This is a genomic window from Cypionkella sp. PAMC25878 (assembly GCF_058135695.1).
Window position 1 is genome coordinate 779958 of sequence record NZ_CM176871.1, and the last position, 57671, is coordinate 837628.

52 protein-coding genes and 1 tRNA gene (2 of these 53 cut by a window edge) are annotated in these 57671 nt (G+C 60.8%); 35 read left to right on the forward strand and 18 right to left on the reverse strand.

What is annotated here, in order from left to right:
* Window positions 1-506 carry the final stretch of a WG repeat-containing protein gene (locus tag ACS5RD_RS03600; protein ID WP_489930031.1) on the forward strand. Its footprint begins 3574 nt before the window's first position, so 506 of the gene's 4080 nt are visible here — the last part of the coding sequence; its start codon lies beyond the left edge, outside the window; it ends in the stop codon at window positions 504-506.
* A gap of 147 nt (window positions 507-653) precedes the next feature.
* On the opposite strand, the gene ACS5RD_RS03605 is transcribed toward ACS5RD_RS03600, so the two are convergent.
* The 3 genes from ACS5RD_RS03605 to ACS5RD_RS03615 form a co-directional block, all read right to left on the reverse strand.
* A complete protein-coding gene (locus ACS5RD_RS03605) occupies window positions 654-1271 on the reverse strand; it encodes an FMN-binding negative transcriptional regulator (RefSeq protein ID WP_489930032.1) in 618 nt (205 codons plus the stop codon).
* A gap of 181 nt (window positions 1272-1452) precedes the next feature.
* Complete coding sequence (gene ykgO, locus ACS5RD_RS03610; RefSeq protein WP_054006596.1) at window positions 1453-1578, reverse strand: type B 50S ribosomal protein L36; 126 nt, start codon at window positions 1576-1578, stop codon at window positions 1453-1455.
* A gap of 76 nt (window positions 1579-1654) precedes the next feature.
* A tRNA-Val gene (locus tag ACS5RD_RS03615) sits at window positions 1655-1729 on the reverse strand.
* A gap of 182 nt (window positions 1730-1911) precedes the next feature.
* Between ACS5RD_RS03615 and ACS5RD_RS03620 the strand changes: the two genes are divergently transcribed.
* Complete coding sequence (locus tag ACS5RD_RS03620; protein ID WP_489930033.1) at window positions 1912-2769, forward strand: N-formylglutamate amidohydrolase; 858 nt, start codon at window positions 1912-1914, stop codon at window positions 2767-2769.
* Between the two features lie 183 nt (window positions 2770-2952).
* Here the strand turns inward: ACS5RD_RS03620 and ACS5RD_RS03625 are convergent, their stop codons facing one another.
* Window positions 2953-4206, reverse strand: coding sequence for a DNA polymerase IV (locus tag ACS5RD_RS03625; protein ID WP_489931324.1), 1254 nt, complete (start codon window positions 4204-4206; stop codon window positions 2953-2955).
* A 233-nt stretch (window positions 4207-4439) separates the two neighbouring features.
* Between ACS5RD_RS03625 and ACS5RD_RS03630 the strand changes: the two genes are divergently transcribed.
* The 16 genes from ACS5RD_RS03630 (at window position 4440) to ACS5RD_RS03705 (ending at window position 20419) form a co-directional block, all read left to right on the forward strand.
* Complete coding sequence (locus ACS5RD_RS03630) at window positions 4440-5276, forward strand: NAD-dependent epimerase/dehydratase family protein (RefSeq protein WP_489930034.1); 837 nt, start codon at window positions 4440-4442, stop codon at window positions 5274-5276.
* Complete coding sequence (locus ACS5RD_RS03635; RefSeq protein ID WP_489930035.1) at window positions 5273-5881, forward strand: sugar transferase; 609 nt, start codon at window positions 5273-5275, stop codon at window positions 5879-5881. Before ACS5RD_RS03630 ends, ACS5RD_RS03635 begins: the two co-directional genes overlap by 4 nt.
* Before the next feature lie 146 nt (window positions 5882-6027).
* The gene (locus tag ACS5RD_RS03640) at window positions 6028-6588 is read left to right on the forward strand and encodes an NAD(P)H-dependent oxidoreductase (protein ID WP_489930036.1); all 561 of its coding nucleotides are present in this window, start codon (window positions 6028-6030) and stop codon (window positions 6586-6588) included.
* A gap of 20 nt (window positions 6589-6608) precedes the next feature.
* On the forward strand, window positions 6609-7700 hold the full coding sequence (gene sfnG, locus ACS5RD_RS03645; RefSeq protein WP_489930037.1) for a dimethylsulfone monooxygenase SfnG: 1092 nt from the start codon (window positions 6609-6611) through the stop codon (window positions 7698-7700).
* A gap of 34 nt (window positions 7701-7734) precedes the next feature.
* Window positions 7735-8343: an ABC transporter ATP-binding protein gene (locus tag ACS5RD_RS03650; protein WP_489930038.1), complete on the forward strand. Its 609-nt coding sequence runs from the start codon at window positions 7735-7737 to the stop codon at window positions 8341-8343.
* Window positions 8344-8379: 36 nt separating this feature from the next.
* Window positions 8380-9390, forward strand: coding sequence for a branched-chain amino acid ABC transporter permease (locus ACS5RD_RS03655; protein WP_489930039.1), 1011 nt, complete (start codon window positions 8380-8382; stop codon window positions 9388-9390).
* Window positions 9391-9411: 21 nt separating this feature from the next.
* Complete coding sequence (locus ACS5RD_RS03660; protein WP_489930040.1) at window positions 9412-10740, forward strand: ABC transporter substrate-binding protein; 1329 nt, start codon at window positions 9412-9414, stop codon at window positions 10738-10740.
* A gap of 52 nt (window positions 10741-10792) precedes the next feature.
* Window positions 10793-11569 (forward strand): ABC transporter ATP-binding protein, encoded by a 777-nt coding sequence (locus ACS5RD_RS03665; protein ID WP_489930041.1) that lies wholly within the window; start codon window positions 10793-10795, stop codon window positions 11567-11569.
* A 3-nt stretch (window positions 11570-11572) separates the two neighbouring features.
* Window positions 11573-12808, forward strand: coding sequence for an SfnB family sulfur acquisition oxidoreductase (locus ACS5RD_RS03670; RefSeq protein WP_489930042.1), 1236 nt, complete (start codon window positions 11573-11575; stop codon window positions 12806-12808).
* Between the two features lies 1 nt (window position 12809).
* Window positions 12810-13973 (forward strand): FMNH2-dependent alkanesulfonate monooxygenase, encoded by a 1164-nt coding sequence (gene ssuD, locus ACS5RD_RS03675; protein ID WP_489930043.1) that lies wholly within the window; start codon window positions 12810-12812, stop codon window positions 13971-13973.
* Entirely contained in the window at window positions 13970-15382 is a 1413-nt protein-coding gene (locus ACS5RD_RS03680; protein ID WP_489930044.1) for an FAD/NAD(P)-binding protein, read from the forward strand. The genes ssuD and ACS5RD_RS03680 overlap by 4 nt, the downstream gene beginning before the upstream one ends.
* A 277-nt stretch (window positions 15383-15659) precedes the next feature.
* Window positions 15660-16646, forward strand: coding sequence for a quinolinate synthase NadA (gene nadA, locus ACS5RD_RS03685; protein WP_489931325.1), 987 nt, complete (start codon window positions 15660-15662; stop codon window positions 16644-16646).
* A gap of 10 nt (window positions 16647-16656) precedes the next feature.
* The gene (locus tag ACS5RD_RS03690) at window positions 16657-18231 is read left to right on the forward strand and encodes an L-aspartate oxidase (RefSeq protein WP_489931326.1); all 1575 of its coding nucleotides are present in this window, start codon (window positions 16657-16659) and stop codon (window positions 18229-18231) included.
* Window positions 18228-19079, forward strand: coding sequence for a carboxylating nicotinate-nucleotide diphosphorylase (gene nadC / locus ACS5RD_RS03695; protein ID WP_489930045.1), 852 nt, complete (start codon window positions 18228-18230; stop codon window positions 19077-19079). Before ACS5RD_RS03690 ends, nadC begins: the two co-directional genes overlap by 4 nt.
* A gap of 19 nt (window positions 19080-19098) precedes the next feature.
* Complete coding sequence (locus ACS5RD_RS03700) at window positions 19099-19236, forward strand: hypothetical protein (RefSeq protein ID WP_489930046.1); 138 nt, start codon at window positions 19099-19101, stop codon at window positions 19234-19236.
* A gap of 229 nt (window positions 19237-19465) precedes the next feature.
* On the forward strand, window positions 19466-20419 hold the full coding sequence (locus tag ACS5RD_RS03705) for a glycosyltransferase (RefSeq protein ID WP_489930047.1): 954 nt from the start codon (window positions 19466-19468) through the stop codon (window positions 20417-20419).
* Here ACS5RD_RS03705 and ACS5RD_RS03710 read toward each other — a convergent pair.
* Together ACS5RD_RS03710 and ACS5RD_RS03715 are read right to left on the reverse strand one after the other, a co-directional pair.
* Window positions 20411-21136 (reverse strand): polysaccharide deacetylase family protein, encoded by a 726-nt coding sequence (locus tag ACS5RD_RS03710; protein WP_489930048.1) that lies wholly within the window; start codon window positions 21134-21136, stop codon window positions 20411-20413. The two genes, ACS5RD_RS03705 and ACS5RD_RS03710, sit on opposite strands and share 9 nt — an antisense overlap.
* Window positions 21133-22248, reverse strand: coding sequence for a glycosyltransferase family 4 protein (locus ACS5RD_RS03715; RefSeq protein WP_489930049.1), 1116 nt, complete (start codon window positions 22246-22248; stop codon window positions 21133-21135). Before ACS5RD_RS03715 ends, ACS5RD_RS03710 begins: the two co-directional genes overlap by 4 nt.
* A 163-nt stretch (window positions 22249-22411) precedes the next feature.
* Here ACS5RD_RS03715 and ACS5RD_RS03720 point away from each other — a divergent pair, with 163 nt between their 5' ends.
* Window positions 22412-23740, forward strand: a complete 1329-nt coding sequence (locus ACS5RD_RS03720; protein WP_489930050.1) for a nucleotide sugar dehydrogenase — start codon at window positions 22412-22414, stop codon at window positions 23738-23740.
* Window positions 23741-23743: 3 nt separating this feature from the next.
* A complete protein-coding gene (locus ACS5RD_RS03725; protein WP_489930051.1) occupies window positions 23744-25420 on the forward strand; it encodes a metallophosphoesterase family protein in 1677 nt (558 codons plus the stop codon).
* Here ACS5RD_RS03725 and ACS5RD_RS03730 read toward each other — a convergent pair.
* The 6 genes from ACS5RD_RS03730 to ACS5RD_RS03755 all read right to left on the reverse strand — a co-directional run bounded on the left by ACS5RD_RS03730 (window position 25359) and on the right by ACS5RD_RS03755 (window position 34301).
* Entirely contained in the window at window positions 25359-27059 is a 1701-nt protein-coding gene (locus tag ACS5RD_RS03730; RefSeq protein WP_489930052.1) for an adenylate/guanylate cyclase domain-containing protein, read from the reverse strand. The genes ACS5RD_RS03725 and ACS5RD_RS03730 overlap by 62 nt on opposite strands.
* Window positions 27060-27121: 62 nt before the next feature.
* Window positions 27122-28486 (reverse strand): adenylate/guanylate cyclase domain-containing protein, encoded by a 1365-nt coding sequence (locus ACS5RD_RS03735; protein WP_489930053.1) that lies wholly within the window; start codon window positions 28484-28486, stop codon window positions 27122-27124.
* A 155-nt stretch (window positions 28487-28641) separates the two neighbouring features.
* Complete coding sequence (locus ACS5RD_RS03740) at window positions 28642-29475, reverse strand: MBL fold metallo-hydrolase (RefSeq protein WP_489930054.1); 834 nt, start codon at window positions 29473-29475, stop codon at window positions 28642-28644.
* 245 nt (window positions 29476-29720) lie between these two features.
* Window positions 29721-30164: a Crp/Fnr family transcriptional regulator gene (locus ACS5RD_RS03745; RefSeq protein ID WP_489930055.1), complete on the reverse strand. Its 444-nt coding sequence runs from the start codon at window positions 30162-30164 to the stop codon at window positions 29721-29723.
* Between the two features lie 73 nt (window positions 30165-30237).
* A complete protein-coding gene (locus tag ACS5RD_RS03750) occupies window positions 30238-32958 on the reverse strand; it encodes an ABC transporter transmembrane domain-containing protein (RefSeq protein WP_489930056.1) in 2721 nt (906 codons plus the stop codon).
* Between the two features lie 167 nt (window positions 32959-33125).
* Window positions 33126-34301: a DUF3095 family protein gene (locus ACS5RD_RS03755; protein WP_489930057.1), complete on the reverse strand. Its 1176-nt coding sequence runs from the start codon at window positions 34299-34301 to the stop codon at window positions 33126-33128.
* Between the two features lie 234 nt (window positions 34302-34535).
* Between ACS5RD_RS03755 and ACS5RD_RS03760 the strand changes: the two genes are divergently transcribed.
* The 8 genes from ACS5RD_RS03760 (at window position 34536) to ACS5RD_RS03795 (ending at window position 44797) form a co-directional block, all read left to right on the forward strand.
* Complete coding sequence (locus tag ACS5RD_RS03760; protein WP_489930058.1) at window positions 34536-36494, forward strand: dipeptide ABC transporter ATP-binding protein; 1959 nt, start codon at window positions 34536-34538, stop codon at window positions 36492-36494.
* Entirely contained in the window at window positions 36491-38380 is a 1890-nt protein-coding gene (locus tag ACS5RD_RS03765) for an ABC transporter substrate-binding protein (RefSeq protein ID WP_489930059.1), read from the forward strand. Before ACS5RD_RS03760 ends, ACS5RD_RS03765 begins: the two co-directional genes overlap by 4 nt.
* Window positions 38381-38383: 3 nt before the next feature.
* A complete protein-coding gene (locus ACS5RD_RS03770) occupies window positions 38384-39382 on the forward strand; it encodes an ABC transporter permease (protein WP_054006573.1) in 999 nt (332 codons plus the stop codon).
* Window positions 39379-40572, forward strand: a complete 1194-nt coding sequence (locus ACS5RD_RS03775; RefSeq protein WP_489930060.1) for an ABC transporter permease — start codon at window positions 39379-39381, stop codon at window positions 40570-40572. The genes ACS5RD_RS03770 and ACS5RD_RS03775 overlap by 4 nt, the downstream gene beginning before the upstream one ends.
* A 42-nt stretch (window positions 40573-40614) precedes the next feature.
* Window positions 40615-41826 carry a glycosyltransferase family protein gene (locus ACS5RD_RS03780; protein ID WP_054006571.1) on the forward strand — a complete coding sequence of 404 codons (1212 nt, stop codon included), beginning with the start codon at window positions 40615-40617 and terminating at the stop codon, window positions 41824-41826.
* A complete protein-coding gene (locus ACS5RD_RS03785; protein ID WP_489930061.1) occupies window positions 41823-43103 on the forward strand; it encodes a glycosyltransferase in 1281 nt (426 codons plus the stop codon). Before ACS5RD_RS03780 ends, ACS5RD_RS03785 begins: the two co-directional genes overlap by 4 nt.
* Window positions 43085-44248: a glycosyltransferase family protein gene (locus ACS5RD_RS03790; protein WP_489930062.1), complete on the forward strand. Its 1164-nt coding sequence runs from the start codon at window positions 43085-43087 to the stop codon at window positions 44246-44248. The genes ACS5RD_RS03785 and ACS5RD_RS03790 overlap by 19 nt, the downstream gene beginning before the upstream one ends.
* 126 nt (window positions 44249-44374) lie before the next feature.
* Entirely contained in the window at window positions 44375-44797 is a 423-nt protein-coding gene (locus tag ACS5RD_RS03795; RefSeq protein ID WP_489930063.1) for a DUF805 domain-containing protein, read from the forward strand.
* A 1-nt stretch (window position 44798) separates the two neighbouring features.
* Here the strand turns inward: ACS5RD_RS03795 and ACS5RD_RS03800 are convergent.
* Window positions 44799-45949, reverse strand: a protein-coding gene (locus tag ACS5RD_RS03800; RefSeq protein WP_489927680.1) for an IS3 family transposase whose coding sequence is annotated in 2 segments (ribosomal slippage) — window positions 44799-45658 and window positions 45658-45949 — 1152 coding nt in all. Because the reading frame shifts where the segments join, the coding sequence is not laid out codon by codon here.
* 294 nt (window positions 45950-46243) lie between these two features.
* On the opposite strand from ACS5RD_RS03800, the gene ACS5RD_RS03805 reads away from it, so the two are divergent.
* From ACS5RD_RS03805 to ACS5RD_RS03835, 7 genes are all read left to right on the forward strand, one after another.
* Complete coding sequence (locus tag ACS5RD_RS03805) at window positions 46244-46828, forward strand: hypothetical protein (protein WP_489930064.1); 585 nt, start codon at window positions 46244-46246, stop codon at window positions 46826-46828.
* Window positions 46791-48134, forward strand: coding sequence for a hypothetical protein (locus ACS5RD_RS03810; RefSeq protein WP_489930065.1), 1344 nt, complete (start codon window positions 46791-46793; stop codon window positions 48132-48134). Before ACS5RD_RS03805 ends, ACS5RD_RS03810 begins: the two co-directional genes overlap by 38 nt.
* On the forward strand, window positions 48121-49077 hold the full coding sequence (locus tag ACS5RD_RS03815) for an AAA family ATPase (RefSeq protein ID WP_489930066.1): 957 nt from the start codon (window positions 48121-48123) through the stop codon (window positions 49075-49077). Before ACS5RD_RS03810 ends, ACS5RD_RS03815 begins: the two co-directional genes overlap by 14 nt.
* Window positions 49078-50382 carry a DUF58 domain-containing protein gene (locus ACS5RD_RS03820; protein ID WP_489930067.1) on the forward strand — a complete coding sequence of 435 codons (1305 nt, stop codon included), beginning with the start codon at window positions 49078-49080 and terminating at the stop codon, window positions 50380-50382.
* 1 nt (window position 50383) lies between these two features.
* Window positions 50384-51427, forward strand: coding sequence for a stage II sporulation protein M (locus ACS5RD_RS03825; protein WP_489930068.1), 1044 nt, complete (start codon window positions 50384-50386; stop codon window positions 51425-51427).
* The gene (locus ACS5RD_RS03830; RefSeq protein ID WP_489930069.1) at window positions 51424-52344 is read left to right on the forward strand and encodes an RDD family protein; all 921 of its coding nucleotides are present in this window, start codon (window positions 51424-51426) and stop codon (window positions 52342-52344) included. Before ACS5RD_RS03825 ends, ACS5RD_RS03830 begins: the two co-directional genes overlap by 4 nt.
* A 77-nt stretch (window positions 52345-52421) precedes the next feature.
* Entirely contained in the window at window positions 52422-53033 is a 612-nt protein-coding gene (locus ACS5RD_RS03835) for a DedA family protein (RefSeq protein WP_489930070.1), read from the forward strand.
* A gap of 24 nt (window positions 53034-53057) precedes the next feature.
* Here ACS5RD_RS03835 and ACS5RD_RS03840 read toward each other — a convergent pair whose 3' ends face one another.
* The 5 genes in view from ACS5RD_RS03840 to ACS5RD_RS03860 are tightly spaced (at most 25 nt apart) and all read right to left on the reverse strand, a layout consistent with a single transcriptional unit that may run on beyond the window.
* Window positions 53058-53852 (reverse strand): 3-hydroxybutyrate dehydrogenase, encoded by a 795-nt coding sequence (locus tag ACS5RD_RS03840; protein WP_489930071.1) that lies wholly within the window; start codon window positions 53850-53852, stop codon window positions 53058-53060.
* Window positions 53853-53877: 25 nt separating this feature from the next.
* Window positions 53878-54624 carry an acetoacetate decarboxylase gene (locus tag ACS5RD_RS03845; protein ID WP_489930072.1) on the reverse strand — a complete coding sequence of 249 codons (747 nt, stop codon included), beginning with the start codon at window positions 54622-54624 and terminating at the stop codon, window positions 53878-53880.
* 18 nt (window positions 54625-54642) lie between these two features.
* Complete coding sequence (locus ACS5RD_RS03850) at window positions 54643-55773, reverse strand: DUF3734 domain-containing protein (protein WP_489930073.1); 1131 nt, start codon at window positions 55771-55773, stop codon at window positions 54643-54645.
* Window positions 55773-56480, reverse strand: coding sequence for an endonuclease/exonuclease/phosphatase family protein (locus ACS5RD_RS03855; RefSeq protein ID WP_489930074.1), 708 nt, complete (start codon window positions 56478-56480; stop codon window positions 55773-55775). Before ACS5RD_RS03855 ends, ACS5RD_RS03850 begins: the two co-directional genes overlap by 1 nt.
* Window positions 56477-57671: the 3' portion of a phospholipase D-like domain-containing protein gene (locus ACS5RD_RS03860; protein ID WP_489930075.1), read on the reverse strand. It continues 152 nt past the right edge of the window; 1195 of the gene's 1347 nt are visible here — the last part of the coding sequence; the start codon falls outside the window, past its right edge; the stop codon is at window positions 56477-56479. The genes ACS5RD_RS03855 and ACS5RD_RS03860 overlap by 4 nt, the downstream gene beginning before the upstream one ends.

Genomic DNA, 57671 nt, shown 5'->3' on the forward strand with positions numbered 1-57671 from the left:
TGGAGCGGCTGACTCGGGCGATGGGGCGCACGATCCTATCGGCCTCGACCGACGATGCCCCCGCTCTGGAGGGTTATCAGGGTCATGGCGTGATGACTTGGGCGATGCTGAATGCGATGGGGCGAGCGGATAGCAATGGCAATTCCACTATCGAAGTGACGGAGCTCGCCAACTTTCTGGACGTGACAGTGCCCGAGGTTTCCTTCGCTGCTTTCGGGCTGCGCCAAGTGCCGCAAATGTCGATCAAGGGATCAGATTTCGCTTTGGGGTCAATGGTTTCCGTGCTGGATGCCAGTGCTGAAAGCTTCCCTGCGACGCTGACGCATGTGGTGGCGGGCGGCACGAAGGTGCTAGACGCCCCCGGTGGGGCAGCACTGCAAGAGATTCCGGCGGGGGTGTTTTATGGCGTCTACAAGATCGAGGAAAAAGACGGCTTTGCGCGGATTTCCAAGGATGGCACGGCGCTGGGTTGGGTGGCGAGTGGGGCGTTGATACCTTTGCAGTAGGTGTCAACGCCATTGGCATTGGAGGGGCGACACTCTGTCCCAATCTCCGCCGCCCCGGACTTGATCCAGGGCCTCATGGGTTGCGCCTATAGAATCGAGGCCCCGGATCAAGTCCGGGGCGGAGTGGTATCTGTGGACGAGGCAGTGTCAGCCCAAATCGCGGCGTATCAATGCGGCGATCTCCTGCGATCCCGTATCGGCCCGCTGCGCCAGATGACTTGCAGCACTTGCCCGCACCTCGGGCGTTTTGTTCTGGTTCAGCTTCCAGATGCCATCGACCGAGATCACGTCAAACCGAAACGGCAGGATCATCCGCAACATCCGGGGCAGCGCGCCTTCCGACATTTTGTCCCACTGCCACGGCAGCTTCGGCAGCAGGTGGTTTTCATGCTCGGCGGACAAAGCATCAACATGCGGCTGCAATGACGCCTCGGGCAGCGGCGATAGCACCCCCCGCAGATGCACCGCGATATAGTTCCACGTCGGCACCTGATCGCTCATGTTGTACCAATCGGGCGAGATATAGGCATCAGGGCCGCTGATGGCGATCAGCGCAGGCAGACCTGCCGTGCAGGCGCGCGCAATCGGGTTTGAGCGTGCCAGATGCAATTCGGCAAAGCTGGCATCGGGTGACAGCAAAAACGGCACATGCGCGGCCAAAGGGCCATCGGCCCCGTTCACCGACAAAATCCCAAAGCCGCGCTCACGGGCGAAGGCGAGGTTGTCTTCCAATGGGGTGGAGCGGAAGGCGGGATTCGGGTGCATCGTGGGGCTCCAAAAATGAACTCAGCTCGCCTAAGCGGCAACGCGCATCACCACAATCGAATCTTTCTGATCTGGCATTAGACAGGCGCATCCATAGCTAACCCGACGCAACCCAACCAGCACCAATGAAAAAGCCGCCAGAGATTGCTCTCGGCGGCCTATTCGGTGCTGCTGCGCGCGATCAACCCTGACGGGCCTTGTAGCGCTTTTGCGTCTTGTTGATCACATAGACGCGGCCTTTACGGCGCACGACCTGGCAATCGCGATGACGATTTTTCAGCGAGCGCAGCGAGTTTGCAACTTTCATCGTAGCATCTCCCTTGTTCGCGGCGCGTCTTCGCGCCAGTTGAAAAGCGTTGCCCCCGTTGCCGGGAGCGGCGAAATGGTGGGCGGTACTGGGATCGAACCAGTGGCCACTACGATGTCAACGTAGTGCTCTACCGCTGAGCTAACCGCCCACAAGCCTGACGTTCCCGCCCAATCTATTCATCCAAGCCCGAAGGCCCAAACAAAAGGACGCGGGCGAAACCGCGTCGGATGGCTGGGCTATAAACAGAGTCGCAGCGCGGTTCAAGGGGGTAAAGGGGGGTATCGGTAAAGGATATTTTGCAGTTATATCACAAAGTAACAGGAGTGTGGCGTGTCGCAGGTCTACCGTATTCATCGACCCGAACGGCAGGATACGGCGGTGGTGTTTGCCTCGCCGCACAGTGGGCGGTCCTATTCGGCAGCGTTTCTGGCGCAGACGATTCTGTCTAGCGATGCGATCCGGTCTTCGGAAGATGCCTTTGTCGATCAAGTATTTGGCAGTGCTCCGCTGCATGGTGCGCCCTTGCTGATCACCGATGTACCGCGCGCCTATCTCGATCTGAACCGTGCCCCGGATGAGTTTGACCCAGCCGTGATCGAAGGCATTGCCCGCGTGCCGCACAATCCGCGCATCTCCTCTGGGCTGGGGGTGATTCCCCGCGTGGTGTCCGGTGGCCGGCTGATCTATCGCGGTAAGCTGGGTCTGGCCGAAGCCGAAGCGCGGATCGCCGAAGTCTGGCACCCCTACCACCGCGCGCTGCGGCAGCTGCTCGAGGAAACCCATCGGTCCTTTGGCGAGGCGGTGCTGATCGACTGCCATTCGATGCCACATGAGGCGATTGACGGCCACGGTCGCCCCGGTCAGCCTAAGCCTGATGTCGTGCTGGGCGATCGCTTTGGGGCGGCTGCCGGGCGACATGTGATGGATGCGGTCGAGGCAGCGTTTCAGCGCGTGGGCCTGCGGGTGGCGCGCAACACCCCCTTCGCGGGGGCGTTTATCGCGCAAAGCTACGGTCGGCCCTCGGCCCGTCGTCATGTGATACAGGTGGAAATTGATCGCGGGCTTTATATGGATGAAGCCACCATCACGCCACACGAAGGCTTTGAGGATTTCCGCGCACTGATGGCCGGGGTGATCGCCGAGATCGTCAGCATTGGCCGCGAGCAACTGCCGCTTGCGGCGGAATAGCGGTTGTTGAGTTGACGGGTAGCCTCCCGCTAGCAGTCTAATCGACAGTTTTTACTATAGGGTTCTTGATATGCCATGCGCACTATCTCGCTACCGATCAAACCTTAACAAACTCCTAACGTCACCACCGCAACCCATTGATTAAAAACATATAAAAAAGGTCCCGAGTTGGGGCCGTCCCTGTTATCGCAACGCCCGCCCCTTGATAATCGCCTCACGTCCAAACCGCGCGCGGATCGCGTCGGTGGCACGCTCGGCTGCGGCGCGCTTGCCTGCGCTGGGGTCCAGAAGATCAGCAGAGAGATCGGCTTGCGCCTCGGGGGCCAGATCGCTGATGCCAACGCCGATCAGCCGGTACGGGCCTTTGCGGTCGGTCTGGTCGAACAAAGCGCGGGCGGCGCGGTAGATGCGGTCGCTCAGTTGGGTGGGGTCGGTCAACGAGTGGCGGCGGCTGATCAGTTGGAAATCGGAGCGCTTCAGTTTCAAGGTAACGGTCTTGCCCGAAAGCGCCTTGGCCTTGGCGCGGTCTGCGACTTGCTCGGCCAGCCGCCAGAGATGCCCATCCAGCAGATCGGGATCAGAGGTATCCTCGAAGAAGGTGGTTTCCTTGCTGATCGACTTCAGCTTTTCATTACGATTGACGCGGCGGGTGTCCATACCTCGGGCCAAATGCCAAAGCCTGTCCCCCATGCTGCCAAAGCGGGCGACAAGGTCGGTGCGGTCCCAGCGCAGCAGGTCATTGATAGTGCGGATGCCAGCCTTTTCCAACGAGGCCTGTGCGGCGGTGCCGACGCCCCAGATGATGCGAACTGGTTTGGGGCGCAGGAAGGCCTCTGTCTCGGCGCGTCCAATGATGGAAAAGCCGCGCGGTTTGTCGAGGTCTGACGCGATCTTGGCGAGGAACTTGTTGTGTGACAGGCCGACAGAACCTGACAGACCCAATTCATCCTCCATCCGCTTGATCAGCCTTGCCAGAACCACCGCAGGGGGTGCGCCGTGCAGGCGTTCTGTGCCGGTCAGATCGAGGAAAGCTTCGTCGAGGGACAACGGTTCGATCGCCGGGGTCAGCGCCTCCATCATTGCCCGGATGGCGCGGGAGGCGTCGACGTAGACCGACATCCGAGGTTTGACCACGACCGCTTCGGGGCAGAGTTTCAGCGCCTGAAACATTGGCATGGCGGAGCGCACCCCATGGATGCGGGCGAGGTAGCAGCAGGTGGAGACGACCCCCCGGGTGCCGCCGCCGACGATCACGGCTTTGTCGCGGAGTTCGGGATTGTCGCGTTTCTCGACGCTGGCGTAGAAGGCGTCGCAATCCATGTGGGCGATGGAGAGGGTGTTCAGCTCGGGGTGGGCAAGCAGACGGGGAGAGCGGCACTTGGGGCAGCGGGCTCCGGCGTCAAATTGGGTGAGGCAGTCGCGGCACAGGGTGGGCATGGTCGGATTATGCCAGATCGGGGGCGGGGTTGTCCACGCGTAGCGCATTGCGGCGTTTTATAGAAATCAAAGGGTTAGGGGAGTGGCGTTTACGAATTGTTTACGGTTGCCCCCCCCTTTCTTCTTGGTCATCCTCTGCGCTTAAATATCCCCGCCGGAGGCATCTGCCCTATCCATCGTCACACTGTCTCAGAACTCTAGCTCAACGGGGCAAATCCTTTATAACGGGCGGCATGTTGAACGAGATCAATCAAACGCTGGTCGTGGGCGCAAGCGGGCGGGTGGGGCGGCTTATCACGCGGGCTTGGGCGCTGGGCGGTCTGGCTCCGACCTTGCAGCATCGCGGGGTTGGCCTCGCGGGGGATTTGCCACAGGTGGAGTGGCATCCGCTTTCAGGTGCTTCGCTCGAGCCGGAGCGGTTTCGGGCGATGATCGTGCTGGCGGGGGCGGTGCGCGGCGAGTTGGGGTTGAATGCGCAACTCGCCGAGGCTTGCTGTGCGGCGGCGGTGCAGGCAGGGATCGGGCAGGTTTTGCTGGCCTCGTCCTCGGCGGTTTATGGGGTGAGTCGCGGGCAGGCCTGCCGTGAAGATACGCCGACCCATCCGGTGAACGGTTATGGCCGCGCCAAGCTGGAGGCTGAGGCGGTGGCGGAGCGCTGGCGCGCGCGCGGGCTGGCGATCACGGCTTTGCGCATTGGCAATGTGGCGGGGGCAGATGCTTTGCTGGCGGGGATACAGCCCGGTCAACCGACCAAGATTGACGCTTTCGCAGATGGTACGGGGCCAGTGCGCAGCTATATCGGGCCGATCAGCTTGGCGGATGTCTTGGCGCAGATGTTGGGGCAAGACCTGCCGCCCGTACTGAACCTTGGCGCGCCCAATCCGGTGGCGATGGCCGATCTGGCGCAGGCGGCTGGGGCGGAGTGGCACTATCAGCCCGCCCCGACAACTGCCTATCAGCGCATAGTGCTTGATTGCAGCCTGCTGGCGCAGCATTACCACTTTACCGAAAATCAATCCGATGCCGCCGTCATGGTGGCGGAATGGCACACCGCCCGAGGGCCGCAATGACGCCGATGAAGCGCTTTCTGGATGTGCTGGCGGTGCTGGTGCTGGCAGTGCCCTTGCTGCCTTTGGGGCTGCTGACGGCGCTGGCGATCTTGATCATGGATGGCCGCCCGGTGATCTATTGGGCCGAGCGAATGAAAACCCCGACGCAAAGCTTCAAGCTGGCGAAGTTCCGCAGCATGACGGTGCGGCCTGCCGAGATGGGGGTTTCGGGCGGCGATAAATCCAGCCGGATCACCCGGACCGGGCGGTTTATCCGCCGCTCGCGCTTGGATGAATTGCCGCAGCTTTGGAACGTGCTGAAGGGCGATATCAGCTTTGTCGGGCCGCGGCCGCCGTTGCGGGAATATGTGGAACGCTTCCCTGAAATTTACGCGCAGGTGCTGAAATCGCGCCCCGGTATCACCGGGCTTGCGACGATTGTCTATCACCGGCATGAGGAACTGCTGCTGACGCGCTGCAAGACGGCGGCGGAAACCGACGCGGTCTATGCGCGGGCGTGTGTGCCGCGCAAGGCCAAGCTGGATTTGATCTACCAGCGGCGGCGCAATCTGCGGTTTGACTTTTATCTGATGCTGAAGACGGTGTTCAAACGGCTGCCGCTTTAGGCCAGTTTTTGCCCAAACAGCACGAACCTGCCGCCAAGCGTCGGGTTTTGGGATGATCCTTCTAAAGTCGTCATCTTCTTTGAAATGGAGGTTCAGCGACAGCGCGCTTAAAGTCTAGCAACTTTATCGTGTTTAGGATGCTGCTGATGCCCACTCTGAAACTGGTCGGTCTGTCCGGCAATATCACCACTCCGTCAAAGACGCGCGCTTTGGTGCAAACCGCCGTCAATCTGGCTGCTGACCGGCTGGGCGCGACCGCCGAGGTGATTGAGGTCAATGACTTCGGCGACCAGCTTGGCCGTGCCCGTCGGTTGACGGATCTGGATGCGGCGGGTCAGGCTCTGATCGAGCGTCTCGTCGCGGCTGACGCTTTGATCGTCGCTACTCCGATCTACAAAGCCAGCTACCCCGGCTTGTTCAAGCACCTGATCGACCTGCTGGACCCGTTGTCGCTGATCGGAAAACCGATCCTGATCGCGGCCACCGGTGGCGGCGAGAAGCACGCTTTGGCGGTGGAGCACCAGCTGCGCCCGCTGTTCGCGTTCTTTGAGACGCACAGCCTGCCGACGGCCGTGCATGTTTCGGACAAAGATTTCGCCGATGGCGCGTTGGCCGCCCCTGCCGCCCTGACCCGGTTGGAGCGCGCCGTGGCCCAGTTTGATCTGCATTTCCCGCAGGCTTTGCGCCCCGCGCAAGCTGCCGAATAACCCCCGAAAAGGACGCTGAAATGACCACCGATCCCGTCAAATTCGCCTATTGGGTGCCCAACGTCTCGGGCGGCCTAGTGATTTCCAACATAGAACAGCGCACCAGCTGGGACATTGATTATAACCGCAAGCTGGCGCAGATCGCCGAGGCGGCGGGGTTTGATTATGCGCTGAGCCAGATCCGGTTTACCGCGGGCTATGGTGCTGATAATCAACACGAACCTGTGGCGTTCAGCCATGCTCTGCTGGCCGCGACGGAAAAGCTGAAGGTGATTGCGGCGCTGTTGCCCGGCCCGTGGAATCCGGCGGTGGCCGCCAAACAAATCGCCACCATCAGCCAGCTGACCAAGGGTCGCATCGCGATCAACGTGGTGTCGGGCTGGTTCCGCGGCGAGTTCTACGCGATTGGCGAGCCGTGGCTGGATCACGACGAACGCTACCGCCGGTCCGAAGAATTCATCCGGGCTTTGCGGGGGATTTGGGGGCAGGATGATTTCACCTTCAAGGGCGATTTCTACCGCTTCAACAACTACACGATGAAGCCCAAGCCCGCCGATCCGCAGCCCGAAATTTTCCAAGGCGGCTCCAGCCGCGCCGCGCGTGATATGGCAGCTAGGGTATCGGATTGGTATTTCACCAACGGCAACACGCCGGAAGGGCTGGCGGCGCAGGTCGACGATATTCGCGGCAAGGCGGATGCCGAGGGGCGGCGCGTCAAGGTGGGGGTGAACGCCTTTGCCATCGCACGGGCTACTGAGGCAGAGGCCCGCACGGTGCTGGATGAGATTGTCGCCAAAGCAAACCCAGAGGCCGTCAAAGGCTTCGCGCATGAGGTGAAGAACGCCGGCAAGGCCAGCCCCGAAGGCGAGGGCAACTGGGCGAAATCGACGCTGGAAGATCTCGTGCAATACAATGACGGTTTCCGATCCAACCTGATCGGCACGCCGGAACAGATTGCCGCGCGTATCATCGCTTTGAAAGACGCCGGGGCCGATCTGATTCTGCTGGGCTTTCTGCACTTCCAAGAGGAAGTCGAGTTCTTCGGCAAGCACGTCATCCCGCTGGTGCGCCAGTTGGAAGCCGACCGCGCGCAAAAGGTGGCGGCCGAATAGGCCCCACCCCCCCCAACCTCTGAGGAAGACTGCCATGACCAGCGCCGTTCTGCGCCGGATTGCGCCTGCACGCGCAGTCCCCACAACCCTGCACCCCGCCTATGCCTTGGCGCTCAGCCGGATCAGCCTGTCTTTCGGCGGCATCCATGCCTTGCGTGAGGTGTCGTTTCAGGTCGCAAAGGGCGAGATTCGCGCGGTGATCGGGCCGAACGGGGCGGGGAAATCCTCGGTTCTGAACGTGATTTCGGGGCTGTATCAAGCGGATAGCGGCAGTCTGGTGCTGGGGAGCCGAGTGTTTGAACATGTGCCGCCGCAGGCCTTGGCGGGCCTTGGCGTTGCGCGCACCTTCCAGAACCTTGCGCTGTTCCCCAGCCTGTCGGTGGCGGCCAACATAGCCGCTGGCCTGACCTTTCAGCGCAAGGCGTGGGCGTTGTCGCAGGTGTTGCGGCTGCCCGATGCACGCGCGGAGAACCGCGCGATTGCAGATCAAGTGTCTGAAATCGCGGCGCGTTTGGATCTGACCGCGCATCTGGATCGCACGGTTTCGACCCTGTCTTATGGGCTGCAAAAGCGGGTTGAGTTGGCCCGCGCGTTGGTCGCCCGTCCTAAATTGCTGCTGCTGGACGAGCCGATGGCCGGATGACCGCCACCGAAAAGGCCGAGATGGCGGGCTATATCCGTGCGGCCCGCGACAACAACCTACCTGCGGCATTGGCCGTTAGCCGCTGTGCTGCTGGTAGCCTTCATCGGCGTGCCTGCCTTCGCCCCGGTCTATGTGTTGGAGGCGATTTTGCTGCCGTTCCTCGCCTTGGCTTTGGCGGGCGTGGGGCTGAACCTGCTGACCGGATACGGCGGCCAAGTGTCGCTGGGCTCGGCGGCGTTCATGGCGGTGGGAGCGTTTGCGGCCTATAACATCCAGTTGCGGCTGGCGCTGCCGCTGCCCCTTACCATCCTGCTTTCTGCCTTGACGGCGGCCGCGGTGGGTCTGGTGTTTGGCTTGCCCAGCCTGCGCCTGCGTGGATTCTATCTGGCGGTATCCACCCTTGCCGCCCAATTCTTCGTGCAATGGGCGCTGACCAAGTTTGGCTGGTTTTCCAACTATAGCCCCTCGGGCGTGATCTCGGCCCCGTCGCTGTCGTGGCTTGGCTACAGCTTTGACAGCACCACCGCGCGCGATCTGCTGGCGCTTTCCCTTGTCACCTTGATCACCCTTGGCGTCTGGGCTTTCACCCACGGCCCCTTGGGCAACGACCTGATCGCCATCCGCGACAACGAGACCGCCGCCCAAATCATCGGCGTGCCGGTGTTGAAAACCAAGCTGGTGGCCTTTGCGGTATCCTCGGCCATCATCGGGGTGGCGGGGTTTCTGTGGGCCTTCACCTATCTGCGCACGGTGGAGCCTGCGGGCTTCGATCTCGACCGGTCCTTCGACGTGCTGTTCATCATCATCATCGGCGGCTTGGCGACCTTGCGCGGTGCTTTCCTTGGTGCGGGGCTGATCGTGGTGTTCCCGCTGCTGCTGTCGCGGCTGTCGGCCTTGGCCTTTGGCGGCATGATCGACTCCGGCGTGTTGGAGCTGGTGCAGCGCATCATCCTTGGCGCCCTCATCATCGCTTTTCTGATCGCCGAGCCGAACGGGCTGGCGGCCATCCTAACCCGCGTAAATCGCCGCTTTGCGCGCAACATCTGATCCTTAACCTATGGAGTTTCCATGTCTTTCCTGAAACGTATCACCATAACGGCGTTGACCGTGGCAAGCCTTGCCGCAGGCCATGCCGCCCAAGCGGATGAGCAGTATTTCCCGCTGCAATCCTACCGTGTCGGCCCCTATGCTGCGGGCGGCACCGGGTTCTTCGGCGGCTTTATCGACTATATGACGCTGATCAACACCCGCGACGGCGGCGTGAACGGCGTCAAGCTGGTCTGGGACGAATGCGAGACTGAATACGCGGTGGAAAAGGGTGTTGAATGTTATCAGCGCCAGAAAAGCCACGCGGATACCGCCGCCTGGAACCCGCTTTCGGTGGGGATCGCCTATGCGATGATTGATGGCGTGACGGCGGATAAAGTGCCGCTGATCACGGTGAACCATGGCCGCACCGACACCACCGATGGCCGGGTATTCCCTTACGTTTTCCCGCTGCTGCTGAACCCCTATTCCGAAACCTCTGGCATCGTGAACTACATTGCCAGCAAAGAGGGCGGGCTGGAATCGCTGAAGGGCAAGAAGATCGTCGTGCTCTATCACGGCTCGCCTTATGGCAAGGAAACCATCCCGATCTATGACCTTTTGGCCGAGAAATATGGCTTTACCGTGGTGCAGATCGAGGTGCCGCATCCGGGCAATGAGCAAGGTGCGCAATGGCTGCAAATTCGGCGTGAAGCCCCCGATTATGTCGTGCTGCGCGGATGGGGCGTGATGAATCCGGTGGCTTTGACCACGGCGCAGCGCAACGGCCTCCCGGTGGATCACATCATCGGCAATGTCTGGTCGAACTCGGAAGAAGATGCGCTGCCAGCGGGTGATGCGGCGATTGGCTATACGGCAATCACAACCCAAGCCTCGGGTAACCAGTATCCGGTGCTGCAAGACATCATCAAAACGGTCTACGACGCGGGGCAGGGCAACCTTTCGGATAAATCCCGGATCGGCTCGGTGTATCATAACCTTGGCATCGTCAACGGCATCCTGAACGTCGAAGCTATTCGGATTGCGCAGGCCAAATTCGGCAACCGCACCTTGACCGGCGATGAAGTGCGCTGGGGGTTTGAGCATCTGCAACTGTCGCCCGCACGGGTGAAAGAGCTTGGTGCTGAGAACCTTTTTCACTCGATCAACGTCACCTACGACAACCACGAAGGTGAGGGCTATGTGACCTTCCAGCAGTGGGATGGCAAGAAGTGGAACGTGGTGTCCGACTGGATCGCCCCCGATTGGGCCCTGCTGCGCCCGATCATCACCAAATCGTCCGAAGCCTATGCGGCGGAAAAAGGTCTGCCGATCCGCACCTCGGAAGATGCCGACAAGGTGACGCAATAAGCCAAACGGGTGGCCCTGCATCGGGGCCACCCTATCCCGACCGGAGGGTGCCATGCCCACATCTGCCAAGTCGCAACCTGTTCTTGAATTTGACCACGTCTATGCCGCCTACAACGGCGCCATCGCTGCCCTGCATGGTGTCAGCCTGACGGTGCCGAAGGGTGAGATTACGGCCCTTCTGGGCGCAAACGGCGCGGGCAAAACCACGCTGCTGAAAGCCGCCTCTAACCTGCTGCCCGCCGAGCGTGGGCAGATTACCGGCGGACGCATCCGCTACAAAGGCCGCGATGTCACCGCCGACACCCCGCACGCCCCTATCCGCAACGGTCTGGTGCCTGTGCTGGAAGGTCGGCGCTGTTTCAAAACGCTGAGCATTGAAGAAAACCTGACCACCGGGGCGATTGGCCGGGGGCTGGACCGTGCCCAAATCGTCCAAGTGCTGGAGCAGGTCTATGATCTTTTCCCTAAGCTGAAACTGCGGCGCAATTCGCTCGCGGGTCTGACCTCGGGCGGTGAGCAGCAAATGGCGGCCATCGGACGTGGACTTATGGCGCGGCCCGAGGTGTTCTTGCTGGATGAGCCGTCGATGGGGCTTGCCCCAATGGTCGTCGCCGAAATCTTTGAAACCCTGGCCCGGCTGAACCGTGAAACCGGCCTGACCATCCTTCTGGCCGAGCAAAACTCTGCCATCGCGCTGAAATACGCCCATCACGCCACGGTCATTGAAAATGGCCGCTCGGTGCTGAATGGCCCTGCATCTGACCTCGCCGCCCGCGCCGATATTCGCGCGCTTTATCTGGGCGGCACCCCTCAACCTGTAAGGATTTGAACCATGACCAAACATGAACCTCTGAAAACCCCAGTTCCCCCGGTTGCCCGCCCGGTTGGGGATGCGCACATTATCCAGAGCGATGCCGAAGCGATTGCGGTGGCGCATAAGCTGGCAGCCGAGTTCGCCAAGGGCGCGTCGGATCGTGACCGTAACCGGATTTGGCCGCAGGAACAGTTGGATGCGTTCTCGCAATCCGGGTTGTGGTCGATCAACGTGCCGAAAGAATACGGTGGGCCGGGGCTGTCTTATGTGACGCTGAACCGGGTGATTGCGATTATTTCGGAAGCTGACCCGTCACTGGGCCAAGTGCCGCAGAACCATCTGGCCGTGGTGGCCGCGATCAACACTGTGTCTGACCCTGCGCAAAAGGCGCTGCTGTTTGGCGAAGTGCTGAAGGGTACGCGGTTTGGCAATGCTTTTTCTGAGTTTGGGTCCAAGCGCGCGGTGGATTTTGAAACCAAGTTCACCGACGAGGGCGATCATGTCCGGGTGACGGGCCGCAAGTTCTACTCCTCGGGCGCGCTGCTGGCGCATCTGGTGCCGATTGTGGCTTTGGATGATGAAGGCCGCGCCTGGTATGCGATTGCTGATCGCGGGGCAGAGGGGCTGAGCGTGATCGACGATTGGTCCAGCTTTGGCCAGCGCACCACTTTGTCGGGGACGGTGATCCTCGACAACGTAAAGGTGCCGAAAACCCATCTGGTGCCGGGCTACAAGGGATACGAAGCGCCCTCCGCCGATGGCGCGATTTTTCAGGTGATTCAGGTTGCGGTTGACTTGGGCATCGCACGGGCGGCGATTGCCGACACCAAAGATTTCGTGCTGCACCGCAGCCGGGCTTGGGTCGATTCCGGCCTCGATCACGCCAGCCAAGACCCCTACACCATTCAGGCGGTGGGCGATTTGAACCTGCGCGCCAACGCGGCGGCGGCTTTGCTGGATATTGCCAGCGTGGCGATTGATGTGGCTGTGGCAAACCCCACGACGGAAACCGTGGCACAGGCGCAGATTGCCACGGCTGAGGCAAAGGTGCTGTCGACCGAAATCGCTATCCTCGCCACCAATAAGCTGTTTGAGCTGGCAGGCACCCGCTCGACCCTCGCCGAGCATAATCTGGACCGCCACTGGCGCAACGCTCGCACCCACACGCTGCACGACCCGGTGCGCTGGAAATACGCGATCCTTGGCAACTACTACCTGAACGGCGTTAACCCGCCCTTTCATGCGTGGAGCTGATATGTCTGTTCCCAATAAAATCAACGTGCTGTGGTTCATCCCCACACATGGCGAAAGCCGCTATCTGGGCACGTCCGAAGGCGGGCGTCCGGTTGATCTGGCGTATCTGACGCAGGTGGCGAAGGCGGCGGATTCCTTGGGCTTTTACGGTGCTTTGCTGCCCACGGGCCGCAGTTGCGAGGATAGCTGGGTGGTGGCTTCGGCGCTTGCCACCCAGACGGAACGCTTGCGGTTTCTGGTTGCCGTGCGCCCCGGCCTGCAATCGCCGACCTTGGCGGCACGGATGACGGCGACGCTGGACCGGATTTCGGGCGGGCGGTTGTTGATCAACATCGTCACTGGCGGCGATCCGGCGGAGAACAAAGGCGATGGCATCAATCTGCCGCACAGCGAACGCTATGCCATCACCGATGAATTCCTTGGGATTTATCGGGCGTTGCTGCGCGGCGAAACGGTGGAGCATACCGGCAAGCACTTCCAAATCTCGGATGGGCGGCTGATCTATCCGCCGGCGCAAAAACCCTATCCGCCGCTGTATTTTGGCGGCTCGTCGGATGAGGGCTTCAAGGTCGGAGCCAAGCATATCGACAAATACCTGACATGGGGCGAACCCCCCGCACAGGTGGCCGAAAAGATTGCGGTGATGCGGCGTCATGCCGAGGCCGAGGGGCGCGAAGTGTCGTTTGGCATCCGCCTGCACGTAATCGTGCGCGAGACGACAGCCGAGGCTTGGGCGGCGGCGGATCGGTTGATCAGCAAGCTGGACGATGCGACGATTGCCGAGGCGCAGAAGGTGTTCGCGCGGATGGATTCGGTGGGCCAAGCCCGGATGACAGCGCTGCATGGCGGGCGGCGCGACAAGCTGGAAATCAGCCCGAACCTGTGGGCGGGCGTCGGCCTTGTGCGCGGCGGGGCTGGCACCGCGCTGGTCGGCGATGCCGATACGGTAGCCGAGCGCATCGACGAATACCGTCGCATTGGCGTCGATAGCTTCATCTTCTCGGGCTATCCGCATCTGGAAGAAGCCTATAGCTTTGGCGAATTGGTGCTGCCAAAATTGCCGCTGGGCCATCCGATTCCGCGCCGGGATTTGGTGGTGAACACCGGGCCGTTCGGCGAAACCATCGCCGGGGACCACAAACCGAAGTTACAGGCGGCACAATGAGCACCTTGCACGGCCAGCATCCCCTAACCGTCGCCATCATCGGCGGCGGCTTGTCCGGGGCGGCGGTGGCTTATCATTTGGCCGGCCTGACCGAAGCGGATGTGGTGGTGATCGAACCGCGTGCCGATTTGGGGCGCGGCATGGCCTATGCCACGCCCGACCCCGATCACCGCCTGAACGTGCCCGATCACAAGATGACCCTGCGCTCGGATCGCCCGGAGGATTTCCGGCGCTGGCTGCATACGGCGGAAGCCCCCAGCTTGCCCGCGAATTCGGCTCGGTTGTCGGGCGAGATTTTTGCGCCCCGCGCGGTGTTTGGCACCTATGTCGCGGCGCAACTTGCGCCTTTGCAGCGGGCGGGGCGGTTGCGGCATGTGCAGGCGCGGGTGATCTCGGTGGGGCGGACGGATCGTTATACGCTGGGGCTGTCGGATGGTGGCAAGGTTGTGGCGGATATCGTTGTGCTGGCAGCGACGCATCCGAACGCAGGCTTGCCGCGTGAATTGGCAGGGCTGGCGGGCGATCCGGCGCTGATCACGGATCCGTTTGCAGATGGCGCGCTGGCAGGCGTGGCCGAAGACGCACGGGTGTTGATCGTCGGCAATGGGCTGACCTCGGCGGATATTGTCGCCTCGCTGCATAGACGGGGGCATCGCGGGCAGATCACGGCGCTGTCGCGGCATGGCTATCGGTCGATGCCACATGGGCCGGTGCAGGCGGAAACAACGGCGGATTTCGCGCATACTCTGGCAAGCACGGCGTTGCAGTTGCTGCGGCAGGTGCGCGTGGCTTTGGCGCAGGATCAGGCGTTGGGGCTGACCTGGCATGCGGTGTTTGACCGTTTGCGCGTGCAGGGGCCAGTGATTTGGGCGGCTTTGCCGGAACCTGAGCGGCGGCGGTTTTTGCGGCATCTGCGCGCCCTGTGGGATATTCACCGCTTTCGCATTGCCCCGCAGACCTATGAGGCGAACCAGCAGATGCAGCGCCTAGGGCGGTTGGTCAGCTTGGGCGCGCGGATTGTCTCGGCCACTCCGGGTAGCCCGGTCAAGATAGGCTTGCAGGCCCGCCACAATGGGACGCGATTTGCGCTGGCGGTGGACCGGGTGGTTTTGGCGACCGGGCCCGCGCATGGTGGCATTATTGCTGCGGTGCCTGCGCTGGCTGATCTGGCGGCGTTGGGCCTGTTGCAGCCCGATCCGCTGGGCTTGGGGTTGCTGACGGCGGCGAATGGGCAGGCGGTGCCAGTGTCGGGTGCTGCGGATGGGACGTTGCTGGTGGCGGGGCCACTCGCGCGGGCGGCGGTGGGCGAGTTGATGGGGGTGCCAGAGGTGATCACCTGGGCCGAACATATCGCGCGGGAAGTGGCGAGGCAGGTGGTGGCGCGGCGAGGTTTGGTGGCGGCGCAGTAAGGCAAGCGATGCGGCGCTCGGTACAGTGGGCTGCACCTTAGGTTGTGGCCACCAAGGCAGGCAAGATTTCCGCGTGCGGCGCGGCGCAAACCACGCATTTCACCAAAAGGTCAAAAAACGTCGATTTGTGAAGGGTTTGCGTCGTCCGCAAAAGGTATTATAGCCAGCCTCGCACCCAAACGGGTTCAGTCTTGCAGCCAAGTACGGGAAAGCGACCTTGCCCAATATTCTTGACCAGCGCGCCGAGCTTGCGGCGCATTATGATCTTGCCCCCTCGATGGCCGCTGCCGAGGCGACGCGGGCGATCTACGCGCGGATGGCGCGCGTGGTGCCTTTGGCCGATTGGGCGATGTTTGCGCCCTATGTCATTGCAATCAATCGGCTGAAAGCGGAACGCAACGCGGTGATCTTGGGCCATAACTATATGACGCCCGAGATTTATCATGGCGTGGCGGATTTCGTCGGCGACAGCCTGCAACTGGCGATCAAGGCGAGTGAGGTTGAGGCCGATGTGATTGTGCAATGCGGCGTGCATTTCATGGCGGAAACCTCAAAGATCATGAACCCCAGCAAGACCGTGCTGATGCCGGATATGGCGGCGGGCTGTTCGCTGGCGGAATCGATCACGGCGGATGGCGTGGCGGAAATGCGGGCGATGTATCCAGGCGCGCCAGTGGTGTCTTATGTCAACACCACGGCTGAGGTGAAGGCGGCGTCGGATGTGTGCTGCACCTCGGCCAATGCGTTGCAGATCGTCAACGCGATGGAGGGCGATACGGTGATCATGACGCCCGACCAGTATCTTGCGCGCAATGTCGCGGCGCTAACGCATAAACGGGTGGTGTGGTGGGAAGGCTCGTGCATCGTGCATGAGCTGTACCAAGCCGCTGATCTGCGCGCCTACCGCGAACATGACCCCGAGATGAAGATCATCGCCCATCCCGAATGTACGCCCGAAGTGGTGACCGAGGCGGATTTCACCGGATCAACCAAGGGCATCATTGATTGGGTCCACAAGCACAAACCCGCCCGCGCGATGCTGGTGACGGAATGTTCGATGGCGGCGAATATTGCCGATGAATTGCCCGAGGTGGAGTTCGCCAAGCCCTGCAACATGTGCCCCTATATGAAGATGATCACGCTGGAGAAGATCCTCTATGCGCTGCATTCCATGACGGGCGAAGTGCTGGTGGACCCAGAGATTTCCGCCCGCGCCCGTGTGGCTGTGCAGCGGATGATCGACATCAGCCGGGCTGCGGCCTAATCCGATGAAGATGCCTGTTGTCGATACCGGGCGGGTGATCATTGTCGGCGCGGGCTTGGGTGCGCTTTATGCGGCGCTGCACTTGGCCCCGCATCCGGTGGTGATGATCTCACCCGAGGCTTTGGGGCAAGGGGCGAGTTCGGCTTGGGCGCAGGGCGGGATTGCGGCGGCGATGGCGGCGGCCGACAGCCCAGAGGCCCATGCCGCCGATACGGTGCGCGCCGGGGCTGGCACGGTCGATGCCGACGTTGCGGCCAGTGTCACAGCCGAGGCGCGGGCGCATATTCTGGAACTGACCGCGCTGGGCACGCCGTTTGATCGCGATGCGCAGGGCGGCTATGTGCTGTCCCGAGAGGCAGCCCATGGGCTGGCGCGGGTGGTGCGGGTGCGGGGTGATCAGGCGGGGCGCGAGATTATGGCAGCGCTGATTGCCGAAGTGGCGCGGACGCCCTCGGTTCAGGTGCTGGAAGGCGTGATGGCGGTGGGCTTGCAGGTGCAGGATGGCCGGGTGACGGGCGTGGGGGTGGCTGCGGCGGATGGGGCGAGCGATCCGGTGATGTTGTGCGGGGCGGCGGTGCTGCTGGCGGGTGGCGGCTCGGGTGGGCTTTATGCGCTGACCACCAATCCGCCGCGCATCCGGGGGCAGGTGATCGGCATGGCGGCGCGGGCCGGGGCGGTGATTGCCGATGCCGAGTTTGTGCAGTTTCACCCCACCGCGATTGATATGGGCGAAGACCCCGCCCCCTTGGCGACCGAGGCGTTGCGGGGGGAAGGCGCGGTGCTGATCAACCGCGATGGCCTGCGGTTCATGCAGGCGGTGCATCCCGATGCTGAGCTTGCGCCGCGTGATGTGGTGGCTCGTGCGATCTTTGCCGAAACCCAAGCTGGACACCGCCCGATGCTGGACACGCGGGCGGCGCTTGGGGTCGAGATTGTTGAGCGCTTTCCTGCGGTGGCTGCGGCTTGCCTTCGCGGCGGGATTGATCCGGTGACGCAGCCGATCCCGGTGGCGGCGGCAGCGCATTACCATATGGGCGGCATTGCGGTTTCCAAGGAAGGCCGCTCCAGCCTTGCCGGGCTTTGGGCTTGTGGTGAGGCCAGCGCCACCGGGTTGCATGGCGCGAACCGTCTGGCGTCGAATGGCTTGCTGGAGGCTTTGGTCTATGGTCGCCGCGCCGCGCAGGACATAGCGCAGGGGTTGGGCGAGGTGCAGGCTCCGCTGGTGGTGTTGCCGTTGGTGGCGGGTGGGCGGACCGACTCAGAATCGCCCATGGCTGATCTGATCGCAGAGCTGCGGCAGGTGATGACAGATCATGTTGGCGTTGTGCGGGATGCTGCGGGCTTGCAGACCGCACTGCGCCGGATCGCGGCGCTGGAGGCGCTGGCAGCGGGGGATGCGCAGGTACTGAACATGACCGCCACCGCCACGCTGATCGCCGCTGCCGCCTTGCTGCGCGAGGAGTCGCGGGGCGCGCATTGCCGTCGTGATTTTCCGCAGGTTAACCCCGCATTGGCGAAGCCCAGCCGCCTGACCTTGGCCGAGGCGTTGGCGCAGCGGCAGATTGTAACGGAGACCCAAGAATGACCGGATTTGCCCCGCTGCCCGATCTGCTGCTGGAACCTTTGGTGCGGGCGGCCTTGATCGAAGATCTTGGCCCGAATGGCGATGTCACCAGCCGTGCGGTGATCCCGGCCAGCACACGCTATCGCGCGAAGCTGAACGCGCGCGAGGCGGGGGTGGTTTCAGGCATGCAACTGGCAGCGATTGCGTTCCGGCTGGTGGACCCCTCGCTGGTGGTGACGTTGCACCGCCCCGATGGCAGCACCTGCGCGCCCGGTGATCTGCTGATGGAGATTGAGGGCGCTGCGGCTTCGATCCTGTCGGGCGAGCGGATTGCGCTGAATTTTGCCGGGCGGCTTTCGGGCATTGCCACGCTGACCGCCGCTTTTGTGGCGCAGGCTGCAGGCACTGCAACCCGCATCACCTGTACCCGCAAGACCACGCCGGGGCTGCGGATGGTGGAAAAGGCCGCCGTGCTGCACGGCGGCGGATTTAACCATCGCTTCGGGCTGTCGGATGCGATCCTGATCAAGGACAATCACATTGCAGCCGCTGGCGGTATTCGCGCGGTGCTGACGGCGGCAAAGGCCAGCGTCTCGCATATGATGAAGGTTGAGATTGAGGTGGATACATTGGCGCAACTGGCGGAGGTGCTGGCGATTGGCGGCGCGGATGCGGTGCTGCTCGATAACATGGACACGGCCACGCTACGGCAAGCGGTTGAAATGGTGGCGGGGGGATTGGTGACGGAAGCCTCGGGCAATATGGCGCTGCCGCGCATCGCCGAAGTTGCGGCGACGGGGGTTGATTATATCTCGGTCGGGGCGTTGACCCATTCGGCGCGCACGCTGGATCTGGGGTTGGATTTCTGAGGCCTGCGATCAGCCCCCGATGGGCTGCGGCGTGGTCGGCCAAGTTATCGCAGAGATCGAAGCGATGGATTGGCTTGTGAAGAAGAACCACAGCGGGCATGTCTTTCTGCTCTATATCCGGTCCGGCGACATAGATTTTACGCAGGCGCATGGTTGAGTGCTGCGCGTATTGAACCCAGTGGGTTGACGAATATGCAAGCGCGCGTGTGCAGGTCGCAGCTTAGCTGCGCCGATAAAGATTGTCTGATGCGACAGAGCAGGGTGCCGACGCGTTTGGTCGCAAAAGCTCTCTGCGTTGCGCTATAGCCGCAGTTTGGTTACTTCTCGGGTCGGCAGTTGATCCGAGATATGGACCGGACCGCTGGGCCACCAAGAAGGGGGGCAGCATGAGCGCCAAGCAACGCATGAACGATGGCATCAGTGCCGCCAGAGCTTTGATCGCCAAGGGCGACTTTGCTGCGGCGACGGTGATTTTGGATGCGCTGACTGCGGACAGCGAGATTGCGTCCTTGCCCGCACAGACGGCGTTGGGGCTGCCGCGTAGGCTTCATGCGGTGCGGCTGCATCTCGCGAAGGCGGTGGGAGATCCTGTCGCGCGGGCGGGGCATCAGTTTCATCTGGTGCCGCCGCCAGAGGTGCTTGCGCCGCTGTTTCGGTTTTCCACCGCCGAGCAGCAGGCGATCACTATCGTCAATCGCAGGCCTGTGCCGCGGGTGATCCATCAGATCTGGATTGGCAGCCTGCCTGTCCCCCTTGGGGTGGCGGCATGGCGGTATCATGCAGGGTTGCAGGGGTATCAGTATCGACTGTGGCAAGAGGCGGATCTGGCGCGTTTGGGTCTGCCGGATCAGCCTGTTTATGCGGCGATGCTGGCGCGGGGGGATTATCCCGGTGCGGTGGATGTGGCACGCTATGCGATTTTGGCGGCGGAGGGCGGGATATACTTGGATTGCGATTGGTATCCGGCACGGGATGACATCAGCTTTCATGATCTGCTGCCGTTGATCGGCCTGACCGCTTGGGCCGAGGAGGTGCCGCGTCAGACCGGCCTCGGCGGTTTGCTGTTGGGCAATTCGTTTATTGCCGTGCCGCCGGACCATCCATCCCTGCACCGGTTGAACGTCGCGTTGCCGCTGGTGCTGGATCTGCTGCCGGAGGCCCCGGCGTGGTGGTCAACCGGGCCGCTGGTGTTCACATTGGCGGCCCGGGGTGGGGCGGTCAGCGTGGCGCCGCAGACATTGGTTGCGGGGGTGCTGGCCGACCGTGCGGCTATGGCTGAGGTGGAGGCTCTGCGGGCGCAGGCGGAGGGCGGCCTGCTGATCGCTTGGAAATCATGGTGAGGCGATAAGCTGGGGCAGGCCGACCCAGCGGCAGCCGGGATGGTTGGCGGTGAGGGCGAATAGCCGTTCCAGAAATCCCCAGACCTGCGCATCATGCACAAGGTGGTGGGTCAGCAGGCCAATCGGCGCATCACTGCGGGCCATGGCTTGCGCGATTTCGTCCATCAGCACCGCATCGGGTCGCCCGGAACGGCTGCCGCGCCAGTCGATCACATCGACATGGGTGTTGTAGAGGGGCAGGTCGGCGGTGGCCTCGGGGCCGTAGACCGAAAGGGCTTTGAAGCCGAGGGCGGGAAGGCCCGCGACGACTTGCGGGGCGATGCGGTTCCACGGCGGCACAAGGACGGGAGTGAATTGGCCGGGGTGGAGGTGTGCAAGGTGTTCGAACCCGCGCGCGAGTTCGTCCAAAACCTGAGGGGCGGGGCGATGCGGGCCGAGTTCTTGCTTTTTCTCTGAGGCCGGGGCGTGGTTGGTGTGCGACCAGCCATGCACGGCGACGGAAATGCCTTTCGCGATGTCCAGTCGTTTGGCCAGTGCCGGGCCGGACCGGGCGGGGATGACGGCGAGGGTGACGGGGATGTTTGCGGCTTCGGTCAGGGAGAGCAGGTGGTCGAGTTCTGCGCTGGGGGTTATAGCGTCGTCGTCGCGCAGCCATAGTTTTGCGGGAGTTCCGTTGGCGGCGCACAGATCGAGGGCGCGGATCAGGGATTCTGTCATACTCTGGTCTCGACTATGGTTTGCAGCAGGGTGTTCAGGCGCAGGGCTGCGCCTGCGATGGAATGGTCGCGCAGAACGCGTAGGCGGGCGGCATGGCCCATGCGGTGTTGCAGGGCAGGGTCGTTCAGCAGACGGAGGATGGTTGCCGCCGCAGCCCCATCGTCGCCCGGTTCGGTCAGGAAGCCAGTTTCGCCATCGGCCACCACTTCGGGCACGCCGGCGGTGCGTTGCGCTATGACGGGGACGCCTGCGGCTTGCGCCTCAAGATAGGCGAGGCCGTAGGCTTCGCCACAGCCCGGCCAGATATAGGCTGAGGCGTGGGCTAAGGTCGCGGCGATTTCGGGGCGGGATTGCAGGCCCCGCCATGTCAGACGATCCGGGGGCAGGTCTGCGAACATCGCCTGCACCTCGGCGCACTGCGGGCCATCGCCGATGACGGTGAGATGCCAGTGGAGGTTGGGCGGCAGCAGGAGCAGCGTTGCGGCGAGGCGACGGTAGCTGTCGGCCTTGTCGCCTGCGCGCATCATCGCGACCGTTACCAGATGGCCGGGTTGCGGGGTGGGATTGGCAGAAAAAGCGTCAGTTTCGATGAAGGGCGGAAACCGGGCTAGTTGCGCAGTGGGGGTGGCATCTTGCAGGCCGTTCATATCGCGGGCGGTGAGGCAGAGGTTCAGGTTTGCTTGCTGCACCGCCGCGCTGACATGGGCCTGCATGTCGGCCCAGATGCCGATGTTGCGGCGCGCGGAGAGCGAGGCCTCGACCGTGACATAGGGCAGCGCGAAACGGCGGGTAAGGCGGGGGCCAAGCAGGTCGGGGGCTTTGTAATAGGGGTGGTAGCAGAGCCACAGATCGGGCGGCTGATCGGCCCAAAGGGTGCTGATCCGGCTGGACTCGTGGTCGGCATCGGCGCGCAGCTTGGCCCAGCCCGCGGGAACTTGCGGGTCGCCGATATAGGCGCGCAGGTCTGAGGCCAGGTCCACCTGATGCCCTGCTTGTTCCATGCAGCGGACCAGCAGCTGCGCCATCAGGCGATCGCCAGAGGGCACCGGATGCGTCGGGGCCTTTAAAGGCGCGTAAAAGGCGATCCGCAGGCGGCGGGTGGGCGGCGTCATCGGCTAATGTTCCCAGTGGTTTGCAGGTCTGCGCCAAGGGTAAGCGCAAAGCTGGTGCGGGGCGACAGGAATCGACCGCCCCCGCCCCTGCACCGCCGCTAACCTTGACAGCATTGGCAAACTGGCCCATTTCCAGATGACCCTCAGCTGTGGCGGAGTGACTGTGCCCTTATCCGATCTTCTTGAAAATATCGCCAGCCGAGCCGCCCGTGTTGGGGTGATCGGTCTGGGTTACGTCGGCCTGCCGCTGGCGATCACCACCGCGCGGGCGGGGTTTCGGGTGACCGGGTTTGATACCGCCCCCGGTAAAATCACCGCCGTTGAAGCCCGCAAAAGCTATATCGAGGCGGTGCCGGATGCGGTGCTGGCAAGCGAAGTTGCGGCTGGGCGGTTCACGGCGACGGCGGATTTCGCCGGGCTTGGTTTGTGCGATGTGATCGTGATCTGCGTGCCGACGCCGTTGACGCGGCACCGCGAGCCGGATTTGTCTTTCATCACCCGGACCTGTGACGACATCGCCAAGACGTTGCGTGCGGGGCAGGTGATTGTGCTGGAATCCACCACTTATCCGGGGACGACGGATGGCCCGGTGAAGCGTATTCTTGAGGCGGGCGGGCTGGTTTCGGGTCAGGATTTCTACCTTGGGTTTTCGCCGGAACGTGAAGATCCGGGCAACCGCGCGTTTGATACCTCGACCATTCCCAAGGTGGTGGCGGGCGATGGGGATGACGCGGGGCAGTTGGTGGCGGCTTTCTATGGCGCGGTGGTGAAAACCGTGGTTCCGGTTTCTTCGACCGCCACTGCCGAGGCGGTGAAGCTGACTGAAAACGTTTTTCGTGCGGTGAATATCGCCTTGGTGAATGAGCTGAAGGTGATCTACGAGGCGATGGGCGTTGATGTTTGGGAAGTGATCGAGGCCGCCAAGACCAAGCCCTTCGGCTATATGCCGTTCTATCCCGGCCCCGGTTTGGGCGGGCATTGCATCCCGATTGACCCGTTTTATCTGACGTGGAAAGCGCGGGAATATGACATTCCCACCCGGTTTATCGAATTGGCGGGAGAGATCAACTCGGGGATGCCGCGGCATGTGGTGTCGCGTCTGGCCGAGGCGTTGGATCAGCGGTTGGGGCTGGCTTTGAGTCGTTCGAAGGTGCTGGTCATTGGGCTGGCCTATAAGAAAAACGTGCCGGATATTCGCGAAAGCCCGTCGCTGAAGCTGATCGAATTGATCGAGGAGCGCGGTGGGCAGGCGTCTTATCATGATCCGTTCGTGGCCGAGATTCCCAAGACGCGGGCTTATGGCGCGTTGATGGGGCGCAAGTCGGTGGCGCTGGATCAGGCCACGGTTGGCGGATTTGATGCGGTGCTGATCGCAACGGACCATGACGGGCTGGATTATGCGAGGCTGGCGCAATGGTCGCGGCTGATCATCGACACCCGCAACGTGTTCGCGCGGAATGGCATTGCGGCGGATCATGTGGTGAAGGCCTGAGGAATGGCACCCCATGCGGTTGCGGTGCTGGCGGACGTGCATTTCCACGATCCGGGCGGCGATTTCGGCGGGGCGGGGATTGTGGTGCAGGGCGCGCGGCTTGCGCTGCGCAGTTGGGCAGATACGCGGATCGCGGCGCGGGCGTTCAATGAAACGGCAGGGGCACTGAGCGCCGCGCTGGAGAAGATCGCCGCTGCCGGGGTGCGGCATGTGGTTCTGGCAGGGGATTATTCCGACGACGGGCAGGCGGAGAATATTCGCCGCTTGGTTGAAGTGCTGCAGGGATTTGAGCATCGGCATGGGCTGCGGTTTTATGTCATTCCCGGCAACCATGATCTGTATGGCCCGCATGGCAAGAATGTGACGACGCGGTTTGTCAGCGCACCGGGGCAGACGGTGATGGTGACGAGCGATGCGGAACAGGCGGAGGTCGGGGCGATTGTGACGCTTGCAATGCGCTGCGGCGGGCAGCCTGGGGCGCTGCTGCCGATGGCGCGGTTTGGGCTGTTTCGCCAGCCGGAATATCTGCACTGGGAAAGCCCGTTTGGGCTGGATGATCGGCCTGAGGCGCGGATGTATGAGGCGGTTTCCGCCGATGGTTCGGTGACGCAGCGGCTGATGGATGCGTCTTATCTGGTGGAGCCAGAGCCGGGGCTGTGGTTGTTGATGATCGACGCCAATGTGTTCGAGCCGCGCGCGAGGCGGCCCGATGCGACCCGCAAGAAGGCGTTCATCGGGCCGTCGGATGCCGGGTGGAATGCACTGCTGCGGGTCAAGCCGTTCTTGTTGGCTTGGATCGGGGATGTAACCGCGCGGGCGCAGGCTTTGGGCAAGACTTTGATCACAGTCTCGCATTATCCGGTGCTGGACCCGTTTCAGGATGTGGCAGGGTCTGAGCGGGCGTTGTTTGGCGACACGGCGATTGTGCGGCGCACTCCCGGCCCACAGGTGGCGCAGGCGTTGATCGGTGCCGGGCTGCGTTGGCATATCGGCGGGCATATGCATGTCAATGCCACCACCCGCACGGCGGATGGAGCGCTGACCGATCTGTCGTTGCCGTCGCTGGTGGCGTTTCCTGCTGCATTCAAGATCATTCGCGCCAGCGTCGATGCGGTCAGCGCCGAGACGATCTTGCTGGAGGATGTGCCGCCCGATCCCGGCATTTCGGCGGTGTATCGGGCGGAGGGTCGGCAAGGTGAGGCACTGCCGCTTGGCGCGCTGTTGGCGGCGCAACGGCGGGCCAATGTGCTGGAGCGGCGGTTGGTGCATGATTGGCCGGTTGCGGTGCGGGCGTTGGCGGTGGGTAAGGATGCGGGGTTTCTGGTCGAATTAGCCGGGGGGGATGGTGCGGAGTTTGCGCGGCGGCATGGGCTGGATTTTGCGGAGATGAGCGCCTGGCCGTTAGCCGATTTGATCGCCGACGCTTACCTGATCAAAGTGGCGGGGCCACTGGCTGCGCATTGGATTGCGGCGGACAGGTTGGCACTGTGCCGTGCGCTTGCGGTGGAGTTTGGCGATGAAAACGCTGATCCGCACCAAGGTGCGCGTGGGTTTTTGCAGCGATTTCTGGCGGTGTTGCAGGTGTCACTGGATCGCATGGACGCAGACGATAGCGCGATTATTCCGGTTGCGGCAGGCTTGTCGCGCGGGCGGCCACCACGATATCCAACGGCTGGCTGAGGCCGCGAATATCCACGGTTCGCGGCAGGGTTTTTTCGGTTGTCGCAAGCCCTGACAGCGCCAGCGCATAGGCTGAAACTGCCACTTGCACGCTCAGATCCTTGGTCTTTTGTTCCAATCGGCTGGCGATGTTCACCGTCTCACCCAAGGCGGTCAGGCGGGCGACGGCCTCGGTGCGATGTGCGGCACCGATGCGGCCCAGAATGGCGGGGCCGGAATGGATGCCGATGCCCATCGACAGCGGCACGCGGAGTTCTTCGTGCAGGCTTTGGTTCAAACTGTCCAGCACGCCGCCCATGGCGCGGGCGGCGGCAATGGCCTGGCGCGCGCCCTCAGCAGGCGTCGTCTCCATCCCAAAGATCGCCATGATGCCATCGCCCATGAACTTGTCGACAAAACCGCCACTGTCTTCGATCGCTTCGGCCATGCGGCCAAGAAACTGGTTCAGCACGAACACCACATCGAAAGACAAGCGCCCTTCGGACATTTTGGTAAAGCCGCGCAGGTCGCAGAACAGCAGCGTGACCTCGCTTTCAATGCCCCAGTGGTACTTGTCAAAACCGTTGGACTGACCGGGTTCGAGATTGGCGGGCAGCAGGGTTGAGATGGTAAGGTCAGCGGTCGGGCGCAACTGGCACGCCAGACGGACATTCGCAGGCGCACCGACGCGGCGCAGCACCTGCTGCTCGGTCAGCGATGCCGGGGGCAGCTGATCCAGCCCTTCCAGCACCCGCACCCGGCAAGTCGAGCAACGGGCCCGCCCGCCGCAGACAGAGGCATGCGGGATGCGGTTCATCTGGCTGATTTCCAGCACCGAAAGCCCGCGCGCTGCTGAAATCGTCGGGCCAAAGGTATAGCGCACCCGAATACGCGCGCCCATTTTGTTGCCCATCTGCAGCAGTATCCAGCCCGCGACCGCCGCCGCCAATATCGCAAAATAGCTGTAGGAGCCGAGCAGGAAATTCTGTTGCATCTCAGCGTATTGCGCGGCGTTGAACGGACTGGAGACTCCGCCGCGCAACTGAAGTATCCGCCCCGCCGAGACATAGCCCGCATAAGACAGTGACGGGATCAGTACGGCCAGTGCATTCATCGCCCAAAGGTTGCGGCGATACCACGGCTTTGGCGACAGCCACATGTGGATGCCAATACAGCCATGTATCCAAACCAGTGCCACCAACAGCGCCAGTCGAACACCCTCGCCCGGCCACATCGCCCAGAGGGCATAGGTGTAATTATCGGTGACGCCAAACAGCTCATGCGCGCCACGGGTGCCAAGCACATGCCGGATCAGCAGGATCGGGATCATCAGCCCAAACAGAAGCTGCACCACGCCTCGGGTGCCGATGCGCCATGTCTGTAGGCGCACGAAATGCGCGATACCCAAGCCCATATGCACTAAAGCGGCGAGGCAGAGCACCAGCGTTCCGATCAGGCTGCGGGTTATGAACAGGCGCAGGTCTTGCCCTGCCTGCATCGCCTCAAGTGAAACCAGCCCGAGCGCATGATTGAGCAAATGGGTGGTGGCAAAAGCAAACAGCACCAGCCCGGACCACAACCGCAGCTGTGCGACGCTTGGCCGAGAACGTCGCCACAACCGCCGCGCCACTCTGCGTGGCGATTGTGCAACTTTGTTCATGTCAGCGCCCGACACGCTTGCACCGGATCAGCTGGGAAGATGGAGGGGCAAAGGTTTGCATCCTAGGCAAGAACCACAAGATCAACGGGAGCCGCAAGCCCGGCCACACCTTCGCCATCGCGCCGCAATACACCGGGATTGACATAGCCCTGCGCCTCGGCGCGGCTGTGGGTGCTGGCGTCGGTCAAAGCCCGCGTGCGCTGGGCTTTGTTGGCGCTTTCCAGTTTCGACGCCAGATTGACGGCATGGCCGATCACCGTGAACTCATAACGTCCTTGCGAGCCGACAATTCCCACCGTCACATCACCTGATGCCACCGCAACGCCCGTCGCAAAACGTCCCGGCCAGCCCAATGCGGCGAACTCGTCTTGTCGCGCATCCAGAGCGGCAATCACCGCTGATGCCGCACGCAGGGCGTCTGCTGCATAGGTTTCAGCCTGCTGAACCGCCCCGAACGTCACCAGAATACCATCGCCCATGAACTTGTCGATCTGGCCGTTGTGCTGCTCAATTTCGGTCAGGGTGATCTGCTGGTAATGCGCCAAAATCCGCATCACCGTTTCCGGCGGCAGCGTCAGCGCAGTTTTCGTAAAGCCGCGGACATCTACAAACATGATGGCAGCCGCGCGGACCTCGCCTTGGCCAGCACCGGGCATTTCTGCGGATTGGGTGATCAGATCGGCCACTTCCGGTGCGAAGAACTGGCTGAGATCCTCGGCTGCGGCATGGCTTTGAATGGCGTCAAACAGCACAGAACGCGCCCGGAACAAGGCGAAGGTCAGAATCAGGGTGACCCCCAGTATCGTGATCACCTTGTCAATTTCGGCGCCGATCAGGATGGTGTTCGAGGTCAGATATTCAACATAGTTGCGGGTGACATGCATGTTGTTCATGTCATAGGTCAGTGCATACAGCACCATCAGCACCCAACCCGATGCCGCGATCAGCCCCGACATGAAAACATAGCGCGGATCAAAGCGCAGTGCACGCAAAGCGATGAAAAAGAACAGATAAATCATCGTCGGCGATTTGAGATAAAAGGCTGGCGGCTGCTGATACTGAATGTGAAACGAAAAGATCATGCCGCACAGCAGGCTGACGTCGACCACCATCGACAGCATCAGATACCAGCCGGGCAGCACCATCCGATACGACAGAAACACCCGAAACAGGGTGAACACAAGATAGGCGGCCAGTGTCATCGGCACGAAATTTTCGCCCGCAGTGCCCTCGGCGCGGGGCGCTATCCAATACAGCAGGGTCAGGAATCCGACGATGCTCAACTGCGCCCAGCTGATTGTCTGCTCGGCTGCGGTCTCACGGCGGTCAATTTCGGCCATGACGCGGGCGGGGACGGCTTCGCCATGCGGGTCGCCGGTCCAGATATAGACGACAAAATCACGGAGAGAGGCGGGAATGTAGGGCACGATACTTTCCTTCTTTCCGCATTGGCCGTCTGATCTGGGAAGTATGATCTTGGAAAGACGTTGCTCTTAGCTGGTTTTCGCGTCACAAAAAAGCGACATTTCTGTTAGCAGAGCCAGTGTGCGGAAATGGTTAGCCGCCATCGCCCTGCGGGGTTTCAAACCTCAATAACCTGAAGATCCCGCCCACAGAACGCGCCCGGGAACTGGCGTTTCGCGGCGCGCTCAATCGCGGTCAACTCAGCATCGGTGCGGTTGAAGCTGTGATGAATGAAGCCGACCTGCTTGGCGCCCGCCGCCTGCGCCAGCCGCACCGCCTGCTGCCACGATGAATGGCCAAAGCCTTTGAAGGTCGCCATTTCTTCATCCAAGAAAGTGGCGTCGTAGAGAAACAAATCGACCTTGTCGATCAAGCGCAAAACATTGGGGTCCAAAGTGCCGGGTTCGTGTTCGGTATCGGTGATGATGGCAATCGAGCGACCGCCAAATTCTACCCGATACCCCACGGCATTGCCGGGATGATTAAGCATCCCGGTGCGGATCGTCACGCCGGGGTAGGGGGTCAGCACATCGCCCGCGCTGAAATCCCGCGCATCAATCCCGGCGCTGCAATAGTCGGGCCCAATGGGGAAGAACGGCTTGCGCATGAATTCCGACAGCATCTGCCGGGTGGTCATCGCAGGCCCCATATGGCCAGACCACATCTTGAGCTGTGACTGGCCGCAATACATCGGCTTGAAGAATGGCAGACCGCAGACATGGTCGTAATGGCTGTGGGTGAAGTAGAGGGTGAGCTCCTTGCAACCTTCGGCGGCGAGGGCCTGCCCAGCCGCCAAGGCCCCGCTGCCTGCATCGAACATGATTACATGCTCGCCGCAGCGCATTTCGATGCAGATCGTGTTGCCACCAAACTTCTGAAACTGTGGGCCACTGACGGGTAGGCCGCCGCGTGCGCCCCAAAGCTTCAGCTGAAATTTCGGCTGCGCGGTCATGTGCCGGACCCGCCCGAAAGCCGCCTGCTGCCGTACCGTGGGAACAGGCCAGAAGCTTTTTCATTGCCGCGCATCGCCAAGATCAGACTTCCCCAGATCGCTGATATACAGAAGGATAGGAAGCATCGTGACAAGATGCGAGGCCCGATTGCAGGGCAGGTCGAAAAGAAAAGCCTGCTTGGGTGCAGAATGCTGGGCGGTTTTGTCCAAAGCATGACATTTCCCGCGCCTGACTTGGGCTTTAATCAGCGCTTGGAGAGGGCGGCGACCCGGCTGCGCGCCTCAGACAGCTCTACCGTGGTTTGGCTGAGACGATCTGCCAGCACGCGAACGACTTCGATGGTCATTTCCGGGAAGTCCGACATCAGTTTGAAAAAGTTGTCCTTGCTGATTCGCAGGGCCTCAACCGGGGTTGCGGCCTTGATCGTGGCGGTGCGGGCCACGTCACACAGAATGGCGATTTCGCCAACGATAGCATTCTCTTCAAGGTCAGCCACTTTGATAGGCCCGGTTGGGCCATCAACGATTACATCGGCACGGCCAGCCAGCAGCACAAACGCCGCATCGCCTGCGTCGCCTTGGTGAAACAACACCTCGCCGGCGTGGTAGGACACCCGCTCTGATGTGAAGGCTAGCAGTTTCAGCTTTGCCGGAGATACCCCGGCAAACAGTGGAACCTGCTTCAGCATTTTGACTTCGTCATTCAAGAGCACGTCGTCACCTTCCCACTTATGCAACCGCTGGATAGGCCAAGCCCTTAGACTATGCCGACATCAGTTCCTTGAAGATACCATTCTTTTGTAAAAGTTCTGCATGAGAGCCGTCTTCGACCAGTCTGCCACGCTCAAAAACTGCCACCCGATCAAACAACTGCGCAAACTTCGCATTCGAGATCACCCAAGCCACGGCGGGTTCGCGGCCATCCTTGCGCAGATATTTCAGCGCGGCGATTAGTACCTGTTCTTGCGTCCGTGTATCCAGCGCTGACAGTGGGCGGTTGAACAGATAGTAATCCGACCGCCGGATCAGCGCGCGGGCCAAGGCGAGTTTTTGCCGCTGCACCGAAGTTAGCCGCTTGCCGCCTGCGCCGATGTGGAAGTCGAGCCCGATGGACAGCAGCGTGTTGTAGATGCCCAATTCCCGCAGTACGCCCCCTGCCACGCCATAGATGCGTTCAACGCCATCGCGATACTTCTGGCTGATGCGGCCAAACAGCATATTGTCCAGCAAGGTGCCAGAAACCATGTATTGCTCGGGGTCGTAAAGCTCGATGGCGTCTTTCAGATTGGCCGGAAGCCCTTCGTGGAAAGCCGTCCTGAAGGCCACGATCTGCGCCATCATCTCGGGCGTCAGCAGGCCAAAACGATGCCGCGGCTCGATGTAATCGAAGCTGAGGCGGATCATCATGGCGCGGTCGGCTTCGGAGACATTCGCGACATTCTTATCTATTGTTTTCAATAGTATGGCGTATGCGGGAATGTCGTCTGACTTCATGAAGGTCAGTTGCTGGAAGAACGGGTGATCCGGCGGCAAGTCGCTGAACAGTTCAATGGCGTTGCGGGCAATTTCGGTTCCCGTGCTGAACAGGGTGTCGGCCAATCCGCAGTGTTTGAGGACTGAGAGGAAATACGGGTTGCTGATGATCGCGCCCGCTTTCAAATCCGGGGTTCGGGCATTGCCGAACAGCAGGTTCTCAATCACCGTCGCTTCAGTATTATAGGCACCGGGTTCAAACGGTTCGATCAGCCCGTTCAGATCGGCTTTGGTCAACGCATCGCGCAGCACCCGGCGCATCTCGACGGTTTTGGCGGCAAGCTGGCCATGCTCGGCCAGATTAACATTGGACCGCAAAGCAAGATCGAACATGTCGCGGGTCAGCGCTACGGCATCCAGTGCGGCATAGACCGACGGCATCAGAGCCGCCTGATCCGCCGCCCCCTGATGTTCAAAGTCGATCCAGTCGGAGTGAATATCGAACTCGGGGTTGCCCGCCCAAACAGCCTCACGCCGCTCCCATTGACGTTGCGTCAGGGCTGCACCTTCGATCACGCGGTCAGTGATCGGGGCGTGTTTCAGCCCGTAAAGCAGGTTGTCGCGCACGGTTCCGAAGAAGAAATAGGCATCGGTGCCCGCATAGGTGATTGAGCGGCCGCTGATTGATTCGGGCAGGCTGTGCAGATCAGCGCTGCCCGCATTGATCTGCCCCTGCGTCGGCCAGACGATGCGCGCCAAAGCTTCGGCCATGATGTCAGCGCCTGATCCGGCGTTGCCGATGATGGCAACCGTTTCGCCAGGCAACAGCGAAAAGTTGACGCGATCCAGCCCGACGGCGCCGGTGTCGTCGGTCACGCCCAAATTAACCGCCGCGAGGGGGCCGCTCATTCTACCCTCGGCACGTTCCGCCGATACCGCCTGAATCTCGGGCTCCAACAGGCCATCGATGGCGAATTGCCCGATCACCTGATTGTATTTGATCTGCACGTCTTGGCGGTTCTGATCCCAGTCGATCAATTCTTTCAGCGGGCCGGGAAGGTCTTTGTAAGCCCCGATCACCGCCACCAGTTGCCCGATATCCAACTGGCCTTGCAGCGCCAGATAACCGCCGATGCTGTAAAACAGGAACGGCGTCACCGAGGCGAGGAAGTTGTTGATGAATTTCACCAAAAACTTCCATTGATAAATGTCGAAGCGGATTCTGTAGATATGGCCAAGCCGCGATGAGATATCGGCGCGCTCAAAATTCGAGGTGTCATAGGAGTGGATCGTGTTGATGCCATCGACGATCTCGCTGACCCGACCGGCCAATTCGCGCGCGGTCAACTGACGCTCGCGCCCCAAGACCAGCAAACGCCGCCGCATCCGGGGGATAATGAAGGCCTGCACCCCGACCAGTGCTGCGGTGATCAGGCCCAGCGGCACGCTTTGCACGAAGATAAACGCCAGTGCCATGACCGCCTGTCCGCCGAGCAGAGCAGGGGCGACAAAGGCGTCGCCGGTAAAGCCGCCAAGCGGTTCGACCTCGTCCTTCACCATGCTGGAGATTTCGGCGGCCTTCAGGCGTTTGAAGGTCGCGGGCGGAAACCGCAGGATGTGATCAACTAGCGTGAAGCGGATGCGGCGCAGCAGGCGTTCGCCCAGACGACCTTTGTAGGTGTTGATGTAATATTTAAAGAGACCGTTCACCACGACCAGCAGCAAAAACACCCCGCTGAGCGCGAACAGGGTGTTCAAGCGGTCGAGTTGGATGCCGTCAAACAGCGTCACATGGCCAATCAGCGGCAGATCGAATGCGATCTGCATGAAGGTCTGTGTGGCTGCGGGATCGGCAAATCCATCGCCCTGAATTGGTCCATTCACGATCTGCTTTGGCAGATTGAGCGACAGGAAATACGGGATCATTGAGAGCGCTACGACCGCCAGCACCCAAAGCTGTTGGCGTTTGGTGTGGGTCCAGATGTAGCGCGAAATATTGGGGTCCAGCATGGCTTTATGGCCCTCCACAGATCGGTCGGCGCCTTGATGAAAAACCTAAGGTGCAAAAGGTCATGTCGTGCCAACCAAAATGAGGCTCAGGCTCAAAGCAGAGCATTGTCAAAAAAGCCGTCGTGCCGCCACTCAACGCCAAGCCCAGTTGTGAGGCAAGACGTTTATCATTGCGCCCCCGCTGGTTGCAATGCTGCTTTGGCCTTCATCTGGGTTGCGGCCTGCGCATAGCCGCCCGCTGCGCCGTCAATGAAGTGCATGTGATCATGCGCCCGCAGCGACGGCACGATGCAGGTCACCAGTGCCTGATCTTGCTTGTGCAGGCCGAATTGGCAGATGCCTGAGGCAGCCGCCGCATCAAGCAGCGCTTCGATTTCAGCGAGCCCGGCGGCATTGATATCAATCGTCATTTTCAAGCCATCGTCAAATTTGCGAAAGTCAGTGTTGCGCGTCATTTGCCGCACATAGTCGCGGGCATTGAAGCCGCCGAGCGTCAGATTGGTGCGGTAGAGCAGTACGGTCATAAAGATCGCCACCATCACTTTGATCCGCGCCATCATGCGTTTGCCGCGCGGGGCGCGGGCGTTGGTCTCAGACGCGACACCACCCAACGTCAGGTGTGGCACCGGGCCTTCGGGCGGTAGCGGATTGCCCAAACCGCTCGCTTTATTGGCCACCGACACCACGCTGGCCACCAGCGTCCGGAAGGCATCGGGGCGGGCGGTTGGGCTGGGCACCGCGATGATCGACACGATCTGACCGTTGCGCGACGCGACGGGGTTCCAGCGGCAGGATAGCCCGGTCAGATCGGGTCTGCTGCCGGGTTCGGCCATCGGCACGGCAAAACGCCCCAGTTTCATCTGCGCTTCGGCCCAAGCCGCCCCACCGCCTGCGAACATCGCGAAGGTCATCTCGGGGCTGGCCTGAAACCGCGCGATCCGCACATCATGGCCCGCCGCGCGCACCTCGGCCAGCGTCACTAGGGCGGTGCGCATGTTCAGGCCCAGATCATCCTCGATCCAGCGCGCCACAGCCGCCAGCGCCACGCTGGCCGCAGCAGTGCTGTTCGGCGGCACTGCGATCACCGCACCGTCGCCGCCAAAGACGAACGGATAATCACTGCCCTCTAGCACATTCAATACGGCCGTGATCACCGAGGCTCCGGCCATGTTGACGGATTTATACTTGCCGCGCGCAATCGCCTCGGTCGAGGACACAACATCAGCCACCGCCAGCGCCCAGCCTTCGGGCAGCGGTCGGTAGCGTGTCAGATTGGCCACATCTTCAAACTCGGCAAAGACGGGCAGATCTGACAGGAAAACGGAGGCGCTCTGATCGGTCATCGCAGCAACCTAGCATGATTTTTACAGGATGCAGGTGCCATAAACGCACATTTTCTCTGCGCGGTCACACGGCCTCGTGTGGCTTGCATCGGGGTTGGGCGAGGGGCGGCAAAGCTGCCACGGTCTGATCATTTCAGAGCTGACGGAGCCGATTTCAACGCCGGACGCTGTATTTTGATTGCAATTCGCGAGAACTCTCGCATGCAATGGCTTTGCCAAGCAACCGGATCCAGCATGATCCACGCCACAGGACGGAATGGGTCAGACCGGATGACACGACAAGAACTTGGCATCGGCATGGACTTGCTGCGGGTGGAAGACGTGAAGGTGTCCTTCCCGCTGGCCACTGGCCAAGTGGATGCGCTGAAAGGTGTGGGGCTGCGGGTGCTGCCCGGCAAGATTACCGCTTTGGTTGGCGAGTCGGGTTCGGGCAAATCGGTGCTGGGCCAGACCATCATGGGACTTCAGCCGGATTTTGCACGGGTCAGCGGCCGCGTGCTGTTGACCGATCCCGCGGCGCCGGGCGGCAAGGTTGAGCTTCTGGGCCTACCGCGCGATGGCCGCCTGATCCGCAGCGTCCGGGGCCGCAAGATCGGCATGATCTTTCAGGAACCGATGACCTCGTTTTCCGCGCTGCACACCATCGGCAATCAGATTTCCGAAGCGTTGCGCATCCACGAGCCGATCTCGGCCAAAGAACAGCGCGAGCGGTCCGAAGATATGCTGTCGCTGGTTGGCTTTACCAAGCCCGGCAAAGTGTTCGACATGTATCCGTTTGAGCTGTCTGGTGGAATGCGGCAGCGCGCGATGATCGCGATGGCGCTGATTTGCAGCCCGTCGTTGTTGATCGCGGATGAGCCGACGACCGCGCTGGATGTGACGATTCAGGCGCAGATTCTGACGCTGCTGCGCGATCTGCAACAACGTTTGAACATGGCGATCCTGTTGATCACCCATGACCTTGGCGTCGTCGCCAACGTCACCGACGAGGTGGTGGTGCTGTATCAAGGCCGCATCATGGAATCCGGGCCGGTCGATGATATTTTCCGCCGCCCGCAGCACCCCTATCTGAAGGGGCTGATGGCCGCGATCCCGCATTTTGGTATGAAGCAGGGTGAGCGTTTGCGCCCGCTGCGCGATATTCAGATCAACCGCGACAAGCTGATGACTGCGATTGGCGGCGCGAAACCTGCACCTAAAACCAGCGCCCCCGAAATCTTGCTTTCGGTGCGCAACTTGTCGAAAACCTATCAGACCCGCGATCAGGCTTGGGATATTCGCAAATCCGCCAAGCCAGCCCCTGCCGTCGATGATGTCAGCTTTGATATCAAGCGCGGTGAATGTCTGGGCCTTGTCGGCGAAAGCGGTTGCGGTAAAACCACCGTTAGCAAGATACTGATGCGTGCAGTCACTCCCGATGCGGGCTCGGTGATCTATGATAATGGCTCTGGCCCGGTGGACGTTCTTGCCGCCAAGGGCGAGGATCTGCAACGCTTGCGCACGCAGATTCAGATGGTGTTCCAAGACCCGGTGTCGTCGCTGTCGCCACGAATGACCGTCGGCAATATCTTGTCCGAACCCTTGGACATTCACCGCCGTGGCACCCCGCTTCAGCGCCGCGAAACCGTTGATGCGTTGCTCGGGGCCATCGGTCTGGGTCAATCCGCCCGCCACCGCTATCCGCATAGCTTTTCAGGCGGGCAGCGTCAGCGTGTCGGCATTGCGCGGGCTTTGGCCTTGGCTCCGGGGTTGATTGTCTGTGACGAGCCGGTGTCAGCGCTGGATGTATCGGTGCAGGCGCAAATCCTCAACCTATTGAAAGATTTGCAGAAAGATCTTGGCCTGACCTACCTGTTCATCTCGCACAACCTCGCCGTGGTGGATTACATGGCCGACCGCGTCGCCGTGATGTGGGCCGGCCGCATTGTAGAAATTGCCGCGCGCGAAACCATTATGACCGCCCCGGTGCATCCCTATACCAAGGCTTTGCTGGCTGCCGTGCCCTATCCAGACTTGGACCGTCGGCTGAACTTTGCAACGTTTGAGGGCAACACTGCTTTGACCAGCACCAACTGGGCCCCCGCCTTCCGGGCCGAGCCTGATGCGGCAGCCGACCTTGCCCCGCTTGATCTGGGGAGCGGCCATTTCGTCTTGGCCCGCAAATCCGCTGATAGAAATGATCTGAAACCATGATCACCCGCCGCACCGCTTTAACCCTGCTTGGCTCGGTCGCTCTGCCCAGCATCGGCTTTGCGGAATCACCATTCTTCGCGCCCGACGTGCGGATGGGTAACCTGCCGCCTTTGCCTGAGCGCCTGCCGCGCAACCCACGCGTGATTGATTTGCCTGCGATGGGCCGCACCACCGGGCGGCTTGGTGGCAGCGTGCGGATGCTGGTCAGCGGTCAGCGCGATGTGCGGCTGATCCCGATCTATGGCTATTCCCGGCTTGTTGGTTATGACGCTAACCTACAACTTGTCTCCGACATTCTAGAAAGTTTTGAGGCGGTTGACGACCGCGTCTTCACTCTGCATCTGCGCGAAGGCCATCGCTGGTCTGATGGCAGCCCCTTCACGGCGGAAGACTTCCGCTATTGCTGGGATGATATGATGAACAACGCCGATCTCTATCGCGGCGGCCCCCCGGTGGATCTGATCGCTAATGGCAAAGTCGTCGAATTCAGCGTGATCGACCCTGTGACGGTGCGCTACACTTTCGCCAGCCCGATGCCCGATTTTTTGCCCAAGCTGGCCTCGCCGCTGCCGCTGATCCTCTATGTGCCGCAGGCCTATATGAAGCAATTCCACGCCAAATATCAGACGCCGGAAAAGCTGGCCGAGCTGATCAAAAATAACCGCGTCGATGACTGGCAGGGTCTGCATGCCAAAATGGTGCGCTCAATCCGCCCGGAAAACCCCGCTTTGCCGACGCTAGAGGCTTGGCGTCCCCGCACCGCACCGCCTGCCGAGCAATTCGTGTTCGAGCGCAACGCGTATTTCCACCGTGTCGATCAGACCGGCCAGCAACTGCCGTATTTTGATCGTATCATTCTGGATGTCGCCTCGGCTGACATTATCCCGGCCAAAACCGCGACTGGCGAAAGCGATCTGCAAGCCAACGGCATCAGCTTTCCCGATTACACCCTGATGAAACAGGCGGAAAAACAGCACCCTTTGAAAGTGTCCCTATGGCGGCGCACGCAAGGCTCCAGCGTCTCGTTGTTTCCCAACCTGAACTGCAAAGATCCGGTCTGGCGCAAACTGTTCCAAGACGTGCGGATGCGGCGCGCCTTGTCGGTGGCGATAAATCGGCACGAATTGAACAAGGTGAATTTCTTCGGTTTGGGTCGCGAAAGCGCCGACACCGTGCTGCCGGAAAGCCAGCTTTATCGCCCAGAATACGCAAGTGCTTGGTCGCAATATGACCCCGAACTTGCCAACGCTTTGCTGGACGAATTGGGCCTGACCGAACGCGGCGGCGGCAATATCCGTATTCTGCCCGATGGCAGGCAGGCCGGGATTGTGGTGGAAACGGCGGGCGAAAGTACGCTGGAAACCGATGTGCTGGAACTGATCGTCGATCACATGCGCGACGTGGGTATCGCCCTTTATATCCGGGCCTCGCAGCGCGATATCTTCCGCAGCCGCGCGATGGGCGGTGAGGTGCAAATGTCGGTTTGGGCAGGTCTTGATAACGGCGTGCCCACCGCCGATATGGCCCCCGATCAACTTGCCCCCACCCACAGCGACCAGTTGCAATGGCCAGTCTGGGGCAGTTGGTATATGTCTGGCGAAACCGCAGGCGCGGCCCCCGATCTGCCCGCCGCGATGCAACTGATTGATCTGCTGAAACAGTGGCGCAACACGACCACCACCGAAGCGCGTGCCGCAATCTGGGCTCAGATGCTGACACTTTGGGCCGATCAGGTGTTCTCCATCGGCACCGTCAATTCAGCCCCGCAACCCATCGTGCGCGCGGCCCGGATGCGCAATGTGCCAGAAGATGCGTTGTATGGCTTCACGCCGACCAGTTTCTTGGGCGCCTACCTGCCCGACACTTTCTACTACGCGCGGGAATAAACCATGATCCGCTACATCACACTGCGTACGCTTGCGATGATCCCAACGCTGTTCTTGATCTCGGTTCTGGTGTTTTTCATCATCGAACTGCCACCGGGTGATTACTTTGAAAGCTATGTGTCCGAGCTGCGCTCCCTAGGCGAATCCGCCGATCTGGCCGAGATTGACATGCTGCGCGAGCGCTATGGCTTCGATCAGCCGCAGGTTATCCGCTATATCTGGTGGGTCGGCGGCATGTTGCACGGCGATTTCGGCTATTCGTTTGAATACCGCCTGCCGGTCAGCGAAGTGGTCGGCGATAGGCTTTGGCTGACCGTGCTGCTGTCAACCGTCACCATCCTGTTCACTTGGATCATCGCCTTTCCCATCGGCATCTATTCGGCAACCCATCAATACAGCTGGGGCGATTACGGGCTGACGTTCCTTGGCCTACTGGGCATCGCTGTGCCCAACTTCATGCTCGCCCTCGTGATGATGTATTTCGCCAACATTTGGTTTGGAGTGTCGATCGGCAATCTGATGGATCGCCAATTCCTGAACGAGCCGATGAGCATGGCGAAATTCTCGTCGATCATGTCGCATATCTGGATACCGGTGGTGATCATTGGCACCTCTGGCACGGCCGCCATGGTGCGCCGTCTGCGTGCCAACCTGCTGGACGAATTGCACAAACAATATGTCGTCACCGCGCGCGCCAAGGGCCTGCATCCGTTCAAAGTGCTGGTGAAATATCCACTGCGGATGGCGCTGAACTTCTTCATCTCTGACATCGGCTCGATCCTGCCCGCGATGATTTCTGGCGCAGAAGTTACCGCCATTGTGCTGTCCTTGGAAACCACCGGGCCGATGCTGATCCGCGCCCTGCAAAGCCAAGATATGTATCTGGCAGGCTCGTTCCTGATGTTTCTGGCCTTCCTGACCGTGATCGGCGTGCTGATTTCCGACATCGCGCTAACGTTTCTTGACCCCCGCATCCGGCTTGGTAAAGGCAGCAGCAAATGAGCGATCTGCCCAACCAAACCACCGCCTTGCCCGCCCCCGGTGCGCAGATGACGCATTACGTCTCGGATGCGCCGTTTGATCCCTATGAGGCCGAAAACGCCGCTTCGGCCCAAAGCAAATTCGCCGAAGCCTCGCAACTGCAACTTATGTGGTGGAAGTTTCGCAAGCACAAAGTCGCACTCTATTGCGGCATCTTCCTTATCCTGATGTATGCCTCGATCTTCATCAGCGAATTCCTCGCCCCCTACAGCCAAGCCGCCCGCAACACCGATTTCATCTTTGCCCCGCCGCAAGCCATTCACCTGTACCATGATGGCAAATTTGTTGGCCCCTTCGTCTATGGTCGCAGCCAAGTGCTTGATATGGATACACTTCAGCGCATCTACACCGATGATCTGACCGATGTGCAAAAACTGCGGTTCTTCTGCGAAGGCGATAATTACAACTTCTGGGGCATGATCCCCGGCAACACCCATCTGGTTTGCCCCGCTAAAGATGGCCAGTTTTTTCTGCTCGGCACTGACCGCTTGGGCCGTGATGTGCTATCCCGCATTATCTATGGCGCGCGAATTTCGCTGACCATCGGCATCTTCGGCGTCACGATGAGCTTTATTCTCGGCATCGTGATCGGCGGTCTTGCGGGCTATCACGGCGGCTGGTTCGATGCGGTCACCCAGCGCATCATCGAGGTGCTACAATCCATTCCCTCCATCCCCTTGTGGATGGCCCTCGCCGCAATCATCCCGGTGACGTGGAGCCCGATCCTCGTCTACATCGGTATCACCGTGATCCTTGGCCTCTTGGACTGGACAGGCCTCGCCCGTGGGGTGCGATCTAAACTCTTAGCCCTGCGCGAAGAAGATTATGTGCTGGCCGCCCGGCTGATGGGCGCAGGCAGCGCCCGCATCATTGGCCGCCACATGATCCCCGGTTTCATGTCACACCTGATCGCCTCGGCCACGCTGACCATCCCCGGCATGATCTTGGGTGAAACCGCGCTCAGCTTCCTTGGCATCGGCCTGCGCGCGCCAATTTCCAGCTGGGGCATCCTGCTTACCGAGGCCCGCAGCGTCAATATCATTGCCCTATACCCATGGCTGATGTTCCCAGTCATTCCGGTGATCCTTGTGATCCTCGCTTTCAATTTCCTCGGCGACGGGCTACGCGATGCCGCCGATCCTTACAAATGACCAGTCCCTACAAATGAACCGCACCAACCCGAGGTTACCTGAATGAAGCACCCGTTGGATAATGCGCGGATTCTGATGTACAGCCACGACACGTTCGGGCTTGGCCATCTGCGCCGCTGCCGCACGATTGCCCATGCCTTGGTGCAGGAATACAGCGGGTTGATGGTGCTGATCGTCTCTGGCTCGCAGATCGCCGGTGCATTTGATTACCGCGCCCGCGTCGATTTCGTGAAAATCCCCTCGGTGATCAAGCTGCGCAATGGCGAATACTCTTCGCTGTCCGAGCATATCGACGTGCATGACACCATCAAAATGCGCCGCTCGATCATCCGCCACACCGCAGAAAGTTTTGCCCCCGATATTTTCATCGTTGACAAAGAACCGATGGGTTTGCGCGGCGAGATCGAGGAAACCCTCGCCTACCTGAAATCCAAAGGCACTACGCTGATTTTGGGTCTGCGCGAGGTGATGGACGCACCCCGCCTGCTTGATGCCGAATGGAAGCGCAACGATGTGATGGGCAAGATTGATCGCACCTATGATCACATCTGGGTCTACGGCCCGCCCGATTTCTACGACCCGCTCACCGGGTTGGACGTGCCACAATCGGTGCGCGACCGGATGGAATTTGTCGGCTTCCTGCAACGCCGCTCGGCGCAAGAAAAGCTTTCCGATCAACGCCGTGACAGTGATTACCTGCTGGTCACCACCGGCGGCGGTGGCGACGGGGCTGACCTCATCGACAACGTGATGAATGCCTATCTGCACGATCCAAACCTGACACAAAAGGCGCTTGTCGTGCTCGGCCCCTACATGCCCGGCGATCAGCGCACTGAATTTATGCGCAAAGGCCAGTCCATCCCTCAAATCGAAGTCATCGAGTTTGACACCCGGATGGAGGAACTCATCGCGGGTTCCGCAGGTGTCGTCGCGATGGGCGGCTACAATACCTATTGCGAGATTCTGTCCTTCGACAAACCCGCCCTTATCGTCCCCCGCACGACTCCGCGCGAAGAACAGCTTTTGCGCGCCACCCGTGCGTCAGAGTTGGGCATGATCGAGATGCTGTTGCCCGAAGAAGCCGCCGACCCCGCCCGTATGGCCGCCGCCCTACGCGCACTGCCGCATCGCCCACACCCGTCTGATGCTGTCCCCGGCCTGCAGCTTGAAGGGTTAACCAACATCGCGCGTTTGGTCGGCGAAGACCTGCACGCGCGCGCCGAAAACCTCAACGCGCAGCGGTTCGCGACGTGACGCCAGACCACTGCCCCGCCTTGGGTCAAAAGCGTCTGGTGGTGGTGGTCAAAGGCTATCCCCGCCTGTCAGAGACCTTCATCGCACAAGAATTGCGCGGGCTGGAACTGGCGGGTCTTGATCTCGTCATCGTCTCATTGCGCCACCCCACCGACAAAAAACGCCACGCCGTGCATGATGAGATTGCAGCTGAGCTGCTCTACCTCCCCGAATACCTCTACCAAGAGCCCCGGCGCGTGTTGCGCGGCTTTTGGCGTGCCTGCCACCACCCCGGCTTTTGGCCGACCCTACGCGCATGGCTCAAAGACCTCATGCGCGACCCCAGCCCCAATCGTATCCGCCGTCTCGGCCAAGCCGCCGTTCTGGTCGCCGAATGGCCCCATAATGGCGCATGGCTGCACGCCCATTTCATCCACACCCCGGCCTCGGTCGCCGATTACGCCGCCCAGATTATGCACGTCGGCTGGACCGTCTCCGCCCATGCCAAAGATATCTGGACCTCACCGGATTGGGAGCTTTCCGCCAAATTAAACCGCGCGAAATGGGCCGTCACCTGTACCGAAATGGGCCATAAGCATCTGCAATCTCTGGCGGGCGACCCGGCCCGCGTGCATCTCAGCTACCACGGCTTGAACTTGGATCGCTTCCCGCCCTTTACAGAAACGCGCGCGGTTCGTGATGGTTCAGACCTCGCCGATCCGGTGCAAATCGTCAGCGTCGGCCGCGCCGTGCGGAAAAAGGGGTATGACACCCTGCTGCACGCCCTAGCCCTTCTCCCCGCCAATCTGCACTGGCGCTTCACCCATCTTGGCGGCGGTCCAGAACGCGAAACTTTGCAAGCCCTCGCCGAAACCCTAAACCTAACCTCGCGCATCCACTGGCAAGGCTCGGTCGATCAGTCCGAGGTGTTATCAGCCTACCGCTCTTCTGATCTGTTCGCGCTGGCCTGCCGCATCACCGCCGACGGCGACCGTGACGGACTGCCGAACGTGCTGGTCGAAGCCGCGAGCCAAGGCCTCGCCTGCCTCTCGACCAATATCTCCGGCATCCCAGAGCTGTTTCGCAACGCCGAAAACGGCTGGCTCACCCCGCCGGATAATCCCGAAGCCTTAGCGGCAGCCCTACAAACCGCCATCACCCGACCCGACCTGCGCGCCCAGTACGGCCAAGCCGCGGCCGCCCAAGTTCGTGCAACGTTGGATTACCACCATAGCGTCAACCAACTCATGACGCTGTTCGCCGTCGAAGGTATCCAGCCATGGCCAAAAAATCCATGACCACAAAAGTCTTCTTCTACGTCCAGCACCTTTTGGGCATCGGCCACCTCGCCCGCGCCAGTCGCATCGCCCGCGCCATGATCGATCGGGGGATGAACGTCACGCTCGTCACCGGCGGTCTGCCGGTTGCAGGCTTTCCCGACCCCGGCATCGCCCACATCGCGCTGCCGCCGATTGCGGTCTCAAACAGCGACTTTTCCGGCCTTCTCACCGCCAGCGGACAGCCCGCTGACGCCACTTATCTAAATGCCCGCAAAGACCAACTGCTCGCCGCCTACCATGCCATCAAGCCAGACATTGTGCTGACGGAGGCTTTTCCCTTTGGCCGCCGCCAAGTCCGCTTTGAGCTGCTGCCGCTGATCGATGCCATTGACGCCAGCCATCCGCGCCCGACTTTGGTCAGCTCGGTCCGCGACATCCTGCAACGCAAAGTCAAACCGGGCCGTAATGAGGAAACCGTCGCCTTGATCAACCGTGCCTTCGATCTGGTCTTGGTCCACGGCGACCCCAGCTTTGCCGCGCTTGAAGACAGCTTCACCCTCGCCGATCAAATCACCGATAAAATCGCCTACACTGGCCTCGTCTGCCCGCCGACACCGCCGCCGCCCGCCGAGCAGTTCGATGTGCTGGTCTCCGCAGGGGGGGGGGGCGCTGGCAAACAACTGATCACCGCCGCCGTCGATGCCGCCCGCCTGCTGCCAGAACTCGCGAAATGGCTGATCATCACCGGCCCCAATTTGCCACAGCCCGATTATGACGCCCTCACCAAAAACCAACCCGCAAACGTCACTTTGACCCGCTTTCGCCCCGATCTCGCCAGCCTGATGCGAGGGGCCAAGCTTTCGGTCTCACAAGCAGGCTACAACACCGTCGCCGATATCCTGATGGCCGGCTGCCACGCCCTGCTGGTGCCCTATGCCACCGCAGGCGAGACCGAACAAACCGACCGTGCGGCGCTGCTGGAAAAGATCGGCCGCACCCGCAGTCTGACCGAAGCCGCCCTCACCCCCGAAACCTTGGCAACCGCGATCCAACACGAAATCGCCCGCCCGCTGCCTGCGCAAGCGCTACATATCAGCGTGGATGGTGCCGCGCGCAGTGCCGAGATTTTATTGGATTTCGTGAAGAATAGCACGCGCGGCTAATTCCAACCCTTGCAAGGGCTTGTGCTGTGGGCACTTCAATACTCGTTGCGCGCCAGAGCGCCGTCCCTCTATACATAGGGTCACACGGACGTATCGCGATCACAGTTTAAGCGTGGAGGGTTAAATATGGGCTTCGTGGACGCTGTAAGAACCAGTCTGATTGTGAAATATGCAACATTCCAAGGCCGTGCGGCCCGATCGGAGTTTTGGTATTTTTCGCTGTTTTACGGCTTGATCCTGCTGGCCTTTGGCGCTTTGGGCTTTGCTCTGGGTGGGGGCTCCAATTTCAGGGCGGGCAACTTGCGTTCGTTTGTGCCCTTTGTGCCCCTGATCATTGTGGTTCTGGCTATGATTATTCCAACCATCGCAGTGACGGTCCGCCGCTTACATGATCGCGATATGTCGGGTTGGTGGTATCTTGGATTTGTCGTGCTCGGCTTCATCCCGGTGGTTGGTAAATTGGTCAGTTTGGCAACTTTGGTTCTCTATGCATTGAAAGGCACCGTGGGACTGAGCTACTCCCCAACTCTTGGACAGATTTCCGGGTGAGTTAAGCTACTGCCTGCCTCTGCTGATCGGTTTCGATTGCGTTGAAGTAGACCACGGCGGGCGGTTGTCCGCCATGGGCGGCGTGGGGCCGCAGGTGGTTGTAGAAGGTGATCCAGCGCCCGACGCCGGCTTTGGCCTGTGACCCGGTTTCCCAGGCGTGCAGGTAGACGCATTCATACTTCAGGGAACGCCAGAGACGTTCAATGAAGATGTTGTCGAGGTAGCGGGCTTTGCCGTCCATCGAGATTTTGGTCTTTGCCCGCTTCAAGCGGTCGGTCCAGTCGAAGGAGGTGAACTGGCTGCCCTGGTCAGTATTCATGATTTCGGGCGGGCCGAACTTGTGGATGGCGTCGTTCAAAGCCTCCAGGCAGAAGTCGGCCTCCAGCGTGTTGGAGATGCGCCAGGCCAGCACCTTGCGAGTGAACCAGTCCATGATGGCCACCAGATAGAGGAAGCCTTTGCGCATGGGCAGGTAAGTGATGTCGGCGCACCAGACTTGGTTGGGCCGGTCGATCCGCAGCCCACCCAGCAGATAGGGGTAAGTCTTGTGCCCCTTCGCAGGCCTGCTGGTGTTGGGTTTTTGGTAGATCGGCATCAAGCGCATAAGGCGCATCAGACGCCGGATGCGCTTTTCGTTCACGGCATGACCTTCATTCTGCAGGTGCCATGTCATTTGCCGGACGCCATAGAAGGGCGTCTCCAGAAACTGCTTGTCGGCCAGCAGCATCAAGTCGAGGTTCATCGCAGTCTCTCCTTGCGGCGCGTAGTAGAACGACGACCGCGAGATCGATAGCAGTCGACACTGCGCCCCGACCGACAGCGTGGGGTGGGTCCGTTCGATCATGCCACGCCTCACTTCCCGGTCCAGGGCTTGAGCTTTCTTGCCAAAAAATCGTTGGCGACCGCCAGTTCTCCGATCTTGGCATGCAGCTCGCGGACCGTATCCTCGGCGACCTCAGCGGTGGCGACCGCCTTGCTGCCGCGCTCAAAGATGCCCGTGGCACCTTCCAGAAGTGCCTTTTTCCATTGATGGATCATCGTCGGATGGACCTCATAGGCGGTCGCCAATTCCGACACCGTGCGCTCACCCTTCAACGCCTCCAACGCCACACGCGCCTTGAAGGCTGCGTCATGGTTCCTGCGTTTCGACATCTCTGTTCTCCTCGTGCTTGGAGACCAGCAGACTTCAGATCGTAGCTTCCGTCACTGTCCGATTTTCGGGGGGTAGCTCAGACCCAATCGCTTTGGCCGTGACCCGCTTGGCGTTGAACATAACGCTGATATTTTCGCCTGAGTTTGCGCGCGCTTGTCGCCCTACTTTGCTTTTGCATAATCGCAGGTGCAGGCGCGCCACCGGTTGTCGCGCAAGAAGTTGATTTTGAGGGGCAAAAAGTCGTCGCAACCAGCGCACCTCGGGACGCGATGGGTCAAAGCAGGGCTGACGCGTTGAGTGATGCCGGATTGCAGGCGCGGATCGTATACTTGCAAAAGTTTGATGGCAGTATTGAACAAAAAGACCCGCCAAAAGTTGCGACCAATAAACCCGTTGCGCCTTTGATCTCTGGTCTGATGGCAATGGCTTTGGTTGTTGGGGCGCTGATCGCCGCCTTGGGGCTGTGGGTTTATGTTTCGGGCGGCGCACTCTGGGCACCTGAAACGGTGACGGATGCCAACAAAGCCGTGCAAGCGCCGAAGGGCTGGGGGGAGAGTGAAGCAGACCTGCTGGAGAACCGGTCGCTTGCGCAGATCGCCCAGATGTCTGACAGGCGGGCAGCAGTGGTTCGGTTGCTGCGGCTGTGTTTGCTGCACGCGGCGGAAGCGACAAAAACCGGTTTCAAACGCTCGGACACCGAGCGGGATGCGTTTGGGCGCGTGCCGCTGCACTGGTCCGGGTTGGATTATCTGAAACGCCTGCTGATCGTTGCCGAACTGGCCCATTATGGCGGGCGCAGCGTTGATGAGGCGACATTTCAAACCTTGATCGAAGGCGCGCGTGAGATACTGCCACGTCAGCGTGGTGGCAATGTCTAGGGGCCAGACATTCGCGGGCGTTGCCGCCGTGCTGGCTTTGCTCGGCGGGCTGGTGTGGCTGCAAGCTGCGACGGGGGATCTGGCGCTGGAGCGCTCGGCGCTGGGTGTCGCGGGGCTTGCACAGCTTGCGCCGGAGTTGGGGTTGACGTTGCAAGAGCCGCAGGGTTGGGGCGCGTTGAAGGCGAGCGCGCTGTCGCTGCGCATTTTGCCGATCTATGATTTGAACCTGAGCACCGAAGATCAGCCCGCCACGTCACGGCAAGAACAACTGGGTCAAAGCACGCTGCGCGAATTGGACCGCGATGTGTTTTACAGCAAGGTCGCTGGGCTGGAGACGTTGGTGGTGCTACCGAAGTGGCGCGGTGCAGTTATGGTGACAGGTGGGGCACGTCGTGATTTTCTGATTGCGCCTTCGATGTTCAACACGCTGCTGCCGCAGCTTTATTTGCAGCGGCCAATCATGCAGCAGATCACCCGCGGCTTTGCCGATGAACAGGTGCTGATCAACGGGCAAACTGTCCGTGTGGCGCTGTTTCAGCCGCAAACCTTCAACCGCAACACCCTGCCGAAGCGCTGCAAGGAAGTGGCGGGTCTTGTGGAAGGGGCGCTGCTGATCCACTGTAACGCAGTACTAGGCAAACCCGAGATGGCAGCGCTGTCTGATCCCGACCTACTGAACAATCACGGCATCACCTTGGCTGAAAATGCGCGCTTCGTTGTGGCCGCCTTGCGCGCGCTACAATCTCCGACCGAGACGCGTCCGATCTATCTTGATACCTCGACCGAGCAGTTGCTGGCGCTGGAACAGGACAAAGAAGCGCAACATTATCGCCGCGATACCCAAGACATGCTGCGGTTCTTCGCATTGCCGTTGTCGCTGTTCTGGCTGGCCGGGGCTGCGGTGCTTGCCGTGGCAATCTGGCGCGGCGCGATGCGGTTTGGTCCAGTGTTGCAGGTGGCAGAGGATCGGCTTGAAGTCTCGAAACTGGCGGCGATTGACGCTAAGGCTCGGTTGATCCGACTGTCGCGCAATGACGGACGGATGGTCGCCGAATTCACGCTGAAGCGGCTGCAGAGTCTGGCGCAGCAGACATTTGGTGCGGGTGCGGGCACCACAATGGGCCAAGCTGCACTCGACCGGCTTTATGCCAAATTCGCCCGGAAAAACCCCAAAGACGCAGCCGAATTGCGCGCCTGCGCCGAGGTTTTACAATCTTCGGCGGGCACGCTGCATCCTTCGGAGTTGCGCCGCATACTTGATCGCTTCGCAGAATTGCTGGAAAGGCTGACGCATGGACCTGGCTGAGTTTCAAACCCTCATCGCATCGGTGCGCACCGAGATTGGCAAGGCGGTGCAGGGGCAGGATGCCCTGATCGACCTGTTGCTGGTGTCGGTGTTTGCGCGCGGGCATTGCTTGGTGGAAGGTCCGCCGGGCACGGCGAAAACCTTGCTGGCGCGGTCTTTGGCTTCGGCGATGGACATGGGCTTTGGCCGCGTGCAGTTCACGCCTGACCTCATGCCGGGTGATGTGTTGGGGGTGAACCTGTTCAACTTCCAGACCGGGGCGTTTCAACTGACCAGAGGCCCGATCTTTACCGATATCCTGCTGGCGGATGAAATCAACCGCGCGCCGCCGAAGACCCAATCGGCACTGTTGCAGGCAATGAACGAGCGGGTGGTGACAATTGATGGCACCGATTACCCATTGGGCCGTGATTTCTTCGTGATCGCGACGCAAAACCCGATTGAGCAGCAAGGCACCTATCCCCTGCCCGAAGCGCAGCTGGATCGGTTTTTGTTCAAGCTGAACGTTGATTTTCCGGACCGCAATGCGGAAATTGCCATTCTGACCCGCCACGCCGCCCAGCCCTTGGAGTTTGAAGCGCGAGGCAAAGGCATCGAAAAGGTTCTGTCGGCGGCGCAACTGGCGGCGGGTAAAAACTTGGTGGATGGAATCCGGCTCGATCCCACCATCCTGACCTATATCGTCGATCTGGTGCGGGCGACGCGCAATGACGGCGACATCAGCCATGGCGCCTCGACCCGCGCGGCGGATGCTTTGGCTGGGGCGGTTCGTGCGCGTGCAGCGGTTGAAGGCAGGGATTACGGCCTGCCGGATGATGTGAAAGCGCTGATGGTGCCAGTGCTTTGCCATCGGCTTGTGCTGGGCCCTGCTGCCGAGATTGAGGGACGCACGGCCGAAGCGGTTCTCGCGAATATCCTGAACCGTGTCGATCCGCCGCGCTGAATGAGACCCGCACCGCGCCTTATTGCTTTGGTCCTGCTCTGTGCCGCGCTGACGGTGCTGCTGGCGCTTGCAGTGAGCGACCCTGCCGTCCCGGTGCTTGTGATGTGGTCGGCTTTGCTCGTGATTGTGATGATTGACGCACTGGCGTCGATTGCGCCGCGGTCGATCACCGTCGAGGTGAGTTTGCCGAAAACCGGCATGGTGGGGGTGGATACGCCTTACACAGTGACGTTGACGCGCAAGTCGGGTGCGGGCTTGCCTGCCAAACTGTCGCTGCGCTTTGATCTGGATGCGGCGTTGGGCGATGGCGTTGTGGCTGATATCGCCTGCGACGGGCCGACTTGCGTCCTCAAGGACCATCTGCCGCTGCTGAAGCGCGGGCTGCACAAGCTGCGCGCCCTGCATCTGAAATGGTCGTCGCGCTGGCGGCTGCTTGAGGTGCTGTCCCGCACGCTATTGTCGCATGATATCACCGTGGTGCCCGATGTGACTGCGGTGATGTCTGGACAGATCCAAGCGCAGATGTTGCCGCTGCTGGAGGGCCAAAAGGATATGCGCCTGAAGGGTTCGGGATCAGAGTTTCACCAGTTGCGAGACTTCGCCCTCGGCATGGATGCACGTCAGATTGATTGGAAACGCTCGGCACGGCTGAATGCGCTGGTGGCGCGCGAGACGCGGGCGGAAAAGAACCATCACATTCTGCTGGCGCTGGATTGTGGCTATCTGATGAACGAGCGTATCGCGGGCTTGCCCAAGCTGGATCGCGCCATCAATGCTGCTTTGGGGCTGGGCTGGGCGGCGGGTCTTGGTGGCGATCATGTCGGGCTTTATGCGTTTGACAGCCGACCGCGCCAGTTTCTGCCACCGCAGCCCGGGCGGGCGGGCTTTGCGCAGTTGCGGGCGGCTGCGGCGGGGTTGAATTACACCGATCACGAAACCAACCACACCTTGGGTCTGAGTCATCTGTTGACCCGGCTGCGCCGCCGTTGCCTGATCATCGTATTTTCGGATTTCGTCGACAGCATCACCGCCGAATTGTTGGTTGAAAACGTCAGCCTGCTGACCCGGCACCATCTGGTGTTGTTTGTCGCGCTGCGTGATCCCGCGCTCAGCCGCATCGCCAATCCGACTGATTTCGGTCTGAACAGCATCGCGGCCTCGGTTTCGGCGGGCCAGATCTTGCATGAACGCCAAGCGGTGATGGAGCGCCTGTCGCAACTGGGCGTGCTCTGCCTTGATGTCGCCCCCGAGGCGCTGATCGCGGCAATGTGGCAAAATCCATCGACATCAAGGCGCGGGAGTTGATATGAACGATCACCCCCAAGCCAACCCAAGCCGCATCGAAGCCGAACTGCTGCGCTCGGCCCGTTTCCGCAAGCTGCGAGAGCCGGGCTGGCGCAAGCTTGAGGTCTTGCTCAAACAAGCCGAGACGCATGGGCTCGCCGGGTTGAACTATACCGAGGCCAAAGAGTTGGCGGCGCTGTATCGTCAGGCGATGACCTCGCTGGCCTTGGCGCGGGATATCTCGCTGGATATGGCGCTGCTGAACTATCTCGATCAGCTTTGCGCGCGGGCTTGGTTGGTGGTCTATGTGCCACAACGCAGCCTTTCCGGGGCATTTGGACGCCTGCTGGGGCAAGGCATCCCGCAGGCTGTGCGACGCTCTTTGCTGCCGCTGCTAATCGGATTCAGCGCGATGATGTTGGGTGCAATCACCGGGTTCGTGCTGTTTTTCCGTGATCAAAGCTGGTTTTACACCTTCGTGCCGGGCGGCCTGTCGGATGGGCGCGCGCCGGGTGCCAGTGTGGGCTATCTGCGCGACACGCTTTACGGCGACGCGTCTCTGCATAGCGGCGACGTGCTGACCGCTTTCGCGGCCTATTTGTTTTCGCACAACACCAATATTGCCATTTTTATCTTTGGGTTGGGTATCTTTTGGGCACTGCCCAGCTTTGTGTTGACCTTCTACAACGGCTTGATGTTGGGGGCGTTCTTTGCGTTGTTTGTGCAAGCCGGGCTTGGCTATGATGCCTTTGCATGGCTTTCCATCCACGGCGTGACCGAAATCAGTGCCATCTGCATCGCCTGCGCAGGTGGCGCACGCTTGGGTCTTGCGGGGCTGATGCCGGGGCAAATGTCGCGCAGAGATTCTCTGCGCCTGCATGGGCGGGATGCTGTCAAACTGTTCCTGTTGGCCGGGTTGATGCTTTTGGTGGCTGGTGTGGTCGAGGGCGTGCTGCGCCAGAGCGTCACCAGCCCAGAGGCGCGTTTGCTGATCGGCTGGGGGCTTGGCGGGTTCTGGGTGCTGTGGCTTTGGCGATCCGGGCGGACGGGTGGGGCCAAGGCATGAGGTTTCAGCGCAAATCTGACGAAACCGCCGTCCAGCGCAGTGCCGCTTCAAAGCGGGTTTTGGAGAATTTCGTACCACCCGAAGGTGTGCCGATTGGCTTTGAACTGGCCTCTCTGGGCGCACGGTTTGGCGCGGTCATTCTGGATCTGATTTTGACTTGGTTTGCGATCCTTCTGTTGATCCTAGCGGTGGCGTGGCTGGGCATCCTGCCAAAAACCGCATTGTTTGCCTTGGTCGTCATCTTGGCGTTTTTCGTCGGCGTTCCCTATTATGTGCTGTCAGAATTGATCTGGAATGATCGCACTTTGGGCAAGCGCATCGTCGGGATCATGGTGATCTCGGCCGACAGCCGTGCGTTGGGGGCACATCAGGTTGTCGCGCGCAACCTGTTGAAAGATGTTGAGTTTTTTGCGCCATTGGGTCTGGTTCTGCAGTGGAATTACACCTCGACCGCGCAGTCGTGGATTGCGGCGCTCATTCTGCTGGTCTGGACCTTGTTCGTCGCAATCTATCCGATCCGCAACAGACGCAAGCAGCGGTTGGGGGATGTGGTGGCGGGAACCTTGGTGATCGTAAAGCCAAAAGCCATTCTGCTGGATGACCTTGCTTTGAGCGAAGCGCGGGGCGGATTTGTCTTTGATCAGACGCAACTGGACATCTACGGCAGTTACGAGTTGCAGACCCTAGAGGCGATTTTGCGCGACCCGTCGAAAAGCCAGCTTCATGCCGCAGAGCTTGAGAAAGTCGCCAAAGCAATCGCGCGCCGGATCAACTATCCCGAGCACGCCATCGGCGCGGACCCACGGCTCTTTCTGATGGCGTTCTATCGCGAGCAGAGGGAAAGGTTGGAAAGCCGATTGCTTTTTGGCGAGCGGCGGCAGGATAAGTTCCACAGCGACGCGCCAAAGCCGAAGTAGCCCGCAGGACAAGCGGTCAGGCCTTGCCGCAGCGGTCAATGGTTGGCTGTGAGCCAAAATGTGAGGTGAGAGCGGCGATGAGTTGGATCGAAGTGAATGTCTTGGCGCTGATCCATCAGTACGGTGCAGGCGTGCTGTTCGTGTCGCTGACGCTAGAGACTTTGGGGCTGCCATTGCCGGGGGAAAGCGCGCTGATCTTAGCTGCGACTCTAGCCGGAACAGGAAAGATCAGTATTTGGGCGGTGGCGATTTCGGCGTGGTGTGGCGCGGTGTTGGGCGACAATATCGCATATTTCATCGGCCGCAGATATGGCCGGGTGGTGGTAACCAACTATGGTGCTCGGTTTGGGGTGACGGAAAGTCGTTATGCCAAAGTGGAGGCGGTGTTCGCGCGATATGGTCCGCTGATGGTGATTGCGGCGCGGTTTGTGGTGTTGCTGCGCCAGATGAACGGGCTGGTAGCGGGGACGGCGGGGATGCATTGGCTGAGTTTTCTAGCCGCCAATGTGGTGGGCGCGGCGCTTTGGGTCGGGTTTTGGACCGTGTTGGCCTATCACTTTGGCCATTCAGCGACGATACTGCCGTTTATTGGGCGACATATCGGGTTGGTCGCTTCGGTGCTGGTAGCCTTGGCTTTGCTGGGCGCGTTGGTGGGCTATCTGCGTTTGCGCAGTGGGCCCAAGCCATAACGGCTTGAGCCCGTTGGCTTGGGGTTACTCCATAAACCAGCCGTGGCTGACGATCATCGACTGGCCGGTCAGCGCATTGGTCGGGAAGGCGGCGAACAGGTAGGCGATTTCGGCTACATCTTCGACCGTGGTGAATTCCTTATCGACGGTGCCGCCGAGCATGATTTTGTTCACCACGTCTTCTTCTGAAATGCCCAAGGTTTTCGCCTGCTCGGGGATTTGTTTTTCCACCAGCGGGGTTTTCACAAATCCGGGGCAGATCACATTCGTGCGCACACCATGTTCAGCGCCTTCTTTGGCGATCACGCGGGCGAGGCCCAGCAGCCCATGTTTCGCGGTGACATAGGCCGATTTCAGCGGTGAGGCTTCTTTGGAATGCACCGAGCCCATGAAGATGATGGAACCCGACCCGGCCTTATACATATGTGGCAGGCAGGCCTTGGAGGTCAGGAACGCGCCGTCGAGATGGATCGACAGCAGTTTTTTCCAGTCATCAAACGGGAATTCTTCCAGCTTATGCACGATCTGGATGCCCGCGTTCGACACCAGCACGTCGATCTGGCCCCATTGGTCAACCACCTGCTGGATGCCTGCGTTGACAGCGGCCTCGTCGGTGACGTTCATCTCAACACCAATCGCCGTGCCGGGGCCCTTTGCGGTCAGTTCTGCTGCGGTGGCTTGAGCGGCATCAAGGCGCAGGTCGGCGATCACGACTTTTGCGCCATCGGCGATGTAGCGTTCAGCAATGGCTTTGCCGATACCGCTGGCGGATCCGGTGATGACGCAGACTTTGCCGTTCAGACTCATGGGGAAGGACATGTTCAGGCTCCTGTGGTGAAGGGGGTTAGCGGTTTGGGGCGAGGTAATCATGCACCACGCGGCCCAGACCAAGCGTTAGGTCGGTTAAAATATGGGTGGCAGACAGCACCTCTCGCACCGGCAGTTGCGTCAGCGGGGCCATCGCGTGATCGTGCAGCTCCAGCCCGGCGGGACCTTCCCATGCGCCTTTGACGGTGATGTCTTCCAGCGAGTATTCAACCAATTCGCAGATGCGCGGGGTGCAATCGACATGGGGGATGATTTTCAGCAGGAAGGTTGGAACTTGCAGGCTTTCCAGCACCTTCGCGGGATCAATCGCGCGGTGCTTGTAGCCCATCGTTGCGGATGCCACCTGCACCGAGCCGACATCAAGGGTACCAACGAGAGTGTCTTTTTCAACCCGCATCCGAGGTTCGGCGAGTTTCTTCGGAAAACCCCAAATCTCACGCCCGCCCGCGATGGGGCTGTCATCGTTGAGAAACATCGCATGTACGTAGCTGCCCTTGCGGCCGTTGAATTCGACCGGGATCACCTGCCCGGTTTCGGTGTAATCGCCAAAGCCCGTGCTGTCGGGCATCCGGATGAATTCGTATTTCACGATCGGGTCGATGACTTGCAAAGGTTCGGGGACCACGGCGCGCAGGGCTTCCATATCGGTGCGGTAGGTGATGATGAAAAACTCGCGGTTCACAAAGCGGTAGGGACCTTTGGGATAGGACGGACTGGTAAGCGGCATGGCAAAAGCGCAGCTGGTGACATCGGCGATTTTCATGGGACGCGGCCTTTTGAGTTAGCGATTTGAAAGGTCAAACACCTGTACGCACTCGGTCGCGCGGTGACGGTTCTTCCAGTCGTGGTGATTAACGGTATGCTCTGCATCGGCCTTTCCGGCCTGCCAATGGTCCAGCATCGAGGTACGGGAGAATTCGTAATCCTTTGAGCCGCCTTCATATTTTGTCGGGCGGTAGATCAGGTGTGCGATCGTGATGCGCGGGTCGGAATTGCCTGCGACCAGCGCTTGCGCGTCGGGGTCGGATTTCATCTCGGGCGGCAGCTTGTCGTAAAGTCGGCGTGCTGCCGTACCCATATCATTCAGCCGACGCATCATATCGGTATTAAACCGGGTTCGGCTGGAGAAGCGGATTTCCTTCTCGCGCACTTCACTGTGCCAGACCGAAGTGGGAAGCGTGCCGCGGGCACTGAACAGATCAACTTGGAACACGCAGAGATCGGCCTGCGATTTCTGCTCGTCCATCACATATTGCAGCGGCGTATTGGAAACCAAACCGCCGTCCCAGTAATAGGCTCCGTCAATCTCAACCGCCGGAAACCCCGGCGGCAGTGCGCCCGAGGCCATAATATGTTCAGGGCCAATGCGCTGGGTCGCGGTATCAAACCACGTCATATTGCCGGTTTCCACATTGACCGCACCAAGGCTGAGGCGGACCTCACCACTGTTGAGGCGGTCAAAATCCACCAAGCGTTCCAGCGTGGCGCGCAGCGGGGCTGTATCATAGAAACTGCTAGCGCCGACGCTGCCCTCTGGCATCAGGGCGGCGGGGGGGAAGCGCAGATCAAAAAAGCCGGGGACGCCAGCCAGCGTGGTGGCCGAGGCACTGAACTGGTTCAGCAATGCCCGCGCCCAGATGCCGTCGAGCAGGGTGGCGGGCAGGGATTTAGAACTGGCTTGCTCCCAAAACTCCCGCAGCTTTTCCACGCGCTGATGTGGCGCGTTGCCCGCGATGATGGCGGCATTGATCGAGCCAATGGAGATACCCGCCACCCAAGAAACATGGCGGGCTTGCTTGACCAGCCCCTCATAAGCTCCGGCCTGATAGGCGCCGAGTGCGCCACCACCTTGCAGCACAAGCGTGATACATTCTTCGGAACTGGCGTCGGATTTAGAGGCGGTGCGGGCCATCACGAGGCTCCTTTCAAGGTCAGATCAGCGACAAGCGGCAGATGGTCCGAGGCGCGTCTGGCCTCGGGCGTCAGAACGGCCCTGATGTCGCGCAGGGTGAAATCATCAGTCAGCGCGATACGGTCTAGAGCGGCCACTGGCTTACGCGCGTGAAACGTAGGCGGGCTTGGTAACACCCGGAAGTCAGGGCCGAGGCCTGCCAGATGTGACAGGCCGGACCATTCGTTGAAATCCCCCGCCACAAGCCGGGCGCTTATCTGCGAATGACCAGTGAAGGCGCGCAGTGCCGCCAGTTGACGGCGACGCGACGCACGGATCAGGCCAAGATGGGTGCCGATCACGCTGATGTCCCGACCTTCAAAGCGCAGATCCACCATCACCGCCCCGCGCGGCTCTAGTCCCGGCAGGTCGATGTGGGCGGTGGCTAGCAGCTCAATGCTGTCGCGGATCAGAATGGCATTGCCGTGCCAGCCCAGACTGTCGCGGCCATGCGCGAACACCACTGGGCGAAAGCCGCGACCCTCGAACAACGCGGCGGGCAGGGCGGGCGGGCGCAGACCCAGCCGCATATCAGCCTCTTGCAGCAACACGATATCGGCATCCAACGCCTCGATCACCTGCATAGTGCGCTCAGGATCGCGGCGGCGGTCGTTGCCAAGCGCTTTGCGGATGTTGTAGGTGGCGACGCGCAGGGAAATTTTCGTCACAATATCGGGGCCCCCAGCCGGAAAATCCCCTCGGCAAAACGGCGGAGCAGGCTTGGTTTGACAACGCCTTGGGCGCAGCGCGGTTCCAGTGCCCTGAACCAGTCGCGCAGTGCAGTGACGGTGGCGGCATCGTAAAGCATCAGGGCAGATTCAAAGTTCAACAACATGGATCTGACATCGAAATTCGCCGAGCCGACCCAAGCCAGATCGTCGATCATCCCGGCCTTGGCGTGCAGCATGCCCTGCCGCAACCGCAGGATCACGCAGCCCGCTGCGTGCAAATCTCGCAGATAGGCGCCGCGTGCGAGGTCGGCCACCCATTGGTTAGATGTCTGGGGCAGCATGATCCGCACATCCACCCCACGTCGGGCTGCAGTGCCCAAGGCTTGCAGCAGCGCTTCGGTCGGCAGAAAATAGGGCGTGGTCAACCAGATCGAGCGTTCGGCGCGGTGAATGGCGCAGACCAGCGCGTCATGCAGCGCATCGTCGGGGGTGTCGGGCCCAGACGGCACCAGTTGCGCGGTGACAGTCCCTACGGGCGCATTTCGCGCGATCAGTTCCCCGTGCGCAGCGCCAATCACATCCCAATCAGCCGAAAACACGTCGATATAGCTCTGCACAGCCGGGCCTTGCAGACTGAAGCTGAGGTCGATCCAATCCTGCCCTTCCACAAGATAAGCAACGCCAATGTTGCGCCCGCCCGCCCAAACATCGGCCAGATCCGCAATCACCATCTTGCGGTGATTGCGCAGGTTGAGATGACCATTGCCGACCCGATGCAGAAAGGGCGACAAATACCGCACCTCACCCCCTGCTGCGCATAACCGCTCCAGCGCCGCTTTCGGGCGGTGCAATGCGCCCAGTCGATCAAGGATCAATCGCACCGCAACCCCGGCTTGGGCCCGTTCGATCAACGCTTCGATGAAATCGCGCCCCGAGGAATCGTCATCCAGCAGGTAAAAGGTGATATCGAGCCGAGTCTGCGCCTGTGCAATCGTGCGAAACAGCGTGGTCTTGGCGACTTCGGGCGTAAAATGCAGAACCAGACCATTCCCATCCGAGGCGGCAGGAATTCCGAAAGCTTGCAAGGCCTTCGCGACGGGTTGCGGTGTTGGCGTGGCCTGACGCATCGGGCCAAACCTGATCGGTGGAAAACGCGCGCTTTGCTTGCGAAACCCCAGCGCCAGAAAC

Excerpts from the sequence above, each read along its gene's own strand:
- ACS5RD_RS03750 (WP_489930056.1), bottom strand. The coding sequence starts at position 32,958 with ATGCTGGACCCCAATATTTCGCGCTACATCTGGACCCACACCAAACGC.
- sfnG (WP_489930037.1), top strand. The coding sequence starts at position 6,609 with ATGACCACCGATCCCGTCAAATTCGCCTATTGGGTGCCCAACGTCTCG.
- ACS5RD_RS03795 (WP_489930063.1), top strand. The coding sequence starts at position 44,375 with ATGGGCTTCGTGGACGCTGTAAGAACCAGTCTGATTGTGAAATATGCA.
- ACS5RD_RS03630 (WP_489930034.1), top strand. The coding sequence starts at position 4,440 with ATGTTGAACGAGATCAATCAAACGCTGGTCGTGGGCGCAAGCGGGCGG.
- ACS5RD_RS03770 (WP_054006573.1), top strand. The coding sequence starts at position 38,384 with ATGATCCGCTACATCACACTGCGTACGCTTGCGATGATCCCAACGCTG.
- ACS5RD_RS03670 (WP_489930042.1), top strand. The coding sequence starts at position 11,573 with ATGACCAAACATGAACCTCTGAAAACCCCAGTTCCCCCGGTTGCCCGC.
- ACS5RD_RS03740 (WP_489930054.1), bottom strand. The coding sequence starts at position 29,475 with ATGACCGCGCAGCCGAAATTTCAGCTGAAGCTTTGGGGCGCACGCGGC.
- ACS5RD_RS03755 (WP_489930057.1), bottom strand. The coding sequence starts at position 34,301 with ATGACCGATCAGAGCGCCTCCGTTTTCCTGTCAGATCTGCCCGTCTTT.
- ACS5RD_RS03605 (WP_489930032.1), bottom strand. The coding sequence starts at position 1,271 with ATGCACCCGAATCCCGCCTTCCGCTCCACCCCATTGGAAGACAACCTC.
- ACS5RD_RS03850 (WP_489930073.1), bottom strand. The coding sequence starts at position 55,773 with ATGGCCCGCACCGCCTCTAAATCCGACGCCAGTTCCGAAGAATGTATC.
- ACS5RD_RS03745 (WP_489930055.1), bottom strand. The coding sequence starts at position 30,164 with ATGCTGAAGCAGGTTCCACTGTTTGCCGGGGTATCTCCGGCAAAGCTG.
- ACS5RD_RS03830 (WP_489930069.1), top strand. The coding sequence starts at position 51,424 with ATGAGGTTTCAGCGCAAATCTGACGAAACCGCCGTCCAGCGCAGTGCC.
- ACS5RD_RS03665 (WP_489930041.1), top strand. The coding sequence starts at position 10,793 with ATGCCCACATCTGCCAAGTCGCAACCTGTTCTTGAATTTGACCACGTC.
- ssuD (WP_489930043.1), top strand. The coding sequence starts at position 12,810 with ATGTCTGTTCCCAATAAAATCAACGTGCTGTGGTTCATCCCCACACAT.
- ACS5RD_RS03705 (WP_489930047.1), top strand. The coding sequence starts at position 19,466 with ATGAGCGCCAAGCAACGCATGAACGATGGCATCAGTGCCGCCAGAGCT.
- ACS5RD_RS03760 (WP_489930058.1), top strand. The coding sequence starts at position 34,536 with ATGATCCACGCCACAGGACGGAATGGGTCAGACCGGATGACACGACAA.
- ACS5RD_RS03700 (WP_489930046.1), top strand. The coding sequence starts at position 19,099 with ATGGGCTGCGGCGTGGTCGGCCAAGTTATCGCAGAGATCGAAGCGATG.
- ACS5RD_RS03640 (WP_489930036.1), top strand. The coding sequence starts at position 6,028 with ATGCCCACTCTGAAACTGGTCGGTCTGTCCGGCAATATCACCACTCCG.
- ACS5RD_RS03710 (WP_489930048.1), bottom strand. The coding sequence starts at position 21,136 with ATGACAGAATCCCTGATCCGCGCCCTCGATCTGTGCGCCGCCAACGGA.
- ACS5RD_RS03730 (WP_489930052.1), bottom strand. The coding sequence starts at position 27,059 with ATGAACAAAGTTGCACAATCGCCACGCAGAGTGGCGCGGCGGTTGTGG.
- ykgO (WP_054006596.1), bottom strand. The coding sequence starts at position 1,578 with ATGAAAGTTGCAAACTCGCTGCGCTCGCTGAAAAATCGTCATCGCGAT.
- ACS5RD_RS03680 (WP_489930044.1), top strand. The coding sequence starts at position 13,970 with ATGAGCACCTTGCACGGCCAGCATCCCCTAACCGTCGCCATCATCGGC.
- ACS5RD_RS03715 (WP_489930049.1), bottom strand. The coding sequence starts at position 22,248 with ATGACGCCGCCCACCCGCCGCCTGCGGATCGCCTTTTACGCGCCTTTA.
- ACS5RD_RS03775 (WP_489930060.1), top strand. The coding sequence starts at position 39,379 with ATGAGCGATCTGCCCAACCAAACCACCGCCTTGCCCGCCCCCGGTGCG.
- ACS5RD_RS03840 (WP_489930071.1), bottom strand. The coding sequence starts at position 53,852 with ATGTCCTTCCCCATGAGTCTGAACGGCAAAGTCTGCGTCATCACCGGA.
- ACS5RD_RS03845 (WP_489930072.1), bottom strand. The coding sequence starts at position 54,624 with ATGAAAATCGCCGATGTCACCAGCTGCGCTTTTGCCATGCCGCTTACC.
- ACS5RD_RS03835 (WP_489930070.1), top strand. The coding sequence starts at position 52,422 with ATGAGTTGGATCGAAGTGAATGTCTTGGCGCTGATCCATCAGTACGGT.
- ACS5RD_RS03625 (WP_489931324.1), bottom strand. The coding sequence starts at position 4,206 with ATGCCCACCCTGTGCCGCGACTGCCTCACCCAATTTGACGCCGGAGCC.
- ACS5RD_RS03815 (WP_489930066.1), top strand. The coding sequence starts at position 48,121 with ATGGACCTGGCTGAGTTTCAAACCCTCATCGCATCGGTGCGCACCGAG.
- ACS5RD_RS03790 (WP_489930062.1), top strand. The coding sequence starts at position 43,085 with ATGGCCAAAAAATCCATGACCACAAAAGTCTTCTTCTACGTCCAGCAC.
- ACS5RD_RS03780 (WP_054006571.1), top strand. The coding sequence starts at position 40,615 with ATGAAGCACCCGTTGGATAATGCGCGGATTCTGATGTACAGCCACGAC.
- ACS5RD_RS03820 (WP_489930067.1), top strand. The coding sequence starts at position 49,078 with ATGAGACCCGCACCGCGCCTTATTGCTTTGGTCCTGCTCTGTGCCGCG.
- nadA (WP_489931325.1), top strand. The coding sequence starts at position 15,660 with ATGGCCGCTGCCGAGGCGACGCGGGCGATCTACGCGCGGATGGCGCGC.
- nadC (WP_489930045.1), top strand. The coding sequence starts at position 18,228 with ATGACCGGATTTGCCCCGCTGCCCGATCTGCTGCTGGAACCTTTGGTG.
- ACS5RD_RS03660 (WP_489930040.1), top strand. The coding sequence starts at position 9,412 with ATGTCTTTCCTGAAACGTATCACCATAACGGCGTTGACCGTGGCAAGC.
- ACS5RD_RS03765 (WP_489930059.1), top strand. The coding sequence starts at position 36,491 with ATGATCACCCGCCGCACCGCTTTAACCCTGCTTGGCTCGGTCGCTCTG.
- ACS5RD_RS03650 (WP_489930038.1), top strand. The coding sequence starts at position 7,735 with ATGACCAGCGCCGTTCTGCGCCGGATTGCGCCTGCACGCGCAGTCCCC.
- ACS5RD_RS03690 (WP_489931326.1), top strand. The coding sequence starts at position 16,657 with ATGCCTGTTGTCGATACCGGGCGGGTGATCATTGTCGGCGCGGGCTTG.
- ACS5RD_RS03635 (WP_489930035.1), top strand. The coding sequence starts at position 5,273 with ATGACGCCGATGAAGCGCTTTCTGGATGTGCTGGCGGTGCTGGTGCTG.
- ACS5RD_RS03825 (WP_489930068.1), top strand. The coding sequence starts at position 50,384 with ATGAACGATCACCCCCAAGCCAACCCAAGCCGCATCGAAGCCGAACTG.
- ACS5RD_RS03725 (WP_489930051.1), top strand. The coding sequence starts at position 23,744 with ATGGCACCCCATGCGGTTGCGGTGCTGGCGGACGTGCATTTCCACGAT.